Origin of the sequence: Niabella drilacis (assembly GCF_900101395.1) — a bacterium.
Taxonomy (GTDB): domain Bacteria; phylum Bacteroidota; class Bacteroidia; order Chitinophagales; family Chitinophagaceae; genus Niabella; species Niabella drilacis.
Genome location: NZ_FMZO01000001.1, coordinates 679,614 through 737,284, shown reverse-complemented (window position 1 = coordinate 737,284; position 57,671 = coordinate 679,614). Strand labels below are relative to the sequence as shown.

Genomic DNA, 57,671 nt, shown 5'->3' with positions numbered 1-57,671 from the left:
GGCCTTACCGAGGGACATACGGTTGGTGATGGCGTAAAAGAGATGAACCGGATCGCTCAAAAGGTGCTGGATGAATCGTTCACCACTTCCCTGAGCGGATCGGCGAGGGATTTTGCAGAAAGCAGCAGCAATACCAGCTTTGCCTTTTTGCTGGCGCTCGGTCTTATTTTCCTGATCCTGGCAGCGCAGTTCGAAAGCTTTATTGATCCCCTCATCATTATGATCACAGTGCCGCTGGCCCTGGCGGGCGCCCTGCTCTCGCTCTGGATCTTCGGCCATACCCTTAATATCTTTTCTGAAATCGGCATGATCATGCTCATTGGGTTAGTAACCAAGAACGGGATCCTGATCGTAGAGTTTGCCAACCAGAGCCGCAAGAAGAATATGGGCAAGACGGAGGCGGTAATTTTTGCAGCCGGTCAGCGTTTACGGCCCATCCTTATGACAAGTATGACCATGGCCCTGGGAGCCCTGCCTATTGCCCTGTCGCTGGGAGCGGCAGCCACCAGCCGTATCCCGCTGGGGATCGTGATCGTAGGCGGTATCATCTTTTCCCTCATCCTTACCCTGTATGTAATTCCCGCTATTTACAGCTATCTTTCTTCCAATAAGAAGAACAAAGAATTTGATGAGATGCTCCGGCTGGAAGGCGACAGTTATGCAAAGCCCGACGCTTCGCATAACGATAAAATGCATTAATACATGAACAACGATTTTTATAGAACACGGCAACTATCCCTCCTTCTCCTGATACTGATATGCTCCGTACAGGTTCGCGCGCAGCGCCTTTTAACCTTAGAAGAAGCGATCGCCACTGCGCTGCTCAACAACTACCAGATACAGCTGTCAAAAAACGATTCAACCGTAGCCTCCATCGACTACAGCTATCGCAACATGGCGTTCCTGCCTGTTGTAAATGGCAACGCCGGCCTTACCAATACCAATAACAACCAGAAACAGACGCTGGCAGATGGAACCCAGAGAAAATCCAGCAATATCCGGAGCAACAATGTACAGGCCAATGTAACCCTTAACTGGGTCCTGTTTGACGGGCTGAAGATGTTTGCGACACGCGACAAGGCCGCAGCGCTGCTGGAAGCCGGTGAATATACCATCAAAGAGCAGATCGTTAATACGATCGCCTCCGTTATCAACAACTACTACGCCATTGCAAGAGGCAAACAACAGATCGAAGCCACCGATGTACAGATCAAGCTGAACGAAGAGCGTGCCAAGCTGGCGCAGAACAAACTCGATATCGGAACCGGCGCCAAACCCGATGTGCTGCAAAGCAAGGTAGACCTGAATAGCCAGCGATCATTACGGATGCAGCAGGAAGTTCAGGTAGCACAGCTTAAAGAACAACTGGCACAGGCCATGAACAGCCAGATCGATGGCGCTGCATTTGATATACCCGATACCATACCGCTCAACTATGATCTTTCACTGGGCAGTATCCTCGACGGGATCGAGCTGGACAATCCATCCCTCCAACTGGCAAAAACAAGGATCCAGGTAGCACAATACACATTAAAGGAAAGCAAGGCTGGTCTTTACCCTACCCTCTCCTTTAACTCCATGTATAATTTTACCCGCACGGAAAATAAGAAGGTCATTAACCCCTTCTCCACCCTGTTCAATCAAAGCCATGGATACAACTATGGTTTAACTGCCAGTATTCCCATTTTTAACCAGCTGTCTGCCAGAAGGGATATCAAACAAAGCCGGTGGAGTTTGAAAATGGAAGAACTGAACTACGATAACCAGCATTCCCTCATCAGGCTGAGTGCCCTCAACTCCTATAAAAATTATGATCAGCAAAAGCGGGCACTGAAACTCGAGGAAGAAAATATTGAACTGGCGAAGGAAAATGTGGATATTGTTTTTCAAACCTACAAGTTGGGCATGGCCACCCTTGTGCAACTGCGGGAAGCACAGCTTAGCCTGGCGCAGGCTTACGACCGGCTGATCGAAGCCCGGTATAATACTAAATTGTCTGAAACCGAGCTGATGCGATTGAAGGGCGATATTATAAAATAGCGGTCAGATTTCAGCCATCAGTATTATGCCTGCATTAAAAATTTGATGATCGAAGCAGCTAAGTCTGCGTCCGCACACATTGCCTTCAGGTTAACGGAAAAGCGAAACTGGCAGCATTCCGGAATTGGAGGAAGGTCCGGCTGATGGCCTTCTGTATTACATTCCAGGGGCAAACGGCAGCGCCCGGCCAATCAACTGCGGACTTAGTTGGCGATACAGAAGGCGAACCAGGAGCAGAGCGCCACAGGCTCAGATTATAAGCTAACAGCCAGGGTGCAGGCACAACCCACCGAAGCGAAAATATCTTTCATTTAAATCCCGAAAGCTTAAAGAAACGGGGATGGAACCCGGGATCGGCAGAAAACAATCAGCCTTCAATTTTCAACCCGGGATCGGCTGAAAACTGAAGGCTGGTAGCTGAAGGCCGACATTTCAATTCCGGCCCCTCAAATCTCAAATCTCAAAATCCCACCACTTCTTATCCGATTGCGCAGAAGCAACAACATTATCGATAAAGGCCATCCCTCTTACACCATCGTCCACCGAGGGAAAATCAAGGCTCTCTTTTGACGGGGTTTCATTGTGCAATTTGGCCTGCAACGCCTGTGCAAAATTCCGGTAGTGATTAGCGAACGCTTCCAGGTAGCCTTCCGGATGCCCTGCCGGAGTGCGGCAATTGTGCTTTGCATAATCATTCAGGTAGCCACTGCCTGCCCGGTACACCTGGGTGGGAGCATCCAGCCATTTAACCAGCAGGGTGTTCGGTTCCTGCTGATGCCATTCCAGCCCTCCTTTTTCGCCATACACCTTAATCTTTAATGCGTTTTCTTCACCCGCAGCCACCTGGCTGGCGATCAGCACACCCGATGCGCCCTGGTCAAACTTCAGCAATACAGCACCGTCATCATCCAGGTTACGTCCTTCCACAATGGTATTCAGGTCTGCACAAAGTTTCGAGATATGCTGGCCGGTAATATACTCAGCAAGGTTTGCAGCATGGGTGCCGATATCTCCCATACAGCCGCTTTTCCCGCTCTTTTTAGGATCTGTACGCCAGGCTGCCTGCGCATTTCCTTCACGCTCAGACAACCGGCTCAGCCACCCCTGCGGATATTCCACATAAACCTTCCTTATTTTTCCGAGGGCCCCTTCTGCCACCATCTGCCGGGCCTGTTTTACCATCGGGTAGCCGGTATAGGTATGTGTAAGGCAAAGCATCAGCCCCGTTTCCTTAACTTTCTGTTGTAATTGCCGGGCCTCATCCAGGCTGAACACCATCGGCTTTTCGATCACAACATTAAAACCATGCTCCAATGCCATCATAGCCGGTGCGAAATGCACAAAATTGGGCGTTACGATCGATACAAAATGCATGCGTTTATCCTCCGGAAGCTGACTTTCTTTCCGGATCATCTCCTCATAATTCAGATAGATACGGTCTTCCGGGAGGAACAGCATTTCGCCGGATTCTTTAGCAACCTCCGGGTGAATGCTCAATGCCCCGCAACACAATTCTACCTGCCCGTCCATATTAAACGCCAGGCGATGCACCGCTCCGATAAAAGCGTCCTTGCCTCCGCCGATCATACCAACGCGCAATTTTTCTCTTTTCATATAGTAATTTTTATTTAACGTGAATGGTTACGAATATACATCTTTCTGTCTGAAAACAGGTGCACATGGCCAGGACAAACACATCCGGATTAACCACTTAAGAAGGTTCAGCAGCGGGTGCGCACCCCGGCCCCCACTGATCTCCGCAGGCTTTCCCCGCGAAAAGCGGCAAAATACATCGGTGTGCCGGTACGCCACCGGCGCCTGCGGGCAAAAACAATACGCCGGGGTACAACAACCTCTATATAATGGAAGTGGCTCACCGGAATTGGTGATGAAGAATTAAACCGGCTGCATCTCATCTCAACCTTTTTTTACCGATATTGCAACGCAATTCTTATTTAAAATGAACCGCTATTTCCTAACTGCTGCAGTTGCCTGTATCCTGTTTACCGCATGCAGACAGATCGAAAAAAAAGTAAACACCGCTGTTCCTCTGTCAAAAGACACAACCCGGGCAGCACCGCTACAGCCGGAGCCGCCCCGCCTGAGTTACCGGTTTATTAAACAAAAAGTGTGGCAATCCTTAAAAGACAGCTTTGACGGAGCCCGGCATCTCGACCTCCTGATCGCCATCAACCGGACCGACTCCAATCATATCCGGCGCCTGGACAGTATCCTGGTACCCAGTGATTTTTCGTTGCCACGCACGGCGTACCTTCCATTTCCGGAAGAAGTAAGCTTCTTAAAGGACATTCATAAGATCCTGCTCTTTTCCCTGCACGCCCAGGCATTTGCCGCATATGAAAACGGCAGGCTGGTCTTAACCGGCCAAACCAACACGGGCCGCAAAAGCAAGCCAACACCGGCACGCCTGTATTTTGCCAACTGGAAGGCCCGTAAAACCACCAGTACTGTTAATGATGAATGGATCCTCAAATGGAATTTCAATGTGCACAATACCTGGGGAGTCGGTTTCCATGAATATGCGCTCCCCGGCTACCCGGCATCCCACAGCTGTATGCGCCTGCAGGAATCTGATGCCCGGTTCCTCTATAGCTGGGCCGAGCAATGGGTCTTAAAAAACAACCAGCAGGCAGCAGCGGGTACACCTGTTGTGGTTTTTGGCCAGTACCCTTTTGGGCAACCCCGCCCCTGGTTTAAACTCGCTGAAGACCCTGCCGCACTCACCATTCCGCCCGATAGCCTGAAAAACTACCTGGCTTCCGCGCTTCCGGAAATCATCAAAAAACAGCAGCAGAGAGATTCGATCCTACGGGAATTTAAAATGTGAGGGGTTCAAAATCAAAAGCAGTTAGCCTGGGTCGCTTAGCATTTTAGAAAATAGTCAATGTTTCTCTTTGGCAGACAATGAAGTTAATTCTTAAAAAAAAGTTAATAGCAGAAATTCGATCAACCCCCGGCATTCAGCGGTGAGGCCATGATTTTCGTCGTTGGATACTGCCCGATCCGGCCCCTGGCATCCCGTTATCCGCCCTTATTCAAAAACAATAGCGGCATCGCCCCCGACCGGGTAACCCTGGCAGGTAAGTACACGGCCTTTAGCAATTTCATCATCCGTCAGCACTTCATTATATGCCATCCAGATCTTCCCCGAAGTGCAGGTAGCCACACAACTGCCGCACTGCCCCGATTCACAACTATAGGGCAACGTTATGCCCGCCTTTTTACCGGAGGCCGTAATCGTATTGGGATATTGCACCACCAGCTCGTGCCTGGTATGACCAATCCGTATGGTGACCTTATGCGCCTCCAGATCCGGTGGTTTGGGTTTCAGCAACCGTGGCAGGGGATAAAAATCTTCTTTTATGATTTGTTTTCCGCTCACCCCATTACTTTTTAAGGAGATGCCCGCCATAAGCATATAGTCATAAGGGCCGCAAATATAAAACAACGTGTGTTTCCTCACCGGCGCCGGCAGGTGCTGTTCTACAAAATGCGTCAGTACCCAATGGCTGAGCCGCTTTTGTAATACGTCCGGATGATTGCTAAACATAAAATAGATCAGCAGCCGCCCTGCGTATTGCTCTTTTAACTGCAGCAAAGCCTCATGGAAAATAGTGTCGGCCTCCGAGCGGTTACTGTATAACAGGATCATATTTGCCTCCGTGGTCTTCAGGAGCGTTTTTATCAACGAAAAGCAGGGTGTAATGCCACTCCCGGCAGCAAGGAAGCAGAATTGCTTACCAGAGGTATCTTCCGGAAGCACAAAAAAACCGCTGATGCCGGATGTATCCAGCACATCGCCCGCCTTTGCTTTGTAAATAAGGTGCCGGCTAAATTCACCGTTATCTAATTTTTTCACTGTAAAGGCAAGCGGTTCTCCTACCACATGACTTGAAGAAATGGAAAACGAACGCCGCTGTTCCCCCAGGTGATTCTGAAAGACAAGCGTCAGGAACTGCCCCGACCTGTAAACGGGCTTCCAGTCGCCCAACGGCTCCACTACAAACGTTTTTGCATCTGCCGTTTCCTGTATAATCCTAATAATCCTGAGTTTTTTGATCACTGCATCATTCATCCCGCTAAATGTACTATATCTGTTGAAATATGGCAACTTTTACCGGGAGCGCTTTCCGGCAGGCCCCGTACGATCTCCTCCGCTGCGGAAGCGGAACGGCTTTTAAAGTAAAAAGGCGCCCGGAATCAACCGGAGCGCCCTCTTTGCCTCTAAGTGTTTGCCTATTATTTTATATACTCTTTATGCCCGTTCTTATTTACATAGTACCTGCCTCCCCGTTTTCCCCTGTAAATCGTTCTTCCTTTTGCATCAGTGCCTATGACGGGATCTGCGGCGGCCACTGCCGGTTGGGTGCTCTGCACAACCGCCGGGCGGGGCACAGGAGCCGGTACAGGCGTCGCTTGGGGCTTAGCAACAACCGGCCTCGGCTGCGGCGCCGGGACGGGAGGAACGGGTTGCAGCGCCTGTGCTTTGGCAGCATCCCGGTTGGCTTTCAAACGCATATCCGGCTTTCCTGACTTTGTGACGCCGGTAGCTTTCCTGTGTTCTTTTGCTGCAGCCGGAACTGCCGGCGCCGCCTGCTGGGCAACTAAAGCACCGCAAAGACCAGTGCTCATTAACAATGTAAATAAAAGACGCTTCATTTTCTTACGGATTAATAAGTCAGGCACCCCGGATAACAACATGAAGATAATCCGGGCCAGGCCGTTTTGTTTTTAATAATGGTCCAAAAGGCAATAACTGTCGGTCAAACCCTCTCTTCTGTTGTTCATTAAAGCCGGTGAGTGCTGCATACCTGCGGGAAAACGTTACCTCCGGGAACAGGGGCTTCCCGTAGGGCAAACGCATCTAAATTGGGGGAGAAGAGCACACCGGGAGCATTTTCGGGCGCTGTAAGTGCCGCGTGTTTATAGCAAGGTATTAAAGAGAAAAGCCGGCTCCTGTAGGAGCCGCGTAAAATTTCGGGCCAAACAGACACGCGGCTCCTACAGGAGCCGGGGGGATAAAACAGCAGATTACTATAAACACGCCGCTCCTCCGGAGCTGCACAATGCTGAAACCAGATGCGTTTGCCCTGAGACTTCCCGCAGCATGCCCGCTTTTAAGTATATTTATCTCCATAATTAATCATTTTCATCCCAAAGCAGACAATGAAATCAATACTGCTCTTTGCTTTTTTTACCTGCAGTGCCTGCGTGCTGTCCGCACAGACGCCTTCTTTTATCGGTGACAGCCTGGACAATTATATCAAAAGAGGAATGCAGGAATGGCAGATCCCCGGGCTGGCCATTGCCATTGTAAAAGACGGGCAGGTACTCCTTCAAAAAGGCTATGGTGTGCGGGACATCAACCAACCCGGGCAGGTTGACGAAAACACGCTTTTTATGATAGCCTCCAATTCCAAGCTGTTTACCGGAACCGCTATAGCAAAACTGGAGCACGAAAAGAAATTGTCATTCAACGATCCCATTACCCGGTACCTGCCCTGGTTCCGGATGTGGGACAGTACTACTACCCGGCTGATCTCGATCCGGGATGTATTGTGCCACCGCCTGGGCACCAAAACCTTCCAGGGCGATTTTACCTTTTGGGACTCCAGCCTTCCCAAAGACTCCATTCTCTGGAAACTGCGGTACCTGAAACCCTCCGGCACCTTCCGGCAGGACTACGGTTATTGCAATGCCGGCTTTTTAGCGGCGGGCCAGGTACTGCAGCAGGTTACAGGACAAACCTGGGAGCATTATGTACAGGAAAACATCCTTACTCCCCTGGGCATGGAGCGTACATTTATGAGTACTGCGGATATGCAGCAGCGCGCCAACGCAGCTTCCCCCCACAGCAATATGTTCAGCCCGCTTACGGTCTTACCATTTGATCGTATCGACAACCTGGGCCCAGCCGCCAGCATGGTCAGCAATGTAAGAGATCTTACACGATGGCTGCGCCTGCAGCTGGATAGCGGCCGTTTTGAAAGCAGGCAGTTCCTGCCCTGGGAGGTGCTGCAAAAAACACGCGATGCCAACATAACGGTGAACAGCCGCAGGAACAGCAACTACCCCATTCATTTTGTAACCTATGGGCTTGGGCTGTATTCCGCCGATTATAACGGCCGGCAGATATACTGGCATACAGGCGGAGCATTCGGGTTTGTAAGCAGCCTGTGCTTTGTACCGGAAGAAAAGCTGGGGATCGTAATCCTGACCAATAATGACAACCAAAGCTTTTTTGAAGCACTCCGGTACCAGATACTGGATGCCTACCTGGGTGTTCCCTACAAAGACCGGAGCAGGTTCCTGCAAGGCTATGCGGCCAAGACCCGGAAAGAGACCGCAACCGAACTGACGCGGATGCAGCAGCGGGTGGATGCCCGCAACAGCACTCCGGTACCGCTGGATGCCTATACCGGTGACTATTATAATACGGTTTATGGAAGGATCCGGATCTCCAGGAAAGGAACCAGGCAGCTGAGCTGTTCCTTTCAGCATCACCCGGACCTGACGGCTACCCTGGAATATATGGACAATAACACTTTCCGGCTCACCTATTCCAATATTGGTTTTGGTGTGTTCCCGGCCGTTTTTACCTTAAAGGACGGAAAGCCAGAGACCGTGCAGATCAAAGCAACGGACTTTATTGAATACGATGCCTACCTGTTTGCCCGGGATCCACAGGGGCTGATGGTTAAATGACCGGGGGCCTGGTATTTTGTAGTTGGATTTTGGTATTTAGACTTTGATATTGGAATGCTGATGGCTGACCCGGCTGGATAATCCTCCGCCTGCATAATGTATATTTAAAGCCCGATCGTATCAACATGAAATCACTTATGCTCTTCCTCTCTTGCTTTGCTACGGTAATGCTTTATGGTCAGCAGGACACAGCTTACCGGAACAGGGTGGAACATTTCATTGCACAGATTGAAAGAAGCCCGGCACTCATTAAACATACGGTCAAACAGAAGGACGGCACCTGTCATTACTGGTTATACAAAAGCCGTTTATTCAAAATTGAAAAACACGGGTCGGAAAAAACGCCCGAAAACCATATTATTGAAAAGGATTACCAGTATTATCTTGACCGGGGAAAACTGATCCGGGCTTATGAACGCGAACTATTACTGGTGAACGGGAACCGGGAAGATGTGAATGTATGGAGCGCCACTACTTATTTTAAGAGCAACCGGCTCCGATACATTACCTCATTAGGACACGGCAAAACAGAAGATGAGGAGTATGATATGGAAAAAGAAACGCTCAAATATTTTCAGGAATTGAAAACGCTTCTGCAGCTGCAATAGCTGTAACCGGCAGGACTACCGGTTTATGCCCTGTCAAAATATTCCAGTATATACCTGGTGATACTCCCCGGCTTTTGCGATTTGCAGGTGAGGTAGTAAGGATAAGGGATCACTTTCTTTAGAAGGCGAAGCTGGTAGGAAGCCCCATTTGCTGTAACCCGGAACCGGAAGCCTTCCTCCTCTTCCTCCTGGGCATCAATGGTAAAATCAAAGCCTGTTGAAAAGTCCTGCAACCGCTCCCGCAGATAACATTCTACGGATTGATACAGGAACGACCGTGTGCAAAGCCCCCGGTAGTTGGGATAATGGATCTGCTGCTGCTCGGTTGCATCCAGGATCGCATCCACATCTTCAACCATTACACGGCCATAATAGATGCCCTGCGGCAGACATACCGCATTGGCCGCAAAACGGTCGCCCCCCACGTGAGTGCTTTCAAAAACGGGGACGGCCTTATCATGATTCTCAATGAACTTAAAAACAGGAAAGCCGAATTTAGCACAGCATTTATCCTTTTTACCATTGGTGCATACCACAAAGAAAGGGTCCGTTTCCCAGATGGTATCCGGGTTATTGATGTAAAATTCCAGCCGGATGGCTGCCACATCTGCCAGTGTGGAAAGCAGGGTCAGGTAGCGATGCCGGATGCAGTCCACATAGATCAGCCGGCAGGTCTTAAAATCCGTTTTACGGTTACGGATCAGCAGGAGCTTCGCTTTTTTTTGTTTTGCCAGCTCCTGGAGACCGGCAATAAAGTTAGGATCAAAATGGGCCTGGCTGATCTTTTCCGGGAAAGGATCACTATGCTCCAGCAATATAAACCCGTTATAATTTGCCGCAGATCCATGAATATCCTCTTTAAAATACCGCGATGCTGCGCTGCAAAAAAAAACGTGCCGGGTGCCTGTCTTGCTCAATGATTGTATTTATATTGTGTTTGAATTGCTGATGAATACCACTCCCTCCCGGACCAGCTGCGTCACCGCCTCCATCATAACGGTCTCGGGCTGTTCGCCGGGCAGCGCTGCCACCGTGAAATTTTCGGAATCAAATATATGATCAATCGCCGGTTTTAGGGAGCCGGGGAATGAAATTGTTTTTCCAAAGCACTTTAAAAAGCACTGGTCTCCCAGGTTTTCCCGTTCGTAAAACACATTGCGGTTAACCTCCAGCACGGTATCCGCACCAAGGTCGTTTAATTGCAGCAGGCTATTAAAATACCCCTGTACCAGTTGCGGCTGCATTTTCTGGTACTGATCATCCAGCTTCCGCAACGCATCGGCACGGGCTAAACGGCTGATCGTTTCTTTCAAAAGTTCCGTCTTTTCCCCGATAGCAGCATCCAGATCCTTACTCCAGAAAGGGACGGCCTCCCGGAACGCTTTCTCATTTTCCAACTGCATCAGCAGCTCAGAAAAATACCGGATCCAGGTAAATGATAATATCCCGATCGTGATATGCGCAGAAATGCCATCATCCGCTACCGCATCATGCACATAGCCCCTGGGCACATACAAAAAATCACCGGGCTGCAATTGCAGGGTCTGCTCCGGCGCCTTATTATAGCCCTTGCTCACAAATCCCTGGTTTTTTGTGGGCAGCTCTTTTTCAAAGCCATATAAATGCCAGGTTTTTGTTCCGGAAATCTGCAGTACAAATACATCATGTGTATCCCAGTGCGGGTTAAAACCCTGGGACCGGTTGGGGGTTATATATAAATTTGCCTGAACCGGCGCATTAAATTTCCGGGAGAGCGCCATACAACAGGCCGATAAATGATCAAAATACCGTTGCCCTGCCTGGATCACCAGCGTGGCGCCTTCGTTAAACAAGGCAAAAGCCTTCTCCGTATGAATGATGCCATCCCGTTTATGATGCCCGATCGGCACTCCCTTCAGGGTGTACGCTGCAGCAGGCACTTCATTTCCGTTCTTTACAATACGCAACGAGGGATAAAACACATCCTGCCGGTCGAGAAACGCGGATATTTCGGCCGCCGTCAGCACCGTATTATAATAAGCCGGATCATTCCGCCGGATATGCAGGACCTGCTTTTCATGATAGGTATTAAAAAAGGCCTCAACAGAACAGGGAGCAATGATCTTGTCAAAAAAGGCGGTCATATATTCAGTCCATTTTTAGATCTCACAAAATAATAAAAAAGCCGCAGCATACCAGATGCTGCAGCTTTTCATACAATTCATTTTTATCAGGCATTGTCCGATCCGTCTGCATCACTTCCGTCGCCATCGGCGCCCCCATCACCATCCGCCCCTCCATCTCCGTCGGAAGCATCGGATCCGTCGCCATCGCTGCCATCACCATCTGCCCCGTCGCCATCCATTTCTGAATATTCGTTTTCCGTGGTGCGCGTTACCTGCAACGCTTCTTCATTTAACAAAAGTTCATTTAATTCCATAATCAACGTTTAAGGAGTTTAGAAATAGTTTACTAAAGTAAGTTAGGACTTTTTTTTAAAAGCGCCAGCCCCTTCGGCAAATTTAATAGTTCATTAATAGAGCAGGCGTTGCCACCTGAGTATTTGAAAACGTGGAAATAAGACCCTGTATCAGGCATAAAACGGGTGCAATCATTGAACCGGTCGCAATCAGGAAGACCCGGAACCTGCCGGTGGCCCGTGAAACCGGACTCTAACCCGGAACCATAAACGAATAGGCAGGGATATTGCCGGTACTTAATTTTTTTATAAAATGACAACACAGCAAAGCGAGTCCTGCCCCGGCGCCCTTTTTTTAACTACCTTAACAGTCTATATCGGTAAACACAATGAAACAGGATCAGCAAAAATCGCCCCATATTCTCAATGCCGCTTCCAACCTTACCGGCATCTGCTTTATCCTTATTACCTCCCTGCGGATCTTTGGCAACAAAGGCGAACGTACTGTGATAGACGAAGCAGCCGCTATTGCTATCCTGTTCTTTATGACCAGCTGCATCCTGTCCTTTCTTTCCATGCGAACCTCCGGCCGCAAAAGCCAGCAGCTGGAAACCTTTGCTGATTACCTCTTCCTTTCGGGATTGGGACTGTTATTTATTACCACGCTGCTGTTTGTATTCAACATCATCCATTGACAGCGGTCAGCTATCAGCCTTCAGCAGTCATCATTTGAAGATTTGAAAATAAGGGCATGTGTTAACAGGCAATAGGACGCCACACGGATTTAACCGAAAATGCAAACCTCAAACCTGGAACAGCTCACAGCTATTTCCCGGCTTTAGCCCAACTGTCTTTTAAAGTAACCGTACGGTTAAATATCATTTGTTCCGGTGTGCTGCCCGGGTCCAGTGTAAAATATCCTTTTCTCAAAAACTGGAAGCGCTCTTCAGGTCCCGCCGTTTTCAATGCCGGCTCCGCAAATGCCTGTCCAATGATCTTGAGCGAATCTTTGTTGATATAGTCGGTAAAATCACCTTCTGCATTTGCGGGATCTTCAACGGTGAAGAGCCGGTCATATTCATTTACCCGGATCGGGAAACAATCGTTTGCATTCACCCAGTGAAGTGTTCCCTTTACATGGATGCCGGAGGTATCTTCGCCGCTTTTGCTGTTCGCAAAATAGGAGCAGTTCAATTGAATAATATTTCCCGACGCATCTTTAACCACTTCATCACATTGAATGATATAGGCACTCTTTAAGCGGACCTGCTTGCCCGGCGCCAGGCGGAAGTACTTTTTGGGTGCCTCTTCCATAAAATCATCCCGCTCAATATACAGTTCGTTGCTAAAGGACAACGCCCGTGTACCCCCATCCGGGTCTTCCGGGTTATTTTCGGAATGCAGATGCTCGCCTGTTCCTTCGTAGTTGGTGAGTACTACCTTGAGGGGATCAAATACCACCATACGGCGTAACGCGATCTTATTCAAATGCTCCCGTGCACAAAACTCCAGCACCCCGGCATCCACCATATTATCCCGCTTGCCCACGCCAATGCGCTCACAATAGTCCCGGATACTTTCGGGGGTATACCCTCTCCGCCGTAAACCGGCAATAGTGGGCATGCGGGGATCATCCCAGCCCGACACATATTTTTCGTTGACCAGCTGCAACAGTTTGCGCTTGCTGGTCAATGTGTGGCTCAGGTTCCGGCGGGCAAACTCATACTGGTGCGAAGGATAGATCTCCAGTTTCCCGATCAGCCAGTCATAGACCTCCCGGTGCGGCACAAACTCCATTGTACATATCGAATGGGTAATATGCTCTATAGAATCGCTTTGTCCATGTGCAAAATCATACATCGGGTAAATAGCCCACCGGTCACCCGTGCGGTGATGATGCGCATGCTTGATGCGGTATAAAATCGGGTCCCGCATGATCATATTGGGCGCGCTCATATTTATTTTTGCGCGCAACACTTTTTCCCCGTCCCTGTATTTTCCCTGCCGCATTTCCTCAAACAGGCGCAGGTTCTCCTCTACCGTCCGTTCCGCATAATGATTTCGCCTGCCGGGCTGTGTTGGGGTTCCTTTTTGTTCGGCTATTTCCTCGCTGGTGCTATCATCTACATACGCCAGTTCTTTTTTTATGAGCGTTACCGCGTATTCGTACAGTTGCTCAAAATAATCAGATGCATAGAGCTCATTGGCCCACTCAAAGCCCAGCCATTGAATATCCTTTTTGATTCCATCCACATATTCTGTTTCCTCTGTTACCGGGTTGGTATCATCGAACCGGAGATTGGTGCCGCCCCCATACTTCAGGCTCAAACCAAAATTCAGGCAAATGCTGCTGGCGTGACCTATATGCAGGTATCCGTTAGGCTCCGGGGGAAACCGGGTCATGATGGATTGATACTTTCCCGCAGCCAGATCCGCCTCCACGATCTCTTCCAGGAAATTCAGGCTCTTTTTTTCTTCCGCTTTTATTTCTTCTGTCATAAAATAACATCAATTCAGTGTGCAAATGTAGCTAATTGTCCGTAAAAGAGTTAGCCCGGCAAAAGCCCCTTTTAAAACAGGAGCCCGCGTTATGACCGGGTTGGAGCTTTTTAATTTTTTTTTTAAGTTTCAAAAACTATTATTTATATTCGGTTTAATAAAGAACCCAGTATTATACATGAAAGAAAGCCCCTCCCAGGTATATTACCTCCCTCCAGACATTTGTGCCCTGCAGGTGCTGAAAAAAAACTAAAAAAAAAGCCCGTTTTTCACAGCCCACTGGCACGAAATTTTATTGTTCACCAATGCAAAAGATCATCATACATGAGAAGAAAACGATCCGTTGCACTTTGTTTGCTGCCCGGCGTATAAGCCCGTATATGCCGTAACAACAGCACCCTGACTCGCAGGGGGCCGTAATCCACCGGGTTACGGTGCGGGAAGTGTTTTTTATGCATCAGCAAAAAAGGACCACGATATGTGGACGGGGAAAATATTGCCTGTTCCCGTCCGGATCAAATCCGGTACAGGAGCCCCCTTCTTTTTAATAAGGATTTTATTATTCACTAAAGCAAAACTACCAACAAAAATGAAAGCAAAACAATTCATTGCCTTCTGCCTGTTCCTGCTTTGCGCTTTTGCAGCGCGGGCCCAGGACAAAGGCGTACACGGACGTGTTACCGGAGCAAACGGAGCGCCACTTTCCGGTGTAACTGTTATCTCCAGGAAATCGAACAAGGCCGTCGTCACCGACGCCAATGGGAATTACAGCATCTCCGCTGCTCCCGGCGAAGTGCTGGTCTTCTCTTATGTGGGCTATGCCTCCAGGCAGGCTTCCGGAAAAAGCGGGGAAGCACTGGACATTACCCTGCAGGCTTCCGATACAGAGCTTACCACGGTAGTGGTAACAGCACTGGGCATTAAGCGTGCCGAACGGTCGCTCACCTATTCCACGCAAACGATCAGCGGATCGGATCTCGTAAAAGCCAAGGATGTAAACCCCATGAACAACCTGACCGGTAAAATTGCCGGATTGCAGATCAACCGGAGCTCATCCGGTATCGGGGGGTCCGTAAATATTGTTTTGCGTGGATTAAAATCCAACCGGAACAACCAGCCCCTGTATGTGATTGATGGGCTACCTGTTGTAAATACGGCCGGGAGCGGTTCCACCGGCCCTTTCGGAGGCAACACCGACCGGGGGGATATCCTCAGCAGCATTAACCCGGATGATATTCAAAGTATCAATGTACTGAAAGGAGCCTCTGCATCGGCATTATACGGAAGCCAGGGCGCCAACGGAGCGATCATGATCACCACAAAAAAAGGAGCCGCCGGTACCACCCGCGTCGATTTCTCCAGCACGGCGAATATTGACCAGGCATTTTACCTGCCCAAACTACAATACCGTTACGGGCAATCGGCATCGGCCAAGGGCGATGCCGAAGACAGCTGGGGAAAGCCGGGTTCTTACAACGATCATGTAAAAGACTTCTTCAACCTCGGCACCACCTTTATCAACAGCATCGCCATAAGCGGCGGTACGGACAAATCGCGCAACTATTTTTCCTATGCCAATACTGCCAACAAAGGGGTTATGCCCACCAACACTTTTAAGCAGCATACCCTGAGTTTCCGCAATTCGGCTAAGCTTTTCAACGACAAACTCAGCTTTGACGGAAGCCTGATGTATGCCTTCCAGGATGTGCACAACCGGCCGGCCTCCGGTCTCTATTTCAACCCGCTCAGCGGTTTGTATATGTTCCCGCGCGGACTGGACTTTGACAATTTCAAAAACAATTACGAGTATCTCTCTCCCACCCGCAACCTGTTGCTGCAAAACTGGTTCAACATCAACGCAGATGCGGATTTGGGCGGCACCCACCACTCCCAGAACCCCTATTGGATCTTAAACAAGATCCCAACGGATCAGACCCGGCATAGCCTCATCGGAGCCGTAAGCCTTAAATATGACCTGAACGACTGGCTCAGCATCAGCACCCGCGGTACACTGAACCGCGTATGGAATAAATTTGAGCGGAAGGTGGCTGCCGGAACACAGGGAGTGCTCTCCGGGCAAACGACCGGTGGTACCCCTGTGGATAATGGCCGGTATATCCGCGAAGAGATCGCCTCTACCAATAAGTACGGCGACCTGTTGCTGATCGGCAACAGGGACCTGAACGACGACCTGGCATTCAATTTCACCGTGGGTACGGCCATTGCTGATCTGAACAGTTATGGGTGGAACCTGGATGCCCGGCAGCTGAAAGCAGCCAATGGCTTCTCCCTGGCCAACCTCTCCCGCAAAGACCCTGTGAACGCGCTCACCGAGGTGTACCAGCGGAACCAGACCCAATCGCTGTTCGCCTCTGCCAACCTCGGGTTTAAAAAATACCTGTTCCTGGATCTCACAGGCCGGAACGACTGGTCCTCAACCCTGGCCAGCACGCCCAATGAGAAGAGCGGATTCTTCTATTATTCTGCGGGTATCGCTACCGTGTTGTCCGATATACTGCAGCTGCGGAACAACTACAGTAAACTGCGGCTGTCCTATGCCCAGGTTGGTAACGGTGTGGGTGTATTTGTGTCGCAGATACCCGAAGCCACTATGGCAAGCGGCAATATTGTGGCCAACAGCGCGGGCGTCTACAACGATATTCCGCTGAAGCCCGAGATCAGCAACAGCTGGGAACTGGGTTATGAAGGCCGGTTCATCAACAACCGGCTGACCGTTGACCTTGCCCTGTATAAGACCAATACCAAGAACCAGTTCTTCACCTTCCAGGGGCCGCTGGGCTTACTGAACACCACCGTTTACCTGAATGCCGGGAACGTGGAGAACAAAGGGGTTGAACTATCGCTGAACTACAACGTAATCAAGCAAACGGATTTCAGCTGGAGCACAGGTGTCAACTACACTGCCAACCGGAACAGGGTACTGGAGCTGCATCCCCGGTTAACCAATGCTTACCCCATCGCTAACTTCAATGTACTGCGGGTAGGCGGATCCTTTGGCGATTTCTGGGGAAAGACCTTCCTGAGAGATGCGAACGGAAAGATCGTCGTGGACAACAACGGCACCCCGCTTGCATCAGCAGACGGTTATATCGGCAGCTCCAATCCCAAAGCGCTGGTAGGCTGGAACAACAGCTTTAACCTGGGCAAATTGTCGTTAGATTTTACGGTTGACGGCCGGTTTGGCGGGCAGGTGATCAGTATTACCCAGGGATACCTGAACTCATTTGGGGTAAGTAAAATAAGCGCCGATCAACGGGAGACCGGTGTAACGGTAGACGCGGTAGACCAGGACGGGAAAGCCGTAACCAATGTTCCTGCCCAGAAATACTACCAGGGTGTTGGGAACCGCGATGGGATCATTGAAGGCGAGGTTTATGATGCTACCAATATCCGGCTCCGGCAGCTTTCCCTGGCCTACCATATCCCTGTAAAATCAAATTTTATCAAAAATGCCAGCGTGAGTCTTGTGGGCCGCAACCTGTTCTTTTTTAAAAACAATGCGCCCTTTGATCCGGAGCTGAGTTCCACCACGGCCACCGGAACCGATGGCGGGCAGGGGCTCGACAGTTTTGGGCCACCCACCACCCGCAGCTATGGTCTTAACCTGAACCTCAGTTTTTAAGAAGCACAATAATGCGCTTCCATTCAAATAATTAATGCAGAAAAAATGAAGACAATGAAATCATTAAAATATTTTATCAGCAGGTTTTGCTCATCTGCCGCGGCAGTGCTGCTGCTAACGGGGTGTACCAAAAATTTCAAAGACCTCAACACCAACCCCATCGGGCTTACAAAAGAACAGGCTGATGCCGATTATACTTTACTATCGGCATTCCTGCAACAGGCGCAACGGTTTATTATCCCGGAAGATGTTGGCACCTACCAGTTATCGGAGAACCTGACCAGCGATTCGTACTCCGGTTATATGGCAGCGGAAGCCCCGTTTGTATCCAATGCCAACAATCTTACCTACAGCCTCCAGGATGGGTGGAACGCTACGATATGGACATCGCGCTATATTAATGTTATGAACCCGACCTACAAGGTGATCGCTGCGGCAAAGGCGAACCCCGAACTTAAGGACCTGGAAGCCCTGGCAAGGATCGTAAGGGTTTCGGCCATGTCGCGCGTAAGTGATAAAATAGGCCCCGTCATTTACAGCCATTATAATATACCCAATGAGGACGGAACGATCAGCTATGATGCCCAAAAGGACGTATACCCCCTGTTCTTTAAAGACCTGGATACTGCGATCGGCATATTAAAAGAGCTGCCGGAAACCATTTCGCCCCAGATGAAGAATGCAGACCTGGCTTATACCGCAAATAATTATGTAAACTGGCTCAAGTATGCCAATACCTTAAAACTGCGGCTGGCGCTGCGTGTAGCTATCATTGATGGTGCTATGGCCAAAACACAGGGCGAGTCCGCACTGGATCCGGCAAACGGAGGATTGCTGAGCGAGAACAGTCAGAATTGTTCCGTAGGCCTGAGTGTATCACACCCGCTCAACGTGATCGTAAACGACTGGAGCGACACGCGTATGGGAGCGCCAATGGAGTCGATCATGGGCGGATATAATGATCCGCGCATATCAAAATACTTTCAGAAAGCCACGGACCCGGTTGTAGCCGGGCAATATAAAGGGATCCGGTGCGGTATTAATATTGATGAAAAATCAAGATACGATTCCTATTCCAAGCTGGTGTTCTTCCCTGTTAACAATATGCAGCTGATGGTGGCAGCGGAATCCTGGTTCCTGAAAGCGGAGGCCGCATTAAGGGGCTGGGCCAATGCAGGAAATGCCAAAACCAATTATGAAACCGGTATTGACCGTTCTTTTGCCATGTATGGACTTGCTGCAGAAGCCAGCGCCTATAAAAGCGATGCCACCAGCAAACCCAAACCCTATATAGATCCGAAGGCCAGGACCGCAGGAGAGAATGATGTGCCGGCCGGATCTCCGAACCTCAGCACCATTACCATCAAATGGAGCGATGCCGACAATAATAACCGCAAGCTGGAACGGATCATTACCCAAAAATGGATTGCCCTGTTCCCCGATGGCGAAGAGGCATGGGCTGAATACCGGAGGACGGGATACCCCATCCTGTTCCCTGTAGTAGTTAATAAAAGCGCCGGTGCCATCCCAACGGTGCCCGGCATCCGCAGCATTCCCATTCCCCAGGTAGAATTCACCACCAATAAGGCCGCAGCCACAGCAGCAGTTGCTACCGTTGGCGGTTCCAATAACGGCGCCACCCGGCTTTGGTGGGATGTGGCCAATAAATCGTTCTGACAAAATCACACACAAGGGGCCGGCTCATTCTATAAGCCGGCCCCTTTATTATTTGATAAAACACCATTCAACCCTACTCCCCTTCCTGCTTCAGATCGGCCTTCATTAAAAAGACATTATAATCTTTCCAAACCGACATCAGGAAATAAAGTTCCGTCCCGTTTTGCGAAGGGTAAATAAAAGACCCGTACAGGCCCGGGTAATCGGCAGCGTTTACCAGCGTTTTGGGAGCGCTCCACCCCCGCTGCAACTGTTCCGAATCGCGCAGCACCAGCGCCTTGCGGCTTACGTCCAGGTATACAACGATCCACCGCCGAAAGGTTTCATTATAGATCACCGACATTTCACCGGCCGGAGCTTCGATCACCGGTGTTGCCATTGCTTCATCACCCTTTACCCAGCCCCGGGCTTCATTCCAATACGCAAACTGTTGCCGGAAAGCAAGCCCTTTTTCAGTCGCCCGCAACAGATAGACGGGGCCATGCCGGCCGGCAGGTGTTCCCAGCATATAGACCCAGCCATCCTTTTTTGTAAAAGCGGCCTGGGCAAATTTACTCGCTGCCGGAAATCGTACTCCTTTACAGGAATGCCATGTTTTTCCATTGTCAGTGGAGCGGAACAATCCAGCGTAATTGATGTTCCATTTACCCGGCGTACCCCAGCAATGAATGTTCATACAATGCACATAATCCGCTCCACCTGCATGAATGGCCGCCGTGGGGATCATCGTATGTTCCCCGTTGCAATCCGGGTCATGCCTGCTGGCGATCACTTCTTTCGCTGCCGTCATACCCCCAGCGGTAAGCATTCCATTTAACGTAAGCCCATCAGACAGGTTGTTATCTGATGAAAAGGCCAGTATATTGGAGCGCCAGTTCCCCGCTTCACCCGGACCGCCCGCACCGGGTTTAAAATCACGGCCATAGGTATCACCAAAGAAGAGCCCCACTGTTCCGTTTCCCATGCGCCACGCAATGCCCAGGTCCGTGCCGCCTACGTCATACCTTATATCAGTCTGGTTAGGATTGGGAAACCGCTCCCCTGCACGGGTTGCCCCGGTCACCCGCGCTATCCTTTTTACATGGGCAACAATAACATTTCCCGGAAGCACGGCAGGCTCCGGTTTCAGAAATACCGGCACTTTTACAAGCACCGGCATCCACAACAAAAGCTTTAACCGTTGCCAGTGAACAGGCCTCCTCATACTGCGTACCGGATCTCTTTTATAACAATACTGCCATGGGCGATTTTCAACTGTGCCATTTTATTTTTATACGATACCGTCCCAAACCCGGTAGCCGTTGAAAGAAAACAGGTAAAGTCACCGATCTTTGAATCCACATACAAGATTTTATCAACCGCATCATATCTCAGGCCGGTAAGCCCCTGCAACATACCATAGCTCGACATAGCCCTTGCATACCAGTGCCCGCATTCATATTCGTTAAACGGGTTGCGCACCCTGCCATTATACCGGTCGCGACAGGCCCTCACGATCTCCAGTCCTTCCTTTACCTTCCCCATCATCATTAAATGAGCGGCTACCTGGTACTCGATCCCCGTCCACACTTCGTTGCTATACACAAAAGGCAATGATAATTTTCCACCCTTTGGCCATGTACATAACAGCAAACCACCTTCATTGCCCAATGCATAGGCCGGTCGCTGCGGGTTCACATGCCCTTTAAGGCTCTTCTTTAAATTATACCGGTGCACGGAAAGCAGGTGACTACTGATCTTCTGAGGATCAACGGGATCCTTTAGCCCGCAAACCGCGGCGATCCAGCTTCCCAGGACGCCGTCCGACAAACAGCCGCTGCCGTACTGATACTTGGGCCCTTCCTTTTTCAGGATCTCCACCGCTTCTTTGGAATAAGCGCCTCCAAAGGACTGTGCTTCGGCAGGATTCTGCGCCTTTAATCCTTCCCACTGGATCTTTTGAAAAAAGAATTCACCATTATACAGCTGATTTTCCAGGAAGGCCTTCCCATTTTCCAGCAACGAGCCGTAAACAGTCACATCCTCCTTTAAAAAGCGCCCCATTGTAATAATGGATTGCAGGGCTCCCAGGTAAAAAGTGGTGCACATGGCATCGGGTCCCCAAAATTCGATATCATAGGTATTATGATGCGGTTCCTCCAGCACACCTTTATGCTTCGGATCCCAGGTATCGATGCAATAGTCAAGACTGCGCTTTGCAAGCGGGTATATTTTTTTCATCCAGGTATGATTTCCGCTGATGCGCCATTCCCGGTAAGCCTTCATGATCCCACCCAGCTGACCGTCTGCCGCTGCATGAAAATCGTGCTTCACCGGGCTGATGGGCATGTTGGCCCGAAAGGTCTGATGTCCTGCCGCACTCTGGTCCTCGCAAAACTCAGTATTCCGCAGCCCGATCTCCAGCCGGGGAAACAGATGACAAATGGCCTGCGCATAGTTCCATACATGCGTGCAGGTTCCATGACAGCATCCCGATTCATCGCTGCATCCCTCCCATGCCCACATACGCCCGTCATACTGGCGCAGCACTGTTGGCGACTTTAATATGGTAAGATTGGCCGCTACCGCCTCCATGACCTCGGCGGGGAGGGTGCTGCTGTAAAATGCGTCCTTAAATAAGATCGATTTTTTTTTCAATGCATCATATTGCTGCAGCCAGTACCCGGTTACGGCCTGTATATCCTTAAACCGGGAGGCATACCAGGGCTGGTATTTTTCGCCGGTAAACTGCACATAGGATTCCAGTCCCGATTCCAGCGGTGTGATGCAGCAGCTATCATTATTGCATGAAGCTTTGCCATCGGGGCCTTTATCCTGTATACGCAGATCGGCTTCGGGAACATACCAGGCCATCATGATGCGGATCGTTCGCTGAGCACCGGGCGCTAAAGTAAACGGGATAAATAAAGAAGCCCCCGGCGCATCCCAGTCTACCGGCGGATTGTCTTTTGTATCTCCGGCTTCAATGGTATTCCAGATCATCGTTACGGGGTCAAACCATCCTCCCCGGAACCAGCAATAGTCCGTAACCGGGTGTTGATCTGCTGTTGTATAGATCGCAAAATCTGTTTTTGTGAAGGGCTTATCCCTGCCCGGCTCCTGTGAAAGTACAAACCCGTTGTCCATTTTCCGGATGCGCGCCCGCTCACCCCGTGCCACGAAGTTTTTAGCATTATAGGAGAAAACCGCTTCCAGTGTTTTTCCTGAGCGGTTCACAAACCGGTACTCCAGTGCGCCCGCGGGCAAACCGGAATCATCTTCCGATCCCGGGATAAAAGGGCTCCATCCCGTAAGCGTTACATCCAGGGGTACTGCTTTATCTTTTAATTCAACGATGCCAAAAGGAAATCTTGCCTGGAATGATGCCTCTTCAAAACGCGGTAATCCATAGCTGGTACCCCCGGCTCCATTCCCAGTTCCCCGCTGGCCAAAGATCTTCCACTCCGGCACTGGTCCCTCCAGTACCCTTGCCACAGGCTGAACGCCCTTTACGCAAACCGCGGCAAATACATTGGGCTCAAAAAAAACCTCCGGCCGGTTATTGATCGACATATGCGAAATAGCACCGGTACCTTCCAGGCAAAACATGCCGGCTCCCAGTCCCCCAATGGGGAAAGCGACCCGGTTCAGGTATTCGCCTTTGTAAGCGCCATTGTATGCCCTCGACGCTGCAGGCAATTTATGTTCCCGAACGTTGCCGGGTAAACCGTTCTTATCCTCCAACGTCCCTGCGCCCGTGGTTCCGGAAGCGATAGCAGCCAGGCTTCCCAAGCCTACCTTTTTAATAAATGACCTTCGGCCTTTTGTACTGTTCATGAAATCCGTTTTTATTTTAAAGGAACTGTTTCCATCAGACCACCACATAATCGTACTTATACCGGGGGCGGGGGTATCCGGGGCTCAGCGACCGGCACCGGCGAACCTCATAAAACATTCCCTCGCTGACCGTTTCTGCCAATGCTTCAAATACCTGTTGCTCCAGCAGGCGCGGGTCTGCCTCCACCCTCGCATTGATGGTCATTGCTGCGATATTGCTGACACCCGCGGTTCCCCTGAACTGTAACGTATCCAACGTGCCCGTCTGATTACCCACCCGGTATTGATTGCCCATACATTCGATCATCACTTTTATATGCCCCACCGGCGCCTGCACTCCAAGCAGGTCATTCAGCCGGTAGAAATACGCTTCCAGGAAAACGTCCCAATCCACTGTGGTTCCCTGCAACAGGACAACAGCATTGAGCCAGCCCAGGACCGCCTCGCCTTCGGCATAAACCGCATAGTCTACGGCTGTTATCCGGCTCCCGGAAACCGTGCCGGTCATTACATCGTTCAGCCAGCCGGTCACCCCCGCCCCGCTACGGGCGCTGATGCACCGCACATCCCGCCCGGGAAATACGAGTTCCGTTTTTCCCGTTAAGACCTGTAGCCGTTCCGGGCTGATCCTGTCTGCCTTTGTAAGCCCTATCAGATCACTTTCTTCCAGCTGCTTCCGGTAAATATATGCCGCAGACGGATGCATGCCGGCATCATCGCCCTCAAGGATGCGTTCCAGTTTTTCCGGGTCAGCCAGTACGGTAAACGGGGCCAGTTCCAATACAGCCCGCATCTGTTCTTTCAGGGGCTGCAGGATCGTTGCTGAAATATCCGTGCAGCTCCCCACCGGCTCTGCAATGATCACATCAATTTTCTCCCGGTGCCGCATCAGCGCTTCGACGGCTTCTGTAAACCCGTTGTAATTGCAGCAAAAGCAACTACCGCTTATTTCCTTTACAACACCGTTTGTTTTTGTTAAAAGACGGGTATCTACCAGGCCTTCTGCCTGATCGTTGGTGATCAGGCCAACGGATCTTCCACCGGCAGCGAGAAGCCCGGAAACAGACTGCAACAGTGTTGTTTTACCGGCCCCCAGAAATCCCCCCACGAAGATCAGTTTTACCTTACTCATATTACATTTTTATTATTGCTGCACCAGGGAACTGTTTTTACTAACAACGGGCTGTATCAAAGTTATTATTAAAACGGGTTAAAAGGCAGCAATGCCGTCTGTATTAATTACAGCTGTACCCCGGCTGGCCATGCCAGTGCATCAGGGCATACCCATCAGAACGGCTTCCTGAACAGGTCCGCGCCATAGTGGTCGCAGATCCTGTTATAAGCCTCTGCTGCCGCACCGTTGCCCCAGTCATAGATGGTAAATTCCCCGATACCCAGGCCTTGTGCGTCTGTTGCACCGTCATGCCCGTAGTTCTCCATCATAAACCCATAATCCCTGTCATTAAAAAAGGGCCACCGGGCCTGCCATTGCTGCATGGAAGCGGGATTCAGCGGCGTATACATCATTACAAAGGATGCCTTCAGAGCAGCGATCGCCCGCTGACAGTAATCCGGCCGGTGCAATAATTTTCCATACTGAAAAATCAGCTCGGCAAAAAGGCTTTGTCTTGAATCATTCCATTCCGCATCGGCATTCATTACGCCAAAACCTCCCAGGGTACGGACTGCCATATACGGCGGCTGCCAAACAGCCTGAAACATTAGCAGCTCATCCAGCGTACGCTGGCCCCATTGAAGATATTCCTTATTTTGGGTAAGCCTGTAGCATTCAAGAAGTGCCTGCGCTGTCCAGAAAATAGAAAAGTTATTTTGCTTGAACATATTATTACGGGCAATTTTTTTACCCACCCAATCATTACTTCCTACCCGGCTGCAGGACCAGTAAGTTTCAAAATCCTCCCATTGTCCAGTGGGGATGATCTTTTCCATAACTGCCTGCATTGCTTTTGTGGCGCTGGCCCTGTAACGCCGGTCTTTTGTCAGCTCATATAATTTCAGCAGGAAGGTTACAGAAATGCTGGTTTCGGGCGACTGGTTCAAATGATCCATAGGTTTCAGATCCTCCAGCTTCAGCCAGGCCGGAAAAAAGCCGGAGGCATCCTGCAACCGGATCAGTGCATCAGCATAACGCCGGGCATATTCCAATAATCTTTTATCCTTTTCCAGCTCATCATACCAAACCAGCATCCAGTAAGCGGTAAAGCTCATGTCCGCAATATGGTATGGAGCTGCCCGTGCATCCCAGGTATAGGGGTTACGGTTGGAGTTGCCAAAATACTTTGTTCCCCATCCTTTCGACCGCTGGTACTTTTTGCCATCAGCTCCTGTTACCTCTTCCATTTCAGTAGCTATTACCGAAGGGAAAATACCATTACGCTGTGGGAAGGAAAGCGCCAGCTCTTTTGTTTTTAATGCCAGTTCCTTCAGCTCATTACGATGCGTCCGCCGTGCAAAACGGTATAGTCCCTGCGCAGACCGAAGCGAGTTAAACCAGGCCTGGTTCCAGATGGAAGTAAATTCCCGCTGGTTCTCAGCCCCCGGGTAACCGGGGCTTTGAGTTACGTTTACAATAAACACCGGTGCACCTACCTGCTTTCCATTCCATTCAAACTCCTGCCAAACCGGTTTCCGCCAGCTGGTAAATGCCCATTGATAGGTTTGACGTATATAGGGCTCCATATCGTTATGATGCAGCGGCTCTCCCTGGCGGTATAAAGGAGCGCCCCATCTGCGCCACATAAAGTCTACCGTCCTTTGCCAGGGATTGCGAAGGTCTTTGGGACTATCTGAAAAAATACAATAAAATGCCAGCTGAACTGCTCCTGCCGGGAAAAAGGCCCCCGGTGCTTTTTCAAAGAGCACGTGTTCTTTCACTTTTGTATTTCCCATTCCAACAACCAAAAGATTCTGTGCTGCGTTCATATCCATATACCATGGCACGGGGCTACCCTTTTGCATCAGGTCCAGATCGGGTATAATGGTGAGCATCTGCGAAGCATCCGTAACAATCAACGCAGGCGCCCGGAATACATGTTGGGCGATCACATGGTTGCTATCCGGAGTCAGGTGCGGAGCCCAGTGAAAACGGGGTTGGAATGCCGGCCGGACGGATAATTGCCAGCTACCTGTTTGTACTCCTTCTTTCAGATGAAGTGATACCTGAACTTTATATATATTTTTTTCAACTTTGCTGTAAACAATGTCCATCGCTGTTGTGTCTAACCCCAAAGAGCTGATATTGTTAATATACCGCTTTAACTCAGCCGGCATATTGCCTTGTGCAAGGGCTGAACTACAATGATTCATCAGAAGAAAGAGTGCCCATATCCCATATTTCATACCCGCTCTTTTTAACATACGTCAACTATTTATTTAAAAATAAAGATATTACCGGTTAAAGACCGCTAACTCCCGGATCGTCGCAAGCAAACTGCTCTTACCGGGTTTGCCAACAATCCTGATACCATCTCCCGAAATCCTTTTGAAAGTTATAATATATTTATTCCGGGAGGATGAATGCTCATTTTGGTAAGAAATGCGTTTGATCTTTGTCTTTACATTTTTCCACCTGAAATTTTTCCGGACCTGTACCCGCACACCATCTGTGGTTGCTTTAACAGCTGTGTCCGCAGTTCCGGAATAGTACACCAGCTCATTCATACAATAGGGCCTGCTGAAGCTATACCCCCAATAATATTCCTGTCCCTTTTCCGGGAGCAACCTGTTCAGCCCTGCCTCCTGCTCCAGGCCGGCATCATTTAAAAAAGATAAGTGACCCCTCCGGAGACTTCCGCCCAAAAGCGGTGTAACAATATCGGGGGGGCGATTCGCTGCAATATTACTGTCAGAGCGGTCGGCACGGGTCTTTAGATTCTTTACGTAGGGAACCAGCCATAATTTCCTGTAAGCAAAATTATAATGCTTTACACCGCCCGAAAAGGTACTGCTGACCAGTCCCATCATCTGCCCATCTTCACTGATGAATTTGGAAGGAGCTACAACTGCATAGCCGCCATATTGTTTTTCTGTCCAGGGATACGGACCAAAATCATAAGAAAAAAACAATTTCCATGGACCCCAGGGGCTTGGTGCTTCATAAAATTCAAAAGTAAATTCTGTCCATGAAGTATAAATATACCGCTGCAGCGGTTTGTTATACACAACCGATCCCTGGGAGATCACACTGAAATCCTTACTCAACCCTGGTTGCCCGCTATTGGCCGGATAGCGCCTGCGCAGATCTTCCAATACCGGTTTTTTATCGGAAATATCCGGAGACCATTGCACATACCTGCCCCGGGTGCCTGAAAAAAATTCCCAGGCAGAGCGGTCCAGTATCTTATCCGCGGGAACGCGGGCCAGGTAAAGCCGTTGCGGATCCGGTACAATATCATTATAAGAATCCCGCCAGTTACTGTCTAACCCATATGCATATACATAGTGATCGAAAACATTGTCCCGGTTATCTTTCCCATAATCCAGGAACATGATCGTGGTAAATACATAATCGATAAACATAGGCTGGTCAGGGCCCTTCCAGGTACGTCCCTTATCAGCCGAAGCATAGATGCTGGCAACCGGAACTTCATTAAATGTGCGTTTCCCTTTTTTATTTAAGTGCTGCACGGCCAGGTACAGAATGCCCTTTACAGAGATCATCCCGGTAGGCTTCCGGTTATATTGAGCCGTGTCCAGAAACAGGTCCGCCACCTGGTTGCCCGAAGCCAGCCGGACGCCGGACAGGCTGTTATCCGCAATCATCCCCGAAACCCTGTTTACCACGATATCGTCCCATTCCCCGTTCAGGTCAAATCCCTTTCCATCTCCATTGGCAGCATACAGCTGGTCATCATCGGACCAGGCAGCCGGCCACAAATCGCCGTCACTCTGTGTATCTGTTCCAACCGGCTCTACAGCCGCCGCTGCAAAGAAACGCTGCTGCTCCCTTACAGGGATACACGAATAAAGACATATAAAAATAAAAATCCAGAACAACCGCATTCTTTCAACTGCTTATTTCGTTTTTTAGCATCTGTTTCCTCCAGGGTCGCCTTACTCCATAAAGGCCAGTTCTGCCTTCATAAAAAAAACATTATAAGGGACCCACTGCGACATATTAAAATAGATTTCCTTTCCCCCGCTCAGGGGGTGCACAAATGCTCCATATAAGGCCGGATACAGCGAGGTATTGACCAGTATATTGGGTCCGGACCAGGGACCGCTGACATCATGAGCATAACGGATCTCCAGGTCGCGGTCTCCCAGGTAGGTTAACATCCATACATGATAATATTGGTTAAATGAAAGCGACGCCTCTCCCATAGCGCCATTGAAAAGCGGAGTTGCAGCCGTTTCATCATTCACGATCCATTGTGTTCCGTTCCAATATTCGTGGGCTGGCTGGTTCAGCAGATCCTGCTCCCGGCACCGGGCCAGATATGGAACTGTACCCCTCAATACTTTGGTGCCTACGATATAAACATAGCCATCTTTTTTTGCATAGGCCGAACAGGTAAATTTACTGCCCGCTGGATAGTACACGGAGGTACACCGGGTCCAGTTCTTACCATGATCTGCTGATTGGTACAATGAAGCAAAATTGGTTACAAACCCATCCCATGATCTTAAGTCCCAGTAATGCACGTAGTCTATGCCCTTCACATGAATTGCCCCTGATGGAATCGCGGTGTATCCATTGGGCGATTTGGGAATAATCTGCCGGGCAAAGTTATCATTACCGGGATCGGCAGCCATGTGATCAATCGACAAACCATCGTCCAGGTGTGCATCGCCTGAAAAACCTAATGTATTGTACCGCCATTGACCGGCAGCCCCGGGGCCACCACCCACCGGCTTAAAATCGTTGCCATAGGTATCCCCAAAGAAAATACCGGTCTGGCCGTTCTCCATATCCCACATAATTCCCAGGTCCGTTCCACCGATGTTCCATCGTGCTGTTGGTGCAGGGTTGATTATTTTTTCGCCCGCCAGGGGAGCACCGGTTAAGCGGGAGATCCGGGTCAACTTAACCGGAACCAGGCCGGTTTGCGTATTTACATAAAGTCTTTTGGTATCAACGGGCTTTCCCCCCTGGTCAATCACCACAATTAAAAAAGCATAGATATCCTGTTTGTTCCCGGGAATGTCAAACCTGAAATCGTACTGACCCGATAATTGTGCAGCCGGCACCCGAACATATTCCGAAAATTTACCCGGAGCCGTTTCCTGCTGGATTTTCAGTTCTTTAATAAGGTGGGCATTTTGCAGCTGAATAACCGCAGACACGGCGGTTTTCTTACCCGCATACAGCGTATCTTCCGCAATCGTTATGGATGGCTGTCCGCCAGCCTCCGTTTTACGGCATGCGTGCAGCGGTAAAAATATCCCTGCCAGGATACCGGCTGCATATTTCATGAACGGTAGCTGTTTCATTATTCTTTTTCTTTTGAGGGCGCTTCCCATTCCTCAGGCCGCCGCCATAAACAGGATGCATCATCGCCCGCCGGGGCCGCACCGGGTTTTATCTTATTCCCCGGCATATTGATATGCGCCGCTACTTCTCTGTTTTCAAAAAAGTAAAACTTTGCGTATCCATCACTAATTGATCCGCGCCACCCGGGCTGGCAATAAATTTTGCTTTTACCATTGCCGTACGGCGGGGCGATACTTTGTCCATGGCATTATGGGTATGGCATACATAGTACATAGATCCATCCGTATCCGTAAATAGATCACCGTGCCCGATGCCCGGTTTGCCCGTATTACCCATGCTCAATATCGGGTTTTCGGCGGCTTTTGTCCAGGGGCCCATAGGGCCGGAAGCCGTGGCATAGCCTACTGCATATTGCTGGCTCTCAAAATGATTGGCAGCATATACCAGGTAGTAGATCCCTTTGTGCTTTAATACGGTAGGCCCTTCCGTAACCCTTGCCTGTATTATTTCCCACGGCGCTGTAGCTGTTATACATAAGGTACGCGTGCTTTTATCAATAGCGGTAAAATCATCATTAATGGCCGCTACATAAATTTTATTGCCGTTGGTAATGTCTACATGATAAAGATACTTTTTGCCGTCATCATCAATAAAAACATAAGGATCTATGTTTTTCTGATCAAAGGCAATAGGCGCCGTTGCAACAAACGGGCCTTCCGGGCTGTCCGATGCAGCAATAGCGATCTGCTCATTGGCTACATAGGCCATATAAAATTTATTATGCTGATGCCATACCTGCGGCGCCCAAAAGCCTTTGGTGCCAAAGGACTCCCCCACTGTCAGCACAAATCCTCCTCCCGGTCGCGCCGAAGGTTGCCATTGTTTTTTATCGGAAGACACGTACGCCCTGATTCCTTTATCCGGTGTACTTCCATCCGTACCATAGAGGTAATATTTTCCCTGGTAAAGAAAAATAGTGGGATCAGCCTGGTAAAGAGGCTGACCCGTTGCAGCAGGCGGATCCGGCACGGGATCTTTCTGAGCGGACCCCTTACTGCAGGCGCAGAAAAGGATCCCTAATATACAATAGCCCGATAAAACGGATATTCTGAATTGTTGCATCATATCTTAGAAAAAATAAGTTTTATCCGGATCAAAAGCAATAGCGTATAAACCATTTGTTTGACCAAGCGCCAGTATTTCATTTCCTCTCACGATAATTTTCCTGAAGACATTCCAGCCGGTCCCCACTTTCTTTCCGGCTCCCGGCACGCCTCCGGTCACAGGATAATACCATAAATCGCCGGCTGCATTCACACAAATCAATGCATTGGGATTGGTGGAAGGATACGCCACTATTTGTGTATAATCGAACGCAGTGGCCACCTGGGTCCTGTTCACATTTATTTTTGAAAACATAGGTTGCCTCCACAAAGTGCCGCCATTATCCCTGGTAAAAAGGTAATCACCAAAGGGAGTAATCAGGTATTTATCCCAGAAATCTCCCTGCCAAAACGTATTCCAGTCCGCAATTGACCTGATAATATTTTCGGCCGGTTTGGGATTATTTTGTGTGATATTTTCGGGAAACATATCAAACCGGAATAGCCCGGCCCAGTAAGGCGCATTTCTTACCATCATTGCTTTTTCGTTCACATAGTAGAAGGATTCTGATGCATCCCAGTTAATGCCGATATGCAGCGGGGCCTGTTTATAAAAGCCTTTATCATCCGGCAGGTACATCAATATATCCTTTGATACCTTCTCATTGGAAATAACCGTATTTTTTGGCCCGATGCTAAGGATCCCTCCCCAGTTGCTTCCCAGGTTCAGTATTTCCGGCTGTCCCACTTTTACCAGGTAATAAGTAGTGGCATATTTGGGCAGGATCTTGCCGCCGCCCTCCACGGATTGTATGCTTATGGGCAATATATAGGTTTTAAATAACGCGAGTGATTCATTGGACTTAACGGTCAGCGTTAATTTATCCGTACTGCGGTCCCCCGCACGTATAACAGCAGCAGCAGCGCTTAGCGAGTAATTAGCAGCAGGTAATAACGGGTAATTTGTTCCATACCGGTCATTAAAAGCCGTTACTCCGGCTTCATCCACTTTAAAAGATACATTGATATCGCCCGCTGCATTTTCAAGCCCCCCCAGGCTGGCGCTATAGCCTAACTCAAAGGAAGCCTCATCCCTCGTTACGGCTACCACGGTAGAATCATCAGCAGCACGCGGCATATACACGTTCTTGTATAGGTCAGGATCTTCAATGCCGCTGTTATATTTATCGCAGGAAGCAAGGACCATTGAGATACAGGCTATGATAAAAATTATTTTACTTTTCATTTTTATAGTTTTATTGTGATGGAGGTATTCAGCCGGTGTATTTTATTACCAGTACATACTCTGCTGTAAATTGTGGTCTTTGTCCAGCTCTGACTGTGGCACCGGCCAGAAATAATCCCGGGGCGCCAGGAAAACCCTTTTTTCCACAACCGTTCTCTTATAAAACGACGCATCGGTTGCCGAGGTACCTGCGGTTATATTTAACCCGTACAGGTTGCCGCTATTGGTAGCTGCCGCAATCTTCCATCTTCTTGTATCAAAATAACGATGCCCTTCAAAAGCCAGCTCTATCCGGCGCTCCTGCCAGATCTGGGCACGCATATCCTCCTTAGAGAGCCCATCCTGCAGATTGGGAAGCCCCGAGCGGTTACGGATGGCATTTACATATTTGTATACATCTGCCACCGGTCCCTGGCTTTCGTTCAACGCTTCAGCATAATTCAGGTACTGTTCGCCCAGGCGGAAATAAATAAACGTTTTGAGATCCCACCCGGTATTGGTTACAATATTGATCAGCGGGTTGGAGAACTTCCGCAATACATACCCGGTTTTAGAAAAGTCGGAAGCGTTTTTAGAAGCGCCGTCTTTGCCGGAATACCACATCTGGATCGCGGTATTTTTCCACATCTGCCCCGAAAAGTGAACACTCGCATAAAAACGGGGTTCCCTGTTCACATACATATTACTTACTCCTGCAGGCCAGTATTTTCCCGCAGCAGCCGTAAATCCGTTTTCTGTATATCCCGTTGCGCTATTGATAACGGGCGTGCCATCTGCATTATACCCCGTGATCACGTTACGGCCCAGGGTATCCCTGTAGGCATCTACCAGTTGCTGGGATACGGACATGATCGAATACCCCCCATAGCTTAAGGGATTGGAACAACGTTCCAAATGCTGAAAAGCCTGGTAATTGGTGGCCCACAGCACTTCCTTATTATGGTTTTGCAGGAATATATTTGTATAATTCTGCAGGGGTTCATTACCGGCAGCCGTATAAAGACCATAGCCTCCCGCCTCGCAGGCATCAATACATGCTTTTGCCGCATCGGCCGCAACCTTCCATTTATTGGCGTCATAGCTTTGCGGGAACAGGTTGACGCCGTCCGGGTCTTTAAAGCTTTTGAAGTCATTATTGCCGTTGAATAAAGGGCTGGCGGCATAAAGCAGCACCCGCGCCTTTAATGCCAGCGCAGCGGCCCTGGTAGCCCGGCCCAGCTTGTCGCTGGATACGGCAATAGGCAATAAGTCGATGGCCTTATCACAGTCCTTAACAATAAAATCCACACAGGCTTCTACCGGCGACCTTTTAATGGTTGTAAAATCCTCTGAAGTATTCCAGGCCCTGTCCATTATGGGAAAAGCGCCATAAAGCCTGAACAGCATAAAATGATCATAGGCCCTGAGGAAATAAGTTTCCCCCAGCCAGGAGTTCTTGTTTTCCTGCGTATAGCCATCCTGGAAAGGCAGCTGGTCTATATTTTCCAGGAACAGGTTGGCCTTGCGGATGGTTTGATAAGCAAACTGCCAGTTGTCCAGAATATTCTGGGAGTTCCATCCGCCATTGTTCAGATAATGCACATAACTGCCCGGGAAAGTGATTTCCATTTCATCGGAAGAACCCGTCCATGGGGCCCTGTTCCCGGGATCTACAGGGTTAATGTCCCACTCCTGGCCGGCATACATGGAAGTCAGGAATGCCTCGGTATGCAGCCTGCTGGCAAAAACATCTTTGAGCGTAAGATCTTCATCAGGGGTCTTATCCAGGTACTTTGAACATGAGCTTAAGAGGAGGAGGAGCAGCCCCGATACAAATAGTTTCGTTTTCATCAGTATATTTTTTAAATACATTAATTAAAAGTTGACCTGCAACCCAAAGTTCACAGACCGTTGCAGGGGGTAGCGCCCCAGGTTATCCGCGTCCAGCCCGTTATTGGTGCCGTTATTTGACTCGGGATCGAGGAACTTCAACTTGTCGAACGTTAACAGGTTGGTGCCGTTTATAAAGAACCGGAGGCTTTTCAACTTGTACCTTTTCATCATCAGCTCCGGCAGGCTGTAACCAATTTCAGCATTTTTCAACCGCAGGTAAGCGGCGTTCCTGAGATAAAGTGAAGAGTACTGAAAATTGTTCGAATTGTTTTCAGGGGTGGCTGCGGGATAGCGGGCATCCGTATGTTCCGGCGTCCACCGGTTATCATAATATTCCTTCAGTATATTATAGCTGCCCGGGCCTCTTAAAAACGGAAAGACAGAGGGGCCTACGGTAAATATGCTTGTCCTGGCTGCTCCGTTAAAAAACACGCTCAGGTCCACACCTTTCCAGGCAACGGTACCGCCAAAACCATAAACGATTTCGGGATCGCGCGGGTGGCCATCCAGGAATATATAGTCATCGGCATTAATAATGCCGTCGCCGTTCACATCTGCATACCTGATATCCCCCGGCCGCACCTGGCCAAACCTTTGCACCGGGCTCTGGTCTATCTCCTCCTGGTCCTTAAACAATCCGATTGCCTGAAGGCCATACGGGGCCCCGATAGAATGCCCCCGGGCAGATTGATACGGTACCCCTTCTCTCAGCGGCTGGTCATTTTCAATAATCTTGTTGTGCGCATAGGTAAAATTCCCCATGAATGAGAAATACACCTGATTGGGAGCAGGCTTGTTCTGGAACTTTAAGCTGGCGTCAATACCATGGTTCTTCGATTCCCCCAGGTTACCGAAAGGAACAATCCAGGAAAAATATCCTGCTACGTAAGGAATGGTTCCTCTACGGATCAACATCCCCTTTCTTCTTTCACTGAACGCATCTACCTGCAAAGTGAGCATATTGAAAAGCTCTGCATCAAAGCCTATATTTTTTTTGAAGGAAGACTCCCAGGTAACGTCTGTAACCCCTATCTGGCCTTCGTCATAGCCTTTATATCCCTGCTGGCTGCTGCCAAACCAGGCCGTATTGGCATCTTTGGTTATTGTGGTGAGGTATAGAAACCGGATATCATTATTCGGCGTTATCCTGTCATTACCCACCTTGCCATAAGAACCTCTTATTTTCAGCTGGTTCATCCAGTCTATATTCCAGAATTTTTCGTTGGAAACGATCCAGCCGGCAGAGACAGAGGGAAAAAAGCCATAACGTTTATCCGGCGGGAACTGCTCGGAACCGTTGATCCCCGCGTTAAATTCTGCCATATACCGGTTGTCATAAGCATAGGTGGCCCGCCCGGCATAGCCCCGGCTCCTGTAAGGTAAAGCCAGAATAGATGTAGGTGCTGCCAGGTAGGTATCTTCTTTCTGGTTAAACAATAATAAACCGCCCACGTCATGTTTACTGCTAAAAGTACGCTGGTAGTTCAGGGAGCCTTCTATGTATGAGCCCCTGTCATTACTGCTGACAAATTTTGCATACCCAAGGTTACCGCCTTCCCGTACCACCGTATATTTGTCTTCCTCCGAAACAGGATCCTTGCCCATGTACTGTTTAATTTCGTAAGCCCTGATCCGGTCAATCCCGCTGAAATTATAATAATCATACGCAAAGCGGCCGTTAACAGACAGGCCTTTGGTAACCAGGCGGGACAGATCCCATTTGGCGGCCAGCGTGCTTTGCAGGGTATGCCGGGCCTGATCGGAATAGCCACTCTGCGTAACCAGTGCATAAGGATTACGGCCCAGGTAAGAAGCACCGCCGGCTACGGAGCCATCCGGGTTCTTTACCGGGTACTGGATCGGGGAAATAACCCCCAGGGCACTAAAGATATTCGGCATGGGGGTGCCGGGGTAATGACCGTTCTGGATGATCGCCCCCAGACCAACCGTAAGGCTGAACGTTTGGGAAAGCTTTACGTCAATATTCGACCGGAAATTATACCGCTTCAGGTTGGAGTTGGTGTTAAACTTATTCAACCCATCCTCTTTATACAGCCCCGATTGCATTAAAAAGCCCACATTGGTATAATAACGCACCATTTCCGAACCACCGGAGATGTTGAGGTTATGAATGGTCTGGTAAGTATGTTTTTTAAGGATCACATCTGTCCAGTTCACATTCGGGTGTAAATAAGGATCAGTGCCATCGGCATATTTCTGCAGGTCTTCATCGGAATAGGACACATTCTCCATCCCGGCATGGCGCTGGGCTTCATTCAGCAGGCTGGCATATTCATAGCCGTCAATGTACTCCGGCATCCTCAATGCGGTCAGCTGGGCGGCTTCTGACCGCAGGCTGACAAGAGGTTTGCCAATCTTGCCTCTCTTGGTGTTGATCAGGATTACGCCGTTTGCACCGCTTACACCATACACGGCAGTGGCAGAGGCGTCTTTTAAGATGGTAAAGCTTTCTATTTCCTCCGCCGTAATATTATTCATATCCCGGCCTCTTACCCCGTCAATCAGTACCAATGGCCCGTTACCACCCGAAAACGAAGCCTGGCCCCTGATGAATACCTGGGCCTGATCGTAGCCCGGTTCCCCGCTGCTCTGCCGCGTTATGATCCCAGGCAGCCGGCCACCAATGGCATTGGACAAAGAAGGCGCCGCCGCACGCTGCATATCGCTCGCCGACACCGATGAAACAGCGCCGGTAACCGTAATTTTCTTCTGCGTTCCATAGCCCACCACTACTACTTCGTTCATTTTCTGTGCTACCTCATCAATGTAAAGGGTGATGGCTACATTCCGTTGCCCACCCGGCAACATCCGTTGGGTAATATACCCAACGTTAGAAATTTCAATACTGTCGGCAACGTTGTTCATTTCGAGCATGAACCGGCCGCTTAGGTCTGTTGAAGTGCCCTTATTGGCAACACCTGTTATTTTAACGGACGCGCCCGGTATAGGCTTGCTGTTCTCATCGGTAACAATCCCGTGCAGCACCCAGCTACTCGACGGAACGGTGTCCTTCAGGCAGTTTGTTTTGTGGCTCATGGCGGAAGGAGTACCGCTTGCCTGCCGGTAAAACATTAACAGGCAAACGCTCCATAAAGCCATTAAGCAGCTCCGCCGTAATGAGCGGTCAAATGGAAGGTTTCGTTTTTGGTTCATAACTATAGAAGATTAAAAGATGACGGGACTTGCCCCGCTATAAATAAAATGTTCAAAAAATGCTTAATCGTTTAAACTAAAAATCCTAATGGTAACACCCGGACGCACACATCCAAACAGTTTTTTAAATCCGGCTTTTGCCTGCTGCACTATTCAAGACAATCGTAAAAGCTTAATCGTTTAAGTAAAGATAAAGTTTTTTTATAAACACCACAAAAAAAATATATGATTTCCGGAGCAAGAAACAGCGGGGAACGGTGTGTTATCAGTTATCAGCGGTCATTAAACAATATTCAACCACATTCAGCAATGTTCCACCCCGTTAAACCAGGACCCCACCTGTGATCTTTGAGGGGTAAAACACCGGATCTAACCTGAAACTTTGAACCTCAAACTTTAAACAACCATAGGGGTTATCAGTGTCAGCCCCTGAACCATGAACAATAAACTATGAACAACACAAAAAAAGGCGCAGGATCCTACCCGCGCCTTTATTATTTTTAAAGAGTTTCCGTTTATGCTTTCACCTTATAACCGTTGGTTGCATAATACAGGATGAACAGGAACAGCGGGATCGGTACAAAGAAACCTACAGCCATTCCGTAGGTATCAGAAATAGCGCCCATCAGCAGGGGAAATATGGCTCCGCCCGCAACTGACATAACGAGAAAAGCCGCCCCCCGCTTTGTTTGCGGGCCGAGGCCTTTAATGGCTAATGCAAAAATGGTGGGAAACATGATTGACATAAAAAAGAACACCCCATAAAGGGCGATCACGGACGGCCACCCAATTTCTGCCCCCACTACTGGCAATAAAAGACACACTGCGAGGGAATAAAATGCCAACAATTTGGCGGGTTTAAAATATTTCATCAGCGCGCTGCCGGATATCCTTCCTATCATAAACAGTGCAAAACCTATGGATAAAAAATAAGGGCCGTCCGCTACCTTAAAGCGCGGCTCCATGTGCATATCCTTATCATCAGTAAGAAAATTAATAAGATAGCTGAATACACCTGTTTGTGCTCCAACATAGCAGGCCTGTGCAATGACCCCTAATTTAAAATGCCGATTCTGCCACAAAGGTTTCTTGGTAATGTATCTTGAATCTGAAGGGTCTGATACATCCATTGCTTCCCCCGTAGCCGTAGTTGCTGAATCATTATGAATACCGTGGGCTGCATTCTCATCTTCTTCGGTAATTTCAGGAAGTTTCAGGCGCTTAAAAATAAGGGCCACAACCAGCACCGCCAGGCCAATAAGCGCAAAAGGCAACACGATAGACATCATTTTTTCGCCTTCAACATGGCTTCGGTTGCCATAAATATATATAGCGATCAATGGACCAACCGTCCAGGCCAGACCGTTGAAGGACTGGGAAAAATTGATCCGGCGCTCAGCCGTTTCCGGCGGACCCAGTTTCGTGGTATAGGGATTGGCCGCCGTTTCAAGCGTAGCGAGGCCACAGCCGATGATGAGCAGGCAAAATAAAAATAATACAAAAGATTGTACCGGGGCAGTAACTGCTGCAAGCAGCGCACCTGTGGCAAAGAGGATCAGCCCGAAAATCACTCCTTTCTTATACCCGTATTTTTTCATGAATAAGCCCGCCGGTATTGCCATAGCAGCATAGGCGCCATATAAATGAAACTGGATTAAACTGGATTGCCATTTTTTCAGATGGAGCATTTCCTGGAAATTCTTATCCAGTGCATCAAGCAAACCATGTGCCACCCCCCAAAGAAAAAACAATGCGCTGATCGCTGCAAATGGTACAGCATAGTTAACCCCGTCGCGGATAAAAAGTGATTTCTTGTTGCTCATATCAATTGTGTAAATTGGAAAAAATTATTCTTAATTGTTATTTACTTATCGTTATTGGTACAGAACGGCAGCGCAATCAGGTTCGGGGTTTAAAGTTCCAGGTTTTACGTTCTCCGCTGCTGCGGGTTCCCAAATACGAAGCGCTCCTCCGGAAAGCTTTCGTTAAACATAGCAACCATTGACTATTGACCATTCGCTTATTCACCAGCCCTTTCCATACGAAGCGGTAAAATACATATTTTTTGCAAGATCCTGTCTGCCGGGGTTAATATAAGATATAAAAATGTGAATTTTGTTTACAGAAGACGCTTTCAGCGGTCAGTTGTCAGCTATCAGCGCCCTTTTAACAATATTAAAACATTCAACCACGTTAAACCCGGAACAATTTATCCTGATGGCTATCGGGATTTACCATCTGAAGATTTGAAAATGGGATCTGAACATCGAGTGTAAAAAGCGGTTCTAACTTGAACATTGAACTTTAAACGTTGAACTAAAGAATGCTCGTTAAGCATAAAACAGCCCCAACCTCAAACCTGCCGCCCAAACGCTTTACCCGTACAACGGACCGTAAACAGCGCAGGCCCGGTAATCAGAACCTTCGGGGTCCATACCAAAAGCGCCCCATGCAGACGGGCGGAAGATCTTTTCATCCGGAACGTTGTGCATCGCCACAGGTATGCGCAGCATGGAAGCCAATGTGATCAGCTGGTCCCCGATGTGCCCGTAGCTAATGGCTCCATGATTAGCCCCCCAGTTTGCCATTACAGCATACACATCTTTAAAAAAGCCTGTACCGGTAAGGTTGGGCACAAACCAGGTAGTGGGCCAGATCCTGTCGGTACGCTCATTTAAGACCGCATGTACCCGTTCCGGCAGATCAATGGTATATCCTTCCGCGATCTGCAATACAGGCCCCTGCCCTCTTACCAGGTTTAACCGGCACATGGTTACCGGCATCCCCCCCTTCGTAAGAAAGGTAGAGGAATATCCGCCGCCGCGCATATAATCCCTGTTGGAAGGGCTCCAGGTGGTAGCATCCATACACGCTGCGGCTTCCTTCTCTTTGATCTCCCAAAAGGGCTTCATGGCAGGCTTTCCATTCCGCGATTGCTGCCCTGTTCCATCCAGCGTAGCAGACCCTGAATTGATCAAATGAATAAATCCATTCGCTGCGGCTCCTTCCGGCTTCCAGCCCGATACCCGCTCCGTTGCCTCGGGGCTCCAGTAGGTGCGCACATCGGCAAAGATCTGCGCCGTATTGGTCAGCAGGTAATTGAACAACATAGAAACTCCGTTGTAGCAGTCATTTTCCGTGGCTACCATATACGGGTTACGGATACCGTTCCAATCGAAGGAAGAATTCAGGATCGCTTCCGAAAAATCACCATCCGGTAAGAAGTCGGTCCATTGCCGCTGCCCCTGGAAGCCCGATACCAGCGCATGATGCCCATGGGCTTCCTCTGCATATCCCATTGCTTTCAGCCTGGGGTTGCCGACCATAAGGTCGCGTATGATCATGGTCATTTTGGTCACAAATTCCCAGTCCCGGTCTTTCTCCCTTCTCGACTTTATTTTTTCTTTACGGTTATAGTCCTTCCCCTCTTTACAATACTTCTTTACCCAAGCCAGTGCCTTTGTAAATTCGGCGGGATCAAAAATGTTCAGCTGGATGCGCCGGAGGATCTCAGAAGAATCTACATACTCATTGCGCATACCCAGGTATTCCTGGAAGAACTGCGGATCCACGATGGAACCGGCAATGCCCATAGATACGGAACCTATCGCCAGGTACGATTGCCCTTTCATGATGGCCACGGCCATACCGGCTCTTGCAAAATTCAGCAGCTTTTCCCGCACATCCCCCGGTATTGTTGCATCTCCCATATCCTGTACATCCCGGCCGTAGATCCCAAAGCAGGGCAATCCCTTCTGGTTATGCGCCGCCAGGGTTGCAGCCAGGTACACAGCCCCCGGGCGCTCGGTACCATTAAAGCCCCAGATGGCCTTCGGAATGGACGGATCCATATCCATGGTTTCCGAACCATAGCACCAGCAGGGGGTTACCGACAAAGAAAGCCCCACATTGCTGACGGCAAATTTCGCCGCACAATCTGCCGCTTCCTTAACACCCCCGATACAGCTGTCGGCGATAACGCATTCGACCGGTGTTCCGTCCGGGTAGCGCAGATGTTTTGAATACAATGCAGCCACTGCTGCTGCCATCCCCATTGTTGTTACTTCCAGGGACTCCCTGATTCCGCCCAGCCGGCCATCAATAATGGGGCGGATCCCGATCCTGGGATATTTATTTTTTTGTACATTCCGTTTTACTGCCATCTGTTAGACTTTAGATTTTAGACGTTAGATATTGGACAGACCATTCCGGACCGGTCCCCTGCCCCATGCCATCAGCTATGAATCATTGACCATTACCTGTTCACCATTCACTCCCCGCTTATGGTCACTTACCAAAAACCTTTTCTATTGCTTCCACGGATACCCCCAGTGTCTTTTCTGATATAGCGCTCAATGCCGCTTTATCTCCCGTAAAATGAAATACACTATGCTGATGGGTCAATGTAGCTCCAGGTTTCAGAAAAGCTGCGGGCGACACGCTTTCAATTTCATAGAACGGTCCCATCTGTTTTCCGTCGGCCAGCGGCCCGTCGTTATAGGCATTCATGGCATCCCCGCTGAACGGAGCCCGGTCTGTACGCCACTCCTGGTTCAAGTACTTCCCGGAAGGATCAATATCATATTTTACGATGGTCAGCACATTGCCGATGGCATCATAACTGCCGGCCATGTCTTTTACCCGGGCGGGCGGGATCCCCAGCTTGCCCCGCGACTTGCCATCTGCCTTAAAAAACAACAGGCCGCCGCTGTAACGGATCCGGTCTTTGGCGATCTCCCCGAAATAATCGGTGGTGGCTACTTTCCCGGCCGCCTCATTCTTATACGGGATCACAATGGTGCAGCCCTCAGAAGGCATAAACATATCCAGGTTCCACATACAGGGCGCCCCGGTTTTTTCATCCCAAGCCTGCGTGCCGCTATTGGTGATGCTGTTGACCGTTTTAAACGCAACGGATTTAATACCCGGGTTTAAAGTAACACCCAGCTCCGAAGCAATGGCATCCGCACCGATCAAAGAAACCTGCCTTGCCGCTTTTAACTGCAGCTGTGTGCCGGCATAATTTTGCAGGTTCATGTCTTTGCTCATGGAAACGGAAGCCGCATCAGAAGCATCCAGACGCCAGGGTTCTGTGTCAATGGGCGCAGGCGTTTTCCAGTGTTCAAATTCCATTTTTGCTCCCGGTTTAAAGTACAGGGAAAACACCCCGCCCTCAGGTCCGAGCCATAGCCGGTCCTCACCGCCATAAGCATTCATGTGTGCATCTTCCGGGCCATCGAAGGCTTTATAATTAACCCATCCAAAACTTTTACCCGTGGGGCCCTCTGCTGAAGAGGTAAATACCTTTGCCTGGTAACGCGGCGATATTATGACCTGGCTGGCCCCGTCACTGCTTTTCAGCACAATGAGACCACTGTCCTTCTGCTGCAGAAAGTTCATATCATATCCAAAACTTCCGGGTGCATGGTTTTCCATAACGGTATTTGTTTTTGTTGTATCGGATGCGGCGGCTGGCGTTTTAGTCCCCCCGTTACAGGACATTAAAACGGCAATGGCCGCCATCACAGTAAGCGTATTTTTTATTTGCATATGTTCGTTTTTTATTGTGCAAGAGGTCAGATCCCAGCTATCAGCCCCCGAAACTTCGGGGCAGTTATCAGCCAACAGCCTGCCTTCAACCACTTAAACCCCCACCGTGAAACTAAAGGAAGCGCTGCAAGCATGAAACCGGCTCAAACTTCAAACTTTAATTCACCTCCAACACATCTGCTTCAGGAAGTTTCGGGAACTTCTTGTGGGGCTCCGTCTGGTACCAGTAAGCCACAGTAATGATATCCGAGTGCTGCGGAAGATAACGGCCACCTGATTTCCAGCCCAGGTCCTGTATGGTTACTTTCAGATCCTTGTCAAACCGGATGGGGTCCATAATATGCCAGCGGTACATGCCAAAACGCATTTGCGATCCGTATAAGCCATCCGGCCGGAGCACCTGGTGGAGGCCGGCGTAAGCCGTTGAAAATTCCTGGTACTGACGGGTCCGTTTATTTTCAAAATTATAAGAGCCACAGAAATAGTCCTCGGTACCGGTGCCTACGATCGTTGCATAGTCGTTATCCCCATCCATGAAAAATTTTATCTCACCTTCGCCCCACCAGCCGTTATTGGTGACGCCCACGCCCATATAGGTGCCCACATACTGTCCTTTACCCTTTACTCCATCGAGGATGGTATGCAATGAGCCCATATTGGGTTTGCTGCGGCGGTACTGGGCGTGAAAGTAGGCCTCATCAGAACCCACATCTGTCAGGGTATAATCCACCTGGTAATACAACCGCATGGGCTGTGTGTCCATGTTCTGCATAGTGATCTTACAGTTCTTACGGAACGGCATTTTCCAGTAGCTGTTAAAGGCACTGCCCGGGTTCACCGTCATCGCCAGCGAATTCAATGGAGAAAATTCGTTCCATCCAATACCAAAGAAAGGCCCTACCGGACTCTCTACGGAGGGATCTGATTCTCCGTCATAATAGATCCTGAAGATCGAAAAATTAAAGTTCCCTGTTGGTGTCATCCAGATATGCTGGACGGCGCCTGGCCCTGCTATATCTGCCATGGTAAAGGTTTCCCCCGGCTCTATAATGATAAAGGGGTTCACCTTCCAGCCTTTTCCCAGGTCACGTGCCTCATTGGCGGCATTGGCTACATTGCGTTTGCCCTTATCCCGGGCAGGGTCGGCCATGGCCCCCTTCCCCTTCTCCCCCGTAAAATTTTCAGGACTGATGGAGCGGGTCTTTGCATCCGAAAGACGCGATAAATTGCCAAGGCTCATATCCAGCCCATTAAACTTTTCCTGCGAAAAGCCAAAACAAAAGGAGAGTAAAGCAAGGAACAGCAATCCATTTTTTTTCATAATGACATTTTTTGTAGTAAACAATCGGGAGCCTAAAGCTTATACGTTTAAGCAAATGTAAACGCTTTCTTTTTAATTACCAACTTTTATTCTATAAATAAACCCGGGGAAAAGAACGGGTTATACAAACCGGCAGTATTATCCCCCCCCGGAAGTCTTGCTCCGGTTACTGCTTTTGCCCTTTATAATGATGGAGGGCACAGTTACTTTTGTATACTTCTTGCTGCGGGCATCAATAGACTGCATCAGCAACTGTACTGCATTTTCGCTGATGGCCTGCAGGTTCTGCTTAATATAGGTAATGGGGGCATAGAAAAAATCAAAGACATCACTCTCATCAAAACTGATCACTCCCAGGTCCTGCGGCACTTTTATTCCCCGGGCATGGATCACTTTCAATGACTGTACGGAGATGCTGTTGGTAGCAAATACCAGTGAATCTACCACACTGCCTTTTACATCCAGGAACCGGTCCAGGGCCGCCGTAACATCTTCCTTATAATTTCCGTAGGGCACTTTTACCAGCCACTTTGCATTAAACCGGATCCCGCTATCCTTCAGCGCGTCTTTATAGCCCGCAATCCGGTCTGTCATATGCGTTAGCGTGGTATCATAGGCGATAATACCCGGCTTCTTATACCCGTTCCGGATCAATAACTGAACGGCATTATACATGGCATCGTGATTATCCGTTACTACCATATTGGTTTCCGTTTCGCTAAAGCCACGGTCCATCAACACAAAAGGAACGCCTTTATCCTGCAGCACTTCGATCTGCGACTGCGATCCGGCCACGGGGGTAATGATCAGCCCGTCTACCTGCCGGTTCAGAAAGGTATTGATCAGGTTCTGTGATTTTTCCAGCTGCTCATCACTGCTGCCAAACAGCACTGTATACCCGCGTTTTTGTGCCTCCAGTTCAATGATCCGGGCCAGCATGGCAAAAAAGGGGTTGGAGATATCCGCCACAATCAGACCGATGGTATGCGTTTTTCCAAATTTGAGTCCCCGGGCAATCAGGTTGGGCTGGTAATTCATTTCTGCCGCTACCTTCTTTATTTTCTTCGCCGCAGCTTCGCCCACCCGCGCCTCTTTTTCTTTGCCATTCAGCACATACGATACCAGCGCAGTAGATACGCCTACTTTCTCAGCAATATCCTTAAGCGATACGCGTTTTTGCATATAAATCTTCTAAGATTTCACTTTTATAAATAACCCATTCCTTTTTACCGAAGCTGCCTTCCGGCATCCTGCGCTCAAAAACTCAAAGCTTTGCAGACCACTAGTATCCCGGCATTTGCACTAAATTAGGATTAATATCCATTTGAGCCTGCGGTACGGGCCATAAATATTGTTTTTTATAAAAAGAGCGCTGCACACTCATGGTCCTTTTGTAATACGCCTCCGGGTCGCTGACGTTGTCACTTTTCTTTGTTCCAAGAAAATTCATCCCATACATTTTATTTCCCAAATATTTATCGGCCTGTTTCCAGCGGCGAAGATCGTGGATCCTGATTCCTTCGCAATTAAACTCTACCCTCCGCTCCCGGACAATGGCTTCCCTCATATCTACCTGCGACATCGCGGTTAAAGGGGGGATCCCCGCACGCTCCCGGACCTTATTGATATAGATCAGTATATCCTGGTTACCGGGATCGGATTCGTTCAGCGCTTCTGCATAATCAAGGTAAAATTCTGCCAGCCGGTGCAGGATCCCCGGTTGGTAGGGGTGCACATTGCCGCGTGGATTTACATCCAGACTGATCCTTTTTCTTACATTGTACCCGTTTTGCGGTGCATCAAAGGATGGCCCGCCATCCTTTCCTCTTAAAAAGAAGTCGGCCCTTCTGTTTGCTACGCCCAGCCATGCCTCATTATAAATAACCGATACATAAAAGCGGGGCTCGCGGTTACAGTACATATTGAAGGTGCCCTCCTGGGTTACCTGCCCTACTTTCCGGTCGGGTCCTTCGGCGCCTCTCCATTTTGTTTTTCTCAGTTCCGGTGTAGCGGAGAATCCCTGCTCAGAATACCCGGATGCAGGATCAGAAACGGGCAGCCCGTTTTTCATAAAGAATGCATCCACCAGCTCCTGTGTAACACCCATACCGCCGTTGCCACCGATTCCTATGGGCAGATGGTGGTTTTGCCAGTTCCCAAAGTCGGGGTTATCGGGCCTGCCAAAAATAATTTCCTTATTCCCTTCGTTCCATTTCTTCAAAGACATATTGTAGTACGACATAAAAGGATCAATAGTGCCGTCATCATTGTACTCGTAATACAACTTGTATCCCGCTGCATGCGCCTTATCAATTACCAGCCTGCAGGCGTCTGCGGCCCGCTTCCATTTATTGGCATCGTAGGTTGTGGGAAACAGGTGCACCCCGTCTTTGCGGGTCACATTGGCATAATCCGGATTCCCGTTAAGCAAGGGACTTGCATAATGCATCAGCATCCTGGCGCGCATGGCCAGCGCCATGATGGATGTGGCACGTCCCCAGGCACTCTGATCATCCTGCTGCCTTTTTAAACCCAGGTATTTGGGATCCCAGACCGGTGGCAATATTTCCGCCACTTCTAAAAATTCCTTATCCAGGTAGTTCACAATAGAATCAACCGGGCTTTGGGGTATATTCAGCTCCGCCTGTGAGGTTTCCGTAGACCAGATAGTACCCGGGCGGAACGGTACAGGGCCATAAACCTCTACCATCAGCCAGTAATAATAGGCCATCAGAAAGCGGGCTTCGCCTTTCATCAGATCTACATACGCCTGCTCCATATCCTTATCCGGAAGTGTTTTAACGTTTTCAATAAAAATAAGTGCCTCCCGGATCCGGCGCGGCAACTGCACCCAGTAATTAGCACCCCAGGCCGATGGCGCCGACCAGTTACCCATCGTATAAGCATAGGATTCGCGCCACCCGAACTGCTGCCAGGGCGCCGGTATCGTAAGATCATCACCCATTATGGCATACCCGTTCCGCAGCGGATCATCGGCCTTATACATACCCCACATGGGCTGCGGTACACCGGAGTACACACCTGAGAGCCAGTCCTCCGTTCGGATCCGGTCGTTAAAGATCATTTCCATGGTCAATTTATCATCCGGCCGGTAATCCAGGAATTTTTTACAACTGATATTTGCAGAAGCGATCACCAAGAGCAGGATCCCGACATATATATACTTCTTCATAATTTTCATTTTAGCAATTTTTCAATTATTTCAGGTTGAGGCTGAAGCCGGCAGTAAGAGACTTCATTAAAGGATATTTAAGGCCATCTGTTGTGCCTAATTCCGGATCCCATAGCTTAAAGCGGGAGAATGTAAGCAGGTTACTGCCCCTGACGAAGAACTGCACCTTTTGCATGCCGATGTTCCCCGTTAGCTTTTTAGGCAGCTCGTAGGACAGCTCTATATTACGAAGCTTTAAAAAGCTCATATCCCTTAGCCACCAGGTGGAAGGCTGGGTATTGATTTCGTTCAGTGCTTTGGAGAGTCTCGGCCAGAAAGCATCCTGGCGCGGATCTTCCTCCGTCCACCGGTCGTCAATATTCGTTAAAATATTTCCTGCCGCACCACCCGAGGACCCGGGGATCCAGTTTTGCCCGCCGAGGATCTGCCATACTTTTCCGTTCCCCTGGAAGAAGAATCCGAAACCGATGGAACGATAGCGGACATTCAGCCCAAATCCATACTGGACCTGCGGCCGGAATGAACCACCGATGGCCGTTTTATCATTATCTGAGATCGCCCCGTCACCATCAAGATCAATATATTTAATATCTCCCGGTTTGGGTCTTCCGCTCCCGTAAGAGGGTTTGGGAAGCCCCGGGTTTAAGTTACCACTGGCATCAAAATCATCAAAGGTGTAAAGGCCATCTGCAATAAGCCCAAACTGCTGCCCAACCATATGTCCTGTCCGGGCTCTTGTAGTTCCAATAATGGAAAGGGGTTCATCTCTTTCTATAACTTTATTATTGTTATAGGTAAAGCTCCCCAACACAGAAAGAAACCATTCCTTTGTCAATTGCCTTCCGCCATTGGCCTGCACTTCGAAGCCGCGGTTGTTCACCTTTCCATAGTTGGCCCATGGTGCGCGGATAAAGCCCGCAGATCCGGGTAAATTTTCCCTTATAATAAAAATGTCTTTCCGTTTTTCTTCAAATACATCAAACATCAGCTCAAATGCCCCCCACAGGCTTACATCCAGGCCAAGGTTCTTTTTAACACCGGTTTCCCATGTAAGATTGTCCACCGCAATTTCACCTTCTCCCCTGCCCAGCCTGCCGGTGGCGTTATCAACACCCCAGCGGTACCAGCCGCCAAAATCTTCAATAGTGGGCAAATACGCAAACCTTCTGCCTCCAATATTTGCATTGCCTACTTTGCCATAGGAGGCCCGCAGTTTTAACCGGGATAATACAGACTTCAATGGTTGCATAAAGCGCTCTTCAGAGATCACCCAGCCAACAGCTGCAGAAGGGAAAAACCCGTAGCGCTTTCCCGGGGCAAAGTTCTCCGATCCGTTATATCCGAAATTTGCTTCTGCCAGGTATTTCTTATCGTAACCGTAAGTTACTCTTCCCGCCAGTCCCTGGGTTCTGTAAGGCAGGGTTTCTCCCAGGTCACGGTGATCCTGGTTATAAAGGACCATGGCTCCAAGGTCATGTATATTATTAATAACCTTGTCATAATTCACCGCCGCTTCTGCATATATTTTTTGCACTCCAAACTCCGAGTTACGGCTCCAGCCCAGCCACTGCTCTCCGTCGGACTCTATTTCCATCACCAGGTTGCCATTGGCATCCCTGGATGTAGCCCTCTTATAATAATCCGGGTTCTTATGACGGTCTACCCAAACCTGGCTCCACTTATCAAAGGCCACCATCGCTCTTGCCTTAAGCCCGGGTGTAATATATTTCAGATCTTCTTCCAAACTTAAAGTAGTTTGTAACCCCAGCATGGAGCTGCGGGTAAATCCCCTTTGGGTTAACAGTGCCCAGGGATTATTGCGGTAGGGGATCTTGGCAAACTTGCCGTTGGAATACATGGGCGGAATAAGATAGGGAGGCGACATTGCCGCTTCATAAAACGGATCAAAATCCATTGCCGACATCGGGGGACGCCTTCTCCATTGAAAAAAGCCCCCTACATCAAACCGCATCAGGGTTGTTTTACTGAGATTAACGTCTACATTTGACCGCATTGTAAACCTTCTTACCTTGTAGCCGGAATTCCACTGTTGTGTTTCATCCCTTTCCAGCAAACCGTTCTCTTCAAAGTATCCGCTGGTAAGTGCATACCGCAAAAAATCGGTTCCCCCGTTCACCGAAGTGCTCAAATGGATATTGTCGCTGTGATCTTTACTGATCACATCCCACCAGTTCACATCAGGATACAGATCGGGATCTACCTTGTTCCTATATTTATCAATATCTTCCTGCGACATAAAGGGCTGCGATTCCCCGGATAGTTTATAGGCATCGTTCATCACCTCGAGGTATTTTACCGCTCCTACATACTCCGGTACCCCCGTAGGCCTGAGGTATGATTTTTCTATACGGAAATTAACCTTTGGCTTACCGGCCTTTCCTCTCTTGGTGGTAACCATTAATACACCATTGGCTCCGCGCACACCGTAAACCGCGCTTGCCGATGCATCTTTAAGCACCGAGAAGCTTTCGATCTCTTCCACATCGATGTCATTAATATTCCGCTCCACACCATCTACCAGCACCAGGGCCGCGCTGTTACCCAGTGTGCTTACTCCCCTTACCCAAAATTCCGAGTTGCTTGCGTATGGATCACCGGTACGCGTAACAGCCACCAGGCCACCCACCAGACCGGCGAGGTTATTGGTAAGCGAACGGCTCGGCGTCATATAGAGGTCCTGGGGCCGGATCGTACTGATGGCCCCTACTACAGAGGCTTTTTTTTGCTGACCATACCCCACTACCACTACCTCGTTCATATCAGAAATGATCTCTTCCATGGTAACGTCTGCCAGCAACTTTTCCCCCACCTTTATTTCCTGGGGTTTATATCCTGTGTAGGAGAATTGCAGGACGGCCTCCTTCCCCGTAACAAATATCTGGTAGCTACCGGTTACATCAGTGCGCACCGCGTTATCGGTACCTGCTTCGGTGATGGTAGCACCGGCAAGTTTATCACCGTTCTGACCTGATACCCGGCCCGATATCTTCAGGCCCGAGGTCCGCTGATGATACCTGTTTTGAGCTGTGGTGTCTTCCTGGGCCATCAGCCCCGTCGGAAGCAAAGCAGCCAGTACGAATACGGGCAATAGTTTTATTTTAAAGGATTTCAAATGATACAGCATAATATGTGTTTTTAAAAGCAATCTTTTTTAACCCTATGGCTATTTAGAGGGTTCAATCATTATAGCGTTGAGATAAAAGTATTTGAGCCCATTATTATTATTGGGGCCGGCCTTAACAGCGATAACCACATCGCCCGAGGTGGTTGGACGAACGTTTTTTACCGTTGATATTACAGAGCCGTTTCCCGATGCATTTTGAGCTACAGTGGCCGAAGCATACCTTCCGGTTACCGTGTACTGTGTTTCCCGGTTATCGGCCACATCACGCCTGGAACCATAAAAACTCAGGTCGTAGTAACGGTTGCGGTTAAGATTGGATAGTTTTATAACAGCTGCAGGATTATTATTGCTGCCCCAAAATGCGGTACCGGAAACGCTGGAAGGCAATCCCAGCGTGTTGGAGAGCATTCCGGACCCGTTCTCACCTTCAAAGTCATCGATAATATCCAGGTTGATACCCGTTGATACGCCCTTACTGTCGGCCAGGTTGGCCAGCCTGCCGGTTTGCGGAGCGCTGACCGAGTTAAACGGTGCTCCCGGAGGCGTAACCCCGAAATTGATATACACAGGATCCGTTAAAAGAAACGACTTTGATACGAGTATCGTCTTTTCCGCCTTTAATCGCTGATCGGAACTAACAACAGCAACGGTAGTGGCTCCGGAATCCAATCCCACCAGCGATATAGCTACCCCGGCTTTCGCTTCCAGGCGGGCGATGGCAGGATCTTTAACCGTCCAGGAAAAATCTTTATAAAGGGCTTCGGTGGCACGACTGTTAAAAATAAGATCCAGGGCAACCGTATCGCCTTCCATCAATTCAAGCGGGGCCGTTCCCAGGGACACAGCCCGCACATCCTTCGAGCCAAATGTTACGTCCTCACTTTTTTTGCAGGAGGCAAAAAGCAATAATAGCAGCAGAAAGCGCCATCCGGAACTCCGGACTTTTGCGTAAAAGAAATGTTCACAATGCATAAGTATCAATTTTTGGTTAGAATAATTTCCTGAGCCGTTGCAGCCTGAAAGCTTAATCGTTTAAACTATTTTTCATATGCGTTCCTTTAATTCCTCCGGGGGCTGAAACGCTGTCATGAACGAAGCAGGTCCTTTCATTACATCCGCCATCCCGGCCTTAAACAACTTTTTAAGAAGATCGCAATCGCAAGCTTTCAAAATACCGCAAGCTTATTCGTTTAAGCAAACGAAGCCCTTTTCTGTAGTTCCGCCAAAAAATGGTCGCACTATTTTATTTTTGAAAAGCTTACCCGGTCAAAGCTTAGTGATGGCGGTTGTTCCGTTGTCCGGAAAAGGACATTCACCGGTACCAGTCCGCCGGCCACTTCCACTTCGCCAATGAACAGGTCTGCCATCCGGCCGCCGCCGGGGACCTGTACAAGCTTCCAGTCCTGCGCCCCTGCGGCATCTGCAATACGTACTTCGAGATGGCCGGCAACTGCTTTTAACGGGTGCAGAAAGACGCGGTACTTTCCCCGGGGCACTTCCGCTATATGGATGTTCAGACTGGCATTGTCATTACCGGTAAGTACTGCTGCACCCTCTTTCAATTGCAGGCTGCCGTTGTAGGTCAGGTGCTGCATCAGCCGGGTATAGAATGTTATAGTATCCGGGATATACACCCGGGTATTGGCAGGATCCGGCGCCATGGAACGGGCGATGGGTTCCGCCGCATAATAAAGTGCAACAGAGGTATACTGCACCTGCCGGTTGTTGTTCACCGGTCCGTGTTCCATGGTGTGTAAAATGCTTTTCCCAAACGGCATTTTGTCCGTTAAAAAGAAACGGTATCCCCCGGTTCTTCCCAGGGGCAGCGAATAATCCAGGCAACCACTCAATGGTGCGCCCAAACGCTCTACCCATCCCCCGGGCTGCGCATACCATCCCCCGTTAAAATAATCTTCAGAGCCGGTACCATGAGCGGTCATTTCCCCATCGATAGCCGTATAATCATCCCCTTCGAAAAACTCGGTAAAATGGATAAAATCGGTAGCCTGCCCCTGCAGCAGGGTTCCGATATAATGTCCCTTTCCGGCACCTTCCAGAAAAACATAAGGCTTGCCCAGCAGCGGTTTCTCCTGCTTCCAGTACGCATAAAACCGGCCTTCCTTCTGCGGATCGCGCTTTTGACGGGAATAATAAACGGCAACAGCCAGATCCAGGGGTTGCTGGCCGGCCTTTCCACCGCGGTATACCAGCTCTATTTTTGCCTCCCGGTCAAAAGGCATGGGGATATAGCAATAAGCTTTTGCAGGCGTGGCTCCCATCAGCAGGCTCTCCATCGACCGCGATCCAAACGCAAAGCCGAAGAAATCGGCGACCGGAACCAGCACCGCAGGCCGGGCTTCATCGTCCCAGGTGATCTTCAGATCCAGCTGCTTCAGGATACCATCAAATGCCGCTGCAGGTTTTAATTCCAGTCCCAGCACCCGCCCGCCCTGGTGCAATGCCGCAATAGTACCGGAGGTGCCTGGCTGCAGTAATAGCTGCTTTGTAATAACTGCCGGGGGGGCCGCATAAAAATTCCGGATATCCGGGTCGGTATTGTTCCATAGCGCAACGGCCTTCTTCAGATGCCCGTACGCAGCAGGCACTTCCTCTTTTTGAAAAGTGTGCACCTGGTAACGGGCGTCGTAACGGCGGTACTGGATCTGGTGGAACAGGATCCTTGCACCGCGAAAAACAATTTTGCAGCCTTTATGATACGGGATGGGGATATAAGAATAGAAGCCTCCGACCTTATGATCGGCCAGCGGCTTCAGGAAAGGCGCACTGGTATTATTAAACAGATCCCTGAACCGGACCGATAACCCCGGCAGGGTATTGCCGTCAAAGTAAAAATCAAGCGTATCATCTGTAGGTGTCGGTGTCCAGATACGTTCGATCACCCCCTGCCCCTGCTGGTCAAAAATAACCAGGCCACCGGGTTCTTTCCGCAGGTAGGAATACCGGCCCCCAAAACCGTCGTCATTGCCTCCTGTGGTATCATAGGACGACACCTGCTTAACCAATGTGCCCTCCCTGTATTGCGGCAGGGCCTTTAAACTGTAAAGGCGTTCCAGCTCGGTTGCAAAGGTAACAGGTACCTGGGCCAGACCTTTTACGCCGGCAAACAGGAACAGGAGAAGAGAACAACAGGCTGCAAAACGTTTCATATTTTTTGTTTAATCGTTAAAGCAAACATAGAAACAATAATCGGATCCACCAAACGCACCGGATCGCCGGTTTGCGGGTCCTTGCCCGGCCCGGCGCAGCATATCATGACCGGAAGGCACGGGATTATGAAATCATTGCAGCGAACTTCTTACGCCTTTACATGGTAGCCGGGCAAAAACCGGCACCCGATAGTATAGCATTGGCGTTGCTGCTACCGGGTGCCGGCCTCTCCGTTATCCGGAATTAAAAATAAAAAGCCCCATTCCCTCAAAAGCCCCCGCTAACAAGGCCCCTTCTTTTCCGTAACACCACCTGTTTGCAAACGTATTGGTCACAGATGGGCAATATGAAATGGCTGCTATTGCTCAAAGTATTCAATCACCCGCCACTCGGAAAGCTGAAAGGAAGTATTGGTTCCCGATTTTTCGTTGATCACGATCCTGTAATATTTATACGTTTGCTGATTATCCGTTTCGAACCGTTTAGTTTGCTTAAAATCTGAAAAAACGATATTGGTCTGCACATCCAGGTTTGTCCAGTCCGAAGCATTGTCCGACCCCTGGAAGACCCAGCTTTTAGGATCACGCACGTGCTCATCATTACCAGAAGTAAGAGTATAGGCGCCGATACTGATCTCTTTTTGAAAGGCCAGTTGCATCCAAAGACCAGGAGCGAAACTTCCCGTATAGAATTTAGTATCGATATTATTATCCACCACTTTCTTTGACCCCTCGTTTGCATCGGCACCCCCACTATTATCAATATTCACGCTCAATGTTGCCTGTGAAGTTACATCCCGCTCCGGCCGAACAATTTCATCAATCCGGAACCAGGCCGTTGTTGATGCGGAATCCACGTTGTCCCAACCCACCGACTTTAACGTAATAGGGAACATATACTTTTCCTTTACATCCAGCTTCTTGCTTTCGATGGTGATCGTCAGCGGCTCCGATGTGGTTTGCCCTTTTTTTATAACGGAGCTCAGCCCGGAGATACTATAGCTTCCTTGCGGCAACGGGATATACTGGGTATTATTTTTCTGGTTATACTGCGCAATCCAGTCTTCTTTTAATTCAAACTCAACGGGAATATCTTTGGGAGCAGCCTTCGCCGACATCCCAAATGATGCACCAAACCCTAACAGGGCCGGCTTACTGGACATCGTAAGCGGGATAATATTTCTTCCTTCAGACGCCTGTGCCATCAATACCTTACCGTCGAACCCGGGATAATCCTTGTCAAAGACACTTTTCCCGCAGGCCCCCAGCAGCAGGATGAGGGAACAGGTTACGCTGGCGAAAAAGATTTTATTAATTGTTTTCATTTTAATTGATTTAAGCGATGAAATACGACAGCGATCACCATCCGGGGTTTTGTTTAAGATTGGGATTCCGGAACGTTTCGTCCAGGGTTACAGGGATCACCAGCATTGCATTGCGCCACGGGCGCTTTTCTACCAGGAATCGCTCGTACTTGAAACCGGAACCTTCTTTAATCGCCCTCATGCCCCATATATTCTGCTCGGTCTGAGCCGCTATCTTCCACCTGCGTACATCCCAGAACCGGTGGTTTTCTGCAAACAGCTCCACGCGCCGTTCATTACGGATGCGGCCTCTCATTTGCACCTGGTTAAGCCCATCGGGCAGAGAAGGCATACCCGCTCTCTGGCGGATCGCATTTACGTACTGCGCTATATCTGCATTGCCCGGATCATATTCGTTTAAAGCTTCGGCATAATTCAGGTACAATTCAGTCAGGCGAAATACGATCCCATCGGTGGTACGGGATGTTTGTCCTACTGTTTGCCCTTCATCCACAAGCTTTCTCTGGTAATAGCCCGTCCTTGAGTGATCCGTATTGGTGCTGGCTTCATCCCTGCCGCCCGCAAAGGTTTCCACGGCCCGGCCTTTAAACTGCGCTCCATTATAAAGGATATCGGTATAAAACCGCGGATCCCGGTCTACATAGGGAGTAGCCTCTTTGTAAAGCGAAGAAGTCTCTATCGGGTTTCCATCCTTCATCTCATAGTCGTCCACTACATTTTGGGTAGGCGCCGCGGCAGACCATCCGCTATAGCCGAAGGGGAAATAATGCCTTTCAAATTCGGAGCCACCTTCTTCATTCATCCGGACCCATAATACCTCGGAGCTGTTCCAGGGTTGGATGTACATATTTTTCCGTGAGGTAAGGTTGGGCTCCAGCTTATACCCGGCTGTTGTACAATAGTCAATAGCGGCCTTGGCTGCATCAGCTGCTATTTTCCATTTGGCAGGGTCTGAGGCAAAGGTATTTTCTGAAACGTCCGGGAATGGGGTATTTTTGCCCGCTTCGGCCCATAGGGGACTGGCGGAGTAAAGAAGGATCCGTGCCTTGAGTGCCAGGCAGGCAGCCTTGGTCACGCGACCAAAATCCTGCGGCTGATAGGTAGCCGTCTGCACCCTCGAATAGGCGGTTTCGCAATCTGCAACAATTTGGGCCACACAGGAGTCGTAGGTATTCCGCGGCCGTTTTAAAGCGGCATCGTCATTCGGATCCTGGATCACATTATTCACAATAATAACACCCCCAAATTGCCTTACCAGCTCAAACAGCGCCCAGGCTCTCAGGAAATAAACTTCACCGATCCGGTTTTTTAAATCGCCGGCCCTGTTGGGGTTATCGGGCGTGTTATATTTTTCGATCCCCTCCAAAATGGAATTGGCCTGCCGGATCATTACATAATAGTCCCTCCAGGTATTACCGATAGGATTATCTGTTGGCGATAATGAACCGGAATTGAACCGCATAGAGGCCATCCAGTTAGAAGCGTCCTTCGATTCGTCGGTAGCAGAGCCCATTTGATAGCCCTGCAGGTACCCGTATACTTCCGGCAGCTTGCTGTAAAGATTATTAATGACCATATCCGTTTGGCTGAACAAGGTAAAGATATCCTTGTCCTGCTGCTGCGTGGTAGCTGCCCGGTCGAGAAACCCTTTATTACAGGCAGCAAATAAAGTTCCGGATACTATTAAAAGAGCCGCCCAATATTTTGTTGTTTTCATAACAGTAATAATTAAAAGTTAATATCTATTCCAAACGCCCAGATCTTTTGAATCGGATACATAGCACCATATCCGTCATCAATTTCAGGATCCACAAAATAGTCATCCAGCGCATTTTTGAACGTAAATACGTTCATGCCGTTCACAAAGAACCGGGTAGATTTCAGCTTCAGTGTCTGAGTCCACCGGGCAGGCAGTGTATACCCAATTTCCACGTTCTTGATCCTTAAGTAATCCGCACTCCGGATCCAGAAAGATGATCCCCTGTGGTTATTGGCGTTGGTACTGTTGTGCAGGAGCGGGTAGGTTGCAGTAGCCGCCGTTTCCGGTGTCCACCGGTTTAAATGAAAAGGCTTTACTTTACCTTCCTGGAAAAATTCGTACACCGCTTCATTATTCAGCATTGCGCTGGCATGAGCAGCTCCCTGGAACAGGATACTGAAATCAAGACCCTTATAACCTCCGCCCGCAGAAAAACCATACATGATCTCCGGGGTACGGGAATAACCGATCGGCTGTTCATCATAACCGGCCAATACCTTTCCATCGCCATCCAGGTCCAGGTATTTCAGATCACCCGGTCGTACTGTTCCAAACTGCTGGGCGCTGGCATCCACTTCGGCCTGGCTTTGGAAGAAACCGGTATACACCAGCCCATATTTCGTACCGATGGGCAATCCTGTCCGGTACATCCAGGGATTGGTCCTTGCCACTTCATCCTGGAATACAACTTTGTTTTTTGCATAAGTAAAATTCCCTTTCACAAAATAGAAGAATTCACCAATAGTCATTTTATGCCCCAGGTCTATATCGATGCCTTTATTGTCTACAATTCCCAGGTTCTGTGGTTTAATATTCTGACCAAATACGTCTGTAAGTGTTCCTCTTGATATCAGGATATTGGATCTCCGTTCTTTAAACGCTTCAACAGTAAAGCTTAAAGCGTCGTTCCATAAAGAGCCTTCTATCGCCAGGTTTAATTTGCGGCCCCGCTCCC

37 protein-coding genes (2 of these 37 cut by a window edge) are annotated in these 57,671 nt (G+C 49.3%); 8 read left to right on the top strand and 29 right to left on the bottom strand.

All coding sequences use genetic code 11. From position 1 onward, the window contains the following. A protein-coding gene (locus tag BLS44_RS03060; protein ID WP_090388515.1) for an efflux RND transporter permease subunit crosses the window boundary here: on the top strand, positions 1-699 show its 3' portion. 2,427 nt of this gene lie to the left of the window's left edge; only the last 699 of its 3,126 coding nucleotides appear in the window; its start codon lies beyond the left edge, outside the window; it ends in the stop codon at positions 697-699. Positions 700-702: 3 nt separating this feature from the next. Then, positions 703-2,040 (top strand): TolC family protein, encoded by a 1,338-nt coding sequence (locus BLS44_RS03055; RefSeq protein ID WP_090388514.1) that lies wholly within the window; start codon positions 703-705, stop codon positions 2,038-2,040. A 453-nt stretch (positions 2,041-2,493) separates the two neighbouring features. On the opposite strand, the gene BLS44_RS03050 is transcribed toward BLS44_RS03055, so the two are convergent. Then, a complete protein-coding gene (locus tag BLS44_RS03050) occupies positions 2,494-3,654 on the bottom strand; it encodes a Gfo/Idh/MocA family protein (protein ID WP_090388513.1) in 1,161 nt (386 codons plus the stop codon). Between the two features lie 346 nt (positions 3,655-4,000). Between BLS44_RS03050 and BLS44_RS03040 the strand changes: the two genes are divergently transcribed. Continuing rightward, positions 4,001-4,888, top strand: coding sequence for a L,D-transpeptidase (locus BLS44_RS03040; RefSeq protein ID WP_090388511.1), 888 nt, complete (start codon positions 4,001-4,003; stop codon positions 4,886-4,888). A gap of 204 nt (positions 4,889-5,092) precedes the next feature. Here BLS44_RS03040 and BLS44_RS03035 read toward each other — a convergent pair whose 3' ends face one another. Together BLS44_RS03035 and BLS44_RS03030 are read right to left on the bottom strand one after the other, a co-directional pair. Continuing rightward, positions 5,093-6,136 carry a flavin reductase family protein gene (locus BLS44_RS03035; protein WP_090388510.1) on the bottom strand — a complete coding sequence of 348 codons (1,044 nt, stop codon included), beginning with the start codon at positions 6,134-6,136 and terminating at the stop codon, positions 5,093-5,095. 164 nt (positions 6,137-6,300) lie between these two features. Next, positions 6,301-6,720: a hypothetical protein gene (locus BLS44_RS03030; RefSeq protein ID WP_176954292.1), complete on the bottom strand. Its 420-nt coding sequence runs from the start codon at positions 6,718-6,720 to the stop codon at positions 6,301-6,303. A gap of 507 nt (positions 6,721-7,227) precedes the next feature. Here BLS44_RS03030 and BLS44_RS03015 point away from each other — a divergent pair. Together BLS44_RS03015 and BLS44_RS03010 are read left to right on the top strand one after the other, a co-directional pair. Then, the gene (locus BLS44_RS03015; protein WP_090388506.1) at positions 7,228-8,766 is read left to right on the top strand and encodes a serine hydrolase; all 1,539 of its coding nucleotides are present in this window, start codon (positions 7,228-7,230) and stop codon (positions 8,764-8,766) included. Positions 8,767-8,891: 125 nt separating this feature from the next. Continuing rightward, positions 8,892-9,374: a hypothetical protein gene (locus BLS44_RS03010; protein ID WP_143019640.1), complete on the top strand. Its 483-nt coding sequence runs from the start codon at positions 8,892-8,894 to the stop codon at positions 9,372-9,374. A 23-nt stretch (positions 9,375-9,397) separates the two neighbouring features. On the opposite strand, the gene BLS44_RS03005 is transcribed toward BLS44_RS03010, so the two are convergent. From BLS44_RS03005 to BLS44_RS02995, 3 genes are all read right to left on the bottom strand, one after another. Then, on the bottom strand, positions 9,398-10,291 hold the full coding sequence (locus BLS44_RS03005) for a sucrase ferredoxin (protein ID WP_090388504.1): 894 nt from the start codon (positions 10,289-10,291) through the stop codon (positions 9,398-9,400). A gap of 9 nt (positions 10,292-10,300) precedes the next feature. Next, complete coding sequence (locus BLS44_RS03000; RefSeq protein WP_090388503.1) at positions 10,301-11,497, bottom strand: cupin domain-containing protein; 1,197 nt, start codon at positions 11,495-11,497, stop codon at positions 10,301-10,303. Positions 11,498-11,583: 86 nt separating this feature from the next. Then, a complete protein-coding gene (locus BLS44_RS02995) occupies positions 11,584-11,793 on the bottom strand; it encodes a hypothetical protein (RefSeq protein ID WP_090388502.1) in 210 nt (69 codons plus the stop codon). Positions 11,794-12,161: 368 nt separating this feature from the next. Here BLS44_RS02995 and BLS44_RS02990 point away from each other — a divergent pair, with 368 nt between their 5' ends. Further along, complete coding sequence (locus tag BLS44_RS02990) at positions 12,162-12,467, top strand: hypothetical protein (protein WP_090388501.1); 306 nt, start codon at positions 12,162-12,164, stop codon at positions 12,465-12,467. Positions 12,468-12,597: 130 nt separating this feature from the next. Here BLS44_RS02990 and BLS44_RS02985 read toward each other — a convergent pair whose 3' ends face one another. After that, a complete protein-coding gene (locus BLS44_RS02985; RefSeq protein ID WP_090388500.1) occupies positions 12,598-14,271 on the bottom strand; it encodes a glutamine--tRNA ligase/YqeY domain fusion protein in 1,674 nt (557 codons plus the stop codon). A gap of 589 nt (positions 14,272-14,860) precedes the next feature. Here BLS44_RS02985 and BLS44_RS02980 point away from each other — a divergent pair. Together BLS44_RS02980 and BLS44_RS02975 are read left to right on the top strand one after the other, a co-directional pair. Then, on the top strand, positions 14,861-17,914 hold the full coding sequence (locus BLS44_RS02980; RefSeq protein ID WP_090388499.1) for a SusC/RagA family TonB-linked outer membrane protein: 3,054 nt from the start codon (positions 14,861-14,863) through the stop codon (positions 17,912-17,914). A 54-nt stretch (positions 17,915-17,968) separates the two neighbouring features. Further along, on the top strand, positions 17,969-19,591 hold the full coding sequence (locus tag BLS44_RS02975) for a SusD/RagB family nutrient-binding outer membrane lipoprotein (protein WP_090388498.1): 1,623 nt from the start codon (positions 17,969-17,971) through the stop codon (positions 19,589-19,591). Positions 19,592-19,664: 73 nt separating this feature from the next. On the opposite strand, the gene BLS44_RS02970 is transcribed toward BLS44_RS02975, so the two are convergent. The 22 genes from BLS44_RS02970 to BLS44_RS02865 all read right to left on the bottom strand — a co-directional run. After that, complete coding sequence (locus BLS44_RS02970; protein WP_245729078.1) at positions 19,665-20,795, bottom strand: DUF4185 domain-containing protein; 1,131 nt, start codon at positions 20,793-20,795, stop codon at positions 19,665-19,667. Next, positions 20,792-23,407 carry a GH116 family glycosyl hydrolase gene (locus tag BLS44_RS02965; RefSeq protein ID WP_090388496.1) on the bottom strand — a complete coding sequence of 872 codons (2,616 nt, stop codon included), beginning with the start codon at positions 23,405-23,407 and terminating at the stop codon, positions 20,792-20,794. The genes BLS44_RS02970 and BLS44_RS02965 overlap by 4 nt, the downstream gene beginning before the upstream one ends. 34 nt (positions 23,408-23,441) lie before the next feature. Continuing rightward, on the bottom strand, positions 23,442-24,539 hold the full coding sequence (locus tag BLS44_RS02960) for a GTP-binding protein (protein ID WP_090388495.1): 1,098 nt from the start codon (positions 24,537-24,539) through the stop codon (positions 23,442-23,444). Positions 24,540-24,694: 155 nt separating this feature from the next. Continuing rightward, complete coding sequence (locus tag BLS44_RS02955) at positions 24,695-26,767, bottom strand: glycoside hydrolase family 88 protein (RefSeq protein ID WP_090388636.1); 2,073 nt, start codon at positions 26,765-26,767, stop codon at positions 24,695-24,697. A gap of 48 nt (positions 26,768-26,815) precedes the next feature. After that, the gene (locus BLS44_RS02950) at positions 26,816-28,423 is read right to left on the bottom strand and encodes a DUF4185 domain-containing protein (protein WP_176954291.1); all 1,608 of its coding nucleotides are present in this window, start codon (positions 28,421-28,423) and stop codon (positions 26,816-26,818) included. A gap of 57 nt (positions 28,424-28,480) precedes the next feature. Beyond that, complete coding sequence (locus BLS44_RS02945) at positions 28,481-29,860, bottom strand: DUF4185 domain-containing protein (protein WP_176954290.1); 1,380 nt, start codon at positions 29,858-29,860, stop codon at positions 28,481-28,483. Between the two features lie 121 nt (positions 29,861-29,981). After that, complete coding sequence (locus tag BLS44_RS02940) at positions 29,982-30,986, bottom strand: glycoside hydrolase family 43 protein (RefSeq protein WP_245729077.1); 1,005 nt, start codon at positions 30,984-30,986, stop codon at positions 29,982-29,984. 3 nt (positions 30,987-30,989) lie between these two features. Further along, positions 30,990-32,210, bottom strand: coding sequence for a DUF1735 domain-containing protein (locus BLS44_RS02935; RefSeq protein ID WP_090388492.1), 1,221 nt, complete (start codon positions 32,208-32,210; stop codon positions 30,990-30,992). Between the two features lie 45 nt (positions 32,211-32,255). Beyond that, positions 32,256-34,040: a RagB/SusD family nutrient uptake outer membrane protein gene (locus BLS44_RS02930; protein ID WP_090388634.1), complete on the bottom strand. Its 1,785-nt coding sequence runs from the start codon at positions 34,038-34,040 to the stop codon at positions 32,256-32,258. 24 nt (positions 34,041-34,064) lie between these two features. Beyond that, a complete protein-coding gene (locus BLS44_RS02925) occupies positions 34,065-37,256 on the bottom strand; it encodes a SusC/RagA family TonB-linked outer membrane protein (protein WP_090388491.1) in 3,192 nt (1,063 codons plus the stop codon). Positions 37,257-37,771: 515 nt separating this feature from the next. Then, positions 37,772-39,079, bottom strand: coding sequence for a sugar MFS transporter (locus BLS44_RS02920; RefSeq protein WP_090388490.1), 1,308 nt, complete (start codon positions 39,077-39,079; stop codon positions 37,772-37,774). A 552-nt stretch (positions 39,080-39,631) separates the two neighbouring features. Further along, positions 39,632-41,419 carry an L-fucose isomerase gene (locus BLS44_RS02915; RefSeq protein ID WP_090388489.1) on the bottom strand — a complete coding sequence of 596 codons (1,788 nt, stop codon included), beginning with the start codon at positions 41,417-41,419 and terminating at the stop codon, positions 39,632-39,634. A gap of 124 nt (positions 41,420-41,543) precedes the next feature. Then, complete coding sequence (locus BLS44_RS02910) at positions 41,544-42,806, bottom strand: DUF6786 family protein (protein WP_090388633.1); 1,263 nt, start codon at positions 42,804-42,806, stop codon at positions 41,544-41,546. A gap of 157 nt (positions 42,807-42,963) precedes the next feature. Next, a complete protein-coding gene (locus BLS44_RS02905) occupies positions 42,964-44,127 on the bottom strand; it encodes a glycoside hydrolase family 172 protein (protein WP_090388488.1) in 1,164 nt (387 codons plus the stop codon). A gap of 138 nt (positions 44,128-44,265) precedes the next feature. After that, complete coding sequence (locus tag BLS44_RS02900) at positions 44,266-45,309, bottom strand: LacI family DNA-binding transcriptional regulator (protein ID WP_090388487.1); 1,044 nt, start codon at positions 45,307-45,309, stop codon at positions 44,266-44,268. Between the two features lie 100 nt (positions 45,310-45,409). Continuing rightward, positions 45,410-47,320, bottom strand: a complete 1,911-nt coding sequence (locus BLS44_RS02895) for a RagB/SusD family nutrient uptake outer membrane protein (protein ID WP_090388632.1) — start codon at positions 47,318-47,320, stop codon at positions 45,410-45,412. A gap of 25 nt (positions 47,321-47,345) precedes the next feature. Then, positions 47,346-50,465 carry a SusC/RagA family TonB-linked outer membrane protein gene (locus BLS44_RS02890; RefSeq protein WP_218127679.1) on the bottom strand — a complete coding sequence of 1,040 codons (3,120 nt, stop codon included), beginning with the start codon at positions 50,463-50,465 and terminating at the stop codon, positions 47,346-47,348. A gap of 39 nt (positions 50,466-50,504) precedes the next feature. After that, positions 50,505-51,437, bottom strand: coding sequence for a PNPOx family protein (locus BLS44_RS02885; RefSeq protein WP_090388486.1), 933 nt, complete (start codon positions 51,435-51,437; stop codon positions 50,505-50,507). Between the two features lie 266 nt (positions 51,438-51,703). After that, complete coding sequence (locus tag BLS44_RS02880; RefSeq protein ID WP_090388485.1) at positions 51,704-53,632, bottom strand: glycoside hydrolase family 172 protein; 1,929 nt, start codon at positions 53,630-53,632, stop codon at positions 51,704-51,706. A 359-nt stretch (positions 53,633-53,991) separates the two neighbouring features. Beyond that, positions 53,992-54,957, bottom strand: coding sequence for a BT_3987 domain-containing protein (locus BLS44_RS02875; protein WP_090388484.1), 966 nt, complete (start codon positions 54,955-54,957; stop codon positions 53,992-53,994). Between the two features lie 34 nt (positions 54,958-54,991). Continuing rightward, on the bottom strand, positions 54,992-56,674 hold the full coding sequence (locus BLS44_RS02870) for a RagB/SusD family nutrient uptake outer membrane protein (protein WP_090388483.1): 1,683 nt from the start codon (positions 56,672-56,674) through the stop codon (positions 54,992-54,994). An 11-nt stretch (positions 56,675-56,685) separates the two neighbouring features. After that, positions 56,686-57,671, bottom strand: partial view of a SusC/RagA family TonB-linked outer membrane protein gene (locus tag BLS44_RS02865; RefSeq protein WP_090388482.1) — the final stretch only. It continues 2,056 nt past the right edge of the window; only the last 986 of its 3,042 coding nucleotides appear in the window; its start codon lies beyond the right edge, outside the window — the gene reads right to left on this strand; the stop codon is at positions 56,686-56,688.

Coding starts and splice junctions, on each gene's coding strand:
- BLS44_RS03035 (WP_090388510.1), bottom strand. CDS start 6,136: ATGAATGATGCAGTGATCAAAAAACTCAGGATTATTAGGATTATACAG.
- BLS44_RS02980 (WP_090388499.1), top strand. CDS start 14,861: ATGAAAGCAAAACAATTCATTGCCTTCTGCCTGTTCCTGCTTTGCGCT.
- BLS44_RS02895 (WP_090388632.1), bottom strand. CDS start 47,320: ATGAAGAAGTATATATATGTCGGGATCCTGCTCTTGGTGATCGCTTCT.
- BLS44_RS02880 (WP_090388485.1), bottom strand. CDS start 53,632: ATGAAACGTTTTGCAGCCTGTTGTTCTCTTCTCCTGTTCCTGTTTGCC.
- BLS44_RS02890 (WP_218127679.1), bottom strand. CDS start 50,465: ATGCTGTATCATTTGAAATCCTTTAAAATAAAACTATTGCCCGTATTC.
- BLS44_RS02905 (WP_090388488.1), bottom strand. CDS start 44,127: ATGAAAAAAAATGGATTGCTGTTCCTTGCTTTACTCTCCTTTTGTTTT.
- BLS44_RS02940 (WP_245729077.1), bottom strand. CDS start 30,986: ATGATGCAACAATTCAGAATATCCGTTTTATCGGGCTATTGTATATTA.
- BLS44_RS02990 (WP_090388501.1), top strand. CDS start 12,162: ATGAAACAGGATCAGCAAAAATCGCCCCATATTCTCAATGCCGCTTCC.
- BLS44_RS02875 (WP_090388484.1), bottom strand. CDS start 54,957: ATGAAAACAATTAATAAAATCTTTTTCGCCAGCGTAACCTGTTCCCTC.
- BLS44_RS02965 (WP_090388496.1), bottom strand. CDS start 23,407: ATGAACAGTACAAAAGGCCGAAGGTCATTTATTAAAAAGGTAGGCTTG.
- BLS44_RS02930 (WP_090388634.1), bottom strand. CDS start 34,040: ATGAAAACGAAACTATTTGTATCGGGGCTGCTCCTCCTCCTCTTAAGC.
- BLS44_RS03000 (WP_090388503.1), bottom strand. CDS start 11,497: ATGACCGCCTTTTTTGACAAGATCATTGCTCCCTGTTCTGTTGAGGCC.
- BLS44_RS02975 (WP_090388498.1), top strand. CDS start 17,969: ATGAAATCATTAAAATATTTTATCAGCAGGTTTTGCTCATCTGCCGCG.
- BLS44_RS02955 (WP_090388636.1), bottom strand. CDS start 26,767: ATGAAATATGGGATATGGGCACTCTTTCTTCTGATGAATCATTGTAGT.
- BLS44_RS02960 (WP_090388495.1), bottom strand. CDS start 24,539: ATGAGTAAGGTAAAACTGATCTTCGTGGGGGGATTTCTGGGGGCCGGT.
- BLS44_RS02925 (WP_090388491.1), bottom strand. CDS start 37,256: ATGAACCAAAAACGAAACCTTCCATTTGACCGCTCATTACGGCGGAGC.
- BLS44_RS02945 (WP_176954290.1), bottom strand. CDS start 29,860: ATGAAACAGCTACCGTTCATGAAATATGCAGCCGGTATCCTGGCAGGG.
- BLS44_RS02885 (WP_090388486.1), bottom strand. CDS start 51,437: ATGCATTGTGAACATTTCTTTTACGCAAAAGTCCGGAGTTCCGGATGG.
- BLS44_RS03010 (WP_143019640.1), top strand. CDS start 8,892: ATGAAATCACTTATGCTCTTCCTCTCTTGCTTTGCTACGGTAATGCTT.
- BLS44_RS02985 (WP_090388500.1), bottom strand. CDS start 14,271: ATGACAGAAGAAATAAAAGCGGAAGAAAAAAAGAGCCTGAATTTCCTG.
- BLS44_RS02970 (WP_245729078.1), bottom strand. CDS start 20,795: ATGAGGAGGCCTGTTCACTGGCAACGGTTAAAGCTTTTGTTGTGGATG.
- BLS44_RS02920 (WP_090388490.1), bottom strand. CDS start 39,079: ATGAGCAACAAGAAATCACTTTTTATCCGCGACGGGGTTAACTATGCT.
- BLS44_RS02915 (WP_090388489.1), bottom strand. CDS start 41,419: ATGGCAGTAAAACGGAATGTACAAAAAAATAAATATCCCAGGATCGGG.
- BLS44_RS02900 (WP_090388487.1), bottom strand. CDS start 45,309: ATGCAAAAACGCGTATCGCTTAAGGATATTGCTGAGAAAGTAGGCGTA.
- BLS44_RS03015 (WP_090388506.1), top strand. CDS start 7,228: ATGAAATCAATACTGCTCTTTGCTTTTTTTACCTGCAGTGCCTGCGTG.
- BLS44_RS02935 (WP_090388492.1), bottom strand. CDS start 32,210: ATGAAAAGTAAAATAATTTTTATCATAGCCTGTATCTCAATGGTCCTT.
- BLS44_RS02995 (WP_090388502.1), bottom strand. CDS start 11,793: ATGGAATTAAATGAACTTTTGTTAAATGAAGAAGCGTTGCAGGTAACG.
- BLS44_RS02870 (WP_090388483.1), bottom strand. CDS start 56,674: ATGAAAACAACAAAATATTGGGCGGCTCTTTTAATAGTATCCGGAACT.
- BLS44_RS03050 (WP_090388513.1), bottom strand. CDS start 3,654: ATGAAAAGAGAAAAATTGCGCGTTGGTATGATCGGCGGAGGCAAGGAC.
- BLS44_RS03030 (WP_176954292.1), bottom strand. CDS start 6,720: ATGAAGCGTCTTTTATTTACATTGTTAATGAGCACTGGTCTTTGCGGT.
- BLS44_RS03040 (WP_090388511.1), top strand. CDS start 4,001: ATGAACCGCTATTTCCTAACTGCTGCAGTTGCCTGTATCCTGTTTACC.
- BLS44_RS03055 (WP_090388514.1), top strand. CDS start 703: ATGAACAACGATTTTTATAGAACACGGCAACTATCCCTCCTTCTCCTG.
- BLS44_RS02910 (WP_090388633.1), bottom strand. CDS start 42,806: ATGCAAATAAAAAATACGCTTACTGTGATGGCGGCCATTGCCGTTTTA.